Genomic DNA, 57671 nt, shown 5'->3' on the forward strand with positions numbered 1-57671 from the left:
GTTCAAGATGGTGAATGAACGGAAATTTGATATCCACTTCCAGACCTGGACTGGACTCCAATTCCCGAATCCGGAATCGAGCATGCACTCGAAAACTGCTGATCCGGATAACACGACAAACCTCTCCGGTATGAAAATTAAGCGAATTGACGAATTGTGTGAGCAGTACAATGTCACTTTCGATATGAAGACTCGCATTGCTCAGATTCGGGAAATCGACTCACTTGCTTGTGCAAACGTAGGGTACGCCCTCGGCTGGTACGCACCATTTAATCGCTTTGCTTACTGGAACAAATTCGGTCAGCCGAAAGGTATCCTGACCCGAACCGGCGATTACTTAGGCATTGTTTCAATATGGTGGTACGACGCCGAGAAGGATGCCGCTTTACAGGAAGCGCTCAAGGATCCAGCGAAGAAGCTTCCGGTTGGCGTAACCGAGGATAAGTATTGGATCGAATGGACGAAGGCGAATCCAATTAGCGGAAAGTTCTAACCTCTCGAATCCTCATAGTATGTGCGAATCGAAAATTCGCTTAGGTGAAAAATCTTTAGGGGTGGAGCTGTCAGCCGGCGGTTCCACCCTTACTAACCGATGACAAGGGACACTTATGTCCAGTATGGTTCAGTATTTCATCCGACGCTTCTTGCTCATCATTCCAACTTTCCTCGGAATAACGATGATCAGCTTCGGGATTATGCAAATTGTTCCCGGTGGACCGCTTGAGCAAGAGATAATGAAGCTCAAAATGGGATTGGCAGCTGCAGGCGAAGTCGGTGGCGGCTCCGGAAATGTCAGCGGAGCAGTTGAAATCCCAGAAGAAGCTTTAGCGGAAATGAGGAAATTCTACGGATTCGATAAACCAATACCTGTTCGTTATGCAACTTGGTTGTGGAATATTCTTCATTTCGATTTGGGACGAAGCTATAAATATGGTGAACCGGTGTGGGACGTAATCAAGTCACGTTTCCCGATTTCGATTTATTTTGGTTTGATTGGCTTCATCCTCTCTTATAGCATCTGTATTCCGTTGGGGATTATGAAAGCGGTCAAACATGGCAGCACATTTGACTTTGCCACCTCCTTCCTCGTGTTCTTAGGATATTCGACTCCCGGTTGGGCATTGGGTGCGATTCTCCTCGTGTTGTTTGGCGGTGGTTCCTTCTGGGATGTCTTCCCGTTGGGAGGTTTCCGTAGTGAAGGATGGGAAATGTTTGGTATGTGGGACAAAATCACTGATCAGGTATACCACACCATTCTACCTGTTATTGCTTATACCATCGGCAGTTTTGCAACATTAACCGTTCTAATGAAGAATAGCTTAATGGAGCAGTTGGGGCAAGATTATGTCCGAACCGCATTTGCCAAAGGTCTTTCCGAAAAGCGCGTCGTGTTTCTTCACGCCCTTCGCAACAGCTTGATTCCGATAGCAACCGGTCTTGGTCACTTCCTTGGAATAGTACTCGCAGGTAGCTATTTGATCGAGTATACATTCAACATCAACGGCTTCGGTTTGCTCGGATTCACGAGTGTGGTGAATCGCGATTACCCCATCGTTCTCGGTGTTATGGTGATTTCCAGTTTGATTGGCTTACTGGGAAACATTATCTCCGACATTCTTTATGCAATCATCGATCCTCGCATCCGGTTCCGGTAATATCTCATGAGTGAAAAAAATATAACGAGCGCGCTGAATACCAACGCTCCCATCGAAGAAGAAATCGCGCAAGGCAAAGAAATAGCGTCGGTTTCCCTCTTTAAGAAACGATTAAAGAAGTTCCGTTCGCTCAAACGTGGTTACTATAGTTTTCTCATTTTAACCACATTGTACCTATTGAGCTTCCTACTCATGTTTCTTGTCAACAACCGTGCATTGGTTGTGAAATACAATGGAAGTCTTTATTTCCCAATTTTCACATACCATGCTGCCAGCGAGTTTGGTCAGGAAGGATTCGGTGAAGCGAAGTATCGCGCTTTAGATAGAAAATTCGAGAGCGACGGTTCGGGCAATTGGGTGATCATGCCAATTTATCCCTACGACGCTATCGAGAGTTTACTCGATGAATTCACCGATACTCCTCCCCATGCCCCGTCACGTGAGCACTGGATGGGTACCGATGATCGCGGGCGCGACGTATTTGCAAGATTAGCCTACGGATTCCGAATATCGGTTTCGTTTGCTTTGTTGCTCATCTTCATTGAATACATCATCGGAATTTCAATCGGTGCTTCACTTGGTTTCTACGGCGGAAAGCTTGACCTCTTCGGTCAGCGTTTGATCGAGTTATGGTCGGCAGTGCCCGGGTTGTACACACTGATTATTCTAACATCGATTTTCCGCCCCAACTTCGCGATGTTGGTTATTTTTCTTGCGATCTTCGCCTGGATGGGTATCACGTACTACATCCGTGGTGAATTCTACCGGGAAAAAGCGAAAGATTATGTGTCGGCTGCATTGGCAATGGGCGCTACCGACAAACAGATAATATTCCGCCACATCTTACCCAATGCATTGACACCGGTGATTTCGTTCGCGCCATTTGCCGTCGTAGGTGGTATCGGTTCGCTGGTCGCGTTGGATTACTTAGGATTCGGCTTGCCGCCACCGACACCGTCGTGGGGACAAATGGCGCAAGTCGGCTTGCAGAACATATCAAAATGGTGGCTGGTAATGTTCCCCTTAGGAGCATTATTTGTTACCCTTTTGTTGGTCGTTTTTATTGGCGAAGCAGTGCGTAATGCATTCGATCCACGTGAGTATTCGAGGTTGCGATGAGCGTTTCAAACAAAGTACTAGTCGACGTACGCGACCTCCGCACCTCTTTCTTTATCGAGAAGCAAGCGGCACCGGCAGTTGGCGGCGTTAGTTTCCAGATTTTTGAGGGAGAAGTCTTCGGACTCGTGGGCGAATCCGGCTCCGGAAAAAGCGTAACTGCTCAGAGCATTATGCGGTTGATTCCCGATCCACCAGGAAAAATCATCGGTGGTGAAATTTTCCTCCGCGATAAAAATTTGCTCAAGCTGCCGCTCTCGGAAATGCGGAAGATTCGCGGCAAAGAAATCGGTATGATTTTCCAAGAGCCGATGACTTCGCTGAATCCCGTGTACAAAATCGGATTCCAATTACGGGAAATCGTTTTGGAACACGAAAAGCACATGACGAAAGCTCAAGCGACCGACCGTGCAACGGAAATGCTTGATCTGGTGGGTATCCCCGACGCACGTAAGCGGTTGGAAGAGTATCCCCATCAGTTTTCCGGCGGTATGCGGCAACGGGTGATGATTGCAATGGCGCTGGCTTGTAATCCCTCACTACTTATTGCCGACGAGCCGACGACTGCTCTCGACGTGACAATTCAAGCGCAGATTCTCGAATTGATGCTGGAAGTAAAATCGAAGCGGCAGGATGCGGCAATTCTGCTCATCACTCACGACCTCGCTGTGATTGCAGAGACTTGTCAGCGGGTCGCTGTCATGTATGGCGGTATGATACAAGAGATTGCACCGGTATACGATTTATTCGATCATCCGATGCATCCGTACACCCGTGGATTGATGGATTCGTTGCCGTCTCCAAAAACAAAACGGCGGACAAAACTCGCGACGATTCCGGGAATGGTTCCATCGATTTTCGATTTACCAAAGGGGTGTAAATTCTGCACCCGTTGTAAAGAGAAAATTGCGATCTGCGATAAAGTCGAACCACCGCTCTATCAAGTGGGCGAACAACATTGGTCGCGCTGCCACTTAGTCGAAAAGAATGCGATTGGTAATAAACAACCTGCCGGGAAAGGGGGTGTGCAATGAGTCTACCTCTTCTCACCGTGAAGGATTTGAAAGTTTTCTTTCCGATTTTCGGCGGTATTCTGTATCGCAAACTTGGTGAAATCAAAGCGGTCGACGGTGTGAGTTTTACGTTGAATCGCGGCGAAACACTGGGGTTGGTTGGCGAATCGGGATGCGGCAAATCGACTACGGGACGGGCAATCATCAACGTTCTTCGGTTCGTTGCACCAGATGTTCACCTGTCTGGCGAGATTAATCTGCATGATACACAAGGCAATACGGTCAATCTGATCGAACTGGATAAGAATGCGATGCGTCCGTTTCGCAGCCGAATTCAGATGGTCTTTCAAGACCCATATAGCTCATTGAATCCGCGTTTGACAGTTAAGCAGATTATCGAAGAACCGTTGGAAATCCATACGAAGCTCTCACATGCCGAACGCGACGAACGGGTGGCATGGCTGCTAAGTAAAGTTGGATTGCGTCCTGAACAAGCGCGTCGCTATCCCCATGAATTTTCCGGTGGTCAACGGCAGCGCATCGGTGTAGCGCGGGCATTGGCGACGAATCCGGAGTTGATTATTGCCGACGAGCCGGTATCGGCGCTCGACGTGTCGATTCAAGCGCAAGTCTTAAATCTGTTACTCGAACTGCAAGAAGAATTCAATTTAACATTTTTGTTTATCGCGCATGATTTATCCGTGGTGCAACACATCAGTCACCGGATTGCTGTGATGTATTTAGGGAATATCGTCGAGTTGGGCGATTCTGAAACAATCTTCAATCATCCCCGCCATCCGTACACGAAGGCGTTAATCAGCGCGGTGCCGATGCCGGAACCGCAACGTACACGCCCTCAGCGGCAGGTGCTCGTCGGCGATGTACCTACGCCGTTGGCGAAGCCGTCAGGGTGTGGTTTCCGAACTCGTTGTCCGATTGCGAAACCGGAATGTGCGCAAGCCGTTCCGCCATTCACGGATAAGGGGAATGGGCATTGGGTCGCTTGTCCGTATGCATGAGATTTCTGATGCATGATTATAAGAAGGGCGGTGTCGAACCGCCCTTTTTTTATAAACTCACTGCTCAGCGTTTGATTCTTAGGTTGCTATCACTATTATTACTGTAGTGAAGCAACATCCCATTTTCCTTTACTTGCGCTGATTTCCTTGACCGGAAACGCTATGAAACTCGATCCTCGTAAGCTTGCTGTAACCTACGTTGCTTTTCTTCTCCTAAGCATCGCGAACATCACATCTGCTATTTCGTCGACACCGAAAACCATCCCCTCCCCGTTCTTCTTTACCGAAAACAAAGGGCAATGGGACGCTCGCGTCCTCTACAAGTGTCAAGCGAAGAATGGGATGACATGGTTCCTCGAACGTGATGGAATTACTCTGTTGCTAACGCAACCGGGGGCTCGGGATTCGGATTTCGGGGCTCAGGGTAGGGACGGACCCCCACGCCCGCCAATCGATGACCCCGTACGTCGGACATTCTTGTCCGACGACGTAATGGAAAACGACTTACCCGAAATGCTGCGTCGCCATCCCGCGCGTAAGAATGTTCCGATGAAGAGTCATGCGTTGAAATTTCACTTCGTGAAGGGTGAAGGGTTAAAGGTCAAGGGTGAAGGGTTAAAGGTCAAGGGTGAAGGGTCAAAGGTCAAGGGTGAAGGGTCAAAGGTGAATGGTGCAAGGGAAACTAAAGAAGTTTCTGAGAACCTTGACCAGTCTTTTTCTACTCAACACCCTTCACCTTACACCTTACACCAATCTTTTTCCACCCTACACCCTACTCCTTACACCTTACACCAATCTTTTTCCACCTTACACCGTGCTGAAACACGCAGTGTTGAAGCGCAGGGAGAGCTCCCCTGGAAGAATAATTATTTCTTAGGCAACGACTCTTCGCGGTGGGCACCGAATTGCCGGAACTTTTCTTCGGTCGTGTATCGGGAAGTGTGGGAAAGAATCGATGTTGAATGGTATGAAAACGATGGCAAATTGGAATTCGATTTCATCGTCCATCCCGGCTTCGATCCCAATCAGATTCGGATGTCGGTGGAAGGATTAGAGGGGGATCGGATTTCGGGGTTCGGGGCTCCGGAATCGTTACTGTCATTGCGAGGCAGCGCAGCGACGAAGCAATCCCATTTGGATAATGGGGAACGGGGGACAGGGGACAGTAGGGGCGGACGCCCCTGTCCGCCCGACAGTAGGGGCGTGCCGCGCACGCCCGCAGTTACAGGCGTAAGTCAGACAATCCTGTCTGACAAGTATTCCAGTAGGGGCAGACCCTCTGGGTCGCCCGCAGAGAATGTTCGTGACCTGCTTCGCGATTCACGAACCACTGAAGGAACTGTACATCGGCAAAAAATGTCCGACGACAACACCAGTAGGGGCGGACGCCCCTGTCCGCCCGATGGAAAAGAAAATGTTCGTGACCTGCTGCGCGATTCACGAACCACTGGAGGTACTAGTCTGTCTTTGCGAGGAATGGAACGTAGGATCGTCAGCCGCGAGGCTGACAGCCGCAGTGAAATGACGAAGCAATCTCATTTGGAAATCGGGAACAGAGAACCGGAGACAGGGAGCAGTAGGGTCAGACCCCAGAATAGTCAGTCCGATGGAAAAGAAAATGTTCGCGACATGGTTCCCGAGTCGCGAACCACTGTAGGAATTTCTTCTCGAACCCCGAATACCGAATCCCGAACCCCTACGAATGGAACCCCGAATACCGAATTCCGAACCCCTACGAATGGAACCCCGATTGCCCAATCCCCATTGCCCATCACCGAGCTTCTCCTACCAACATCCTTGGGGGAATTGCGAACGGCACTGCCAAGTGTGTATCAAATCTCGGCAAATGGTACTCGCAATGAAATCGATGCGACGTTCCAATTAACCGACCAAAACACGTTCGGAATCACGCTCCCGAACGGCTACAATCCCGACCATTCTTTGCGCATCGATCCCCTCATTTACAGTACCTATTTAGGGGGGAGTGGTGCTGATTATGGATCTGACCTGTGTGAGGTTGGGAATGGAAATGTTGTTGTTTTGGGATCAACACAAAGCTTTGAGTTTCCAATCACAATAGGTAGCTATCAATCGTGGTTAAACGGAAGTACAGATTGGTTTGTTACAGAACTCAATAGTAGTGGTTCACAACTGGTTTTTAGTACTTATATCGGAGGAACCTTAAGTGATTACAATAATCGAATTCTCAGAGCAGGCGATAACTCGTTGATCATTACCGGTTATACTCGTAGCACTGACTTTCCAGAATATAATCGATTGGGTGTATGCGGTAGCATTGACGGGTTAATAGTTACTCTTAGTAGTAACGGATCACAACTACTTACTAGTACTAGAATCGGTGGGTCGAGTGATGATGATATTCGACCAATTATACCTGATGAAACAGGTGGATATTATGTTGGTTGCGGTACTTTGAGTGTTGATTACCCAATAACTGCCAACGCGTTTGATACCTCCGCAAACGGACAGAGTGACGGTTGCATTATGCGGTTTAACAACAACTTCACACAGATACTTTACAGCTCTTACTTTGGTGGCTCGATGAATGAGAACATTACCGATGTTTGTCTGTCGCCAGCTGGTGGAATTGTAGTAACTGGGTTAACATTGAGTGCAAATTTGCCTGTTACATCTACTGCAATTGACTCAACCATTAGCGGAGATTATGATTGTTTTGTCGCAAAATTTGATGCCTCATTATCATCCCTTTTATATAATACATTTCTCGGCGGCTTAGGCTATGATTCAGGATCAAACATCGTTTGCGATAGTAGCGGAATTGTTGTAACAGGTGCGGCGGGTGCAGGATTTCCAGTAACCAGTTGTGCTTTGGATACGACCTATCATGGAGGTATGGATTGCCATGTCACAAAACTGAGATTGGATGGGTTACAACTTGTTTTCTGTACCTACTTAGGTGGGATTGGAGATGATCATGGTTACTGTATCGATCTAGATGATCATTATAATTATATCGTTGCAGGAAGAACCCAAAGCGTAGATTTTCCAACGACCGCTATGTCTCTATTTCCAACAAATCAGGGGCAACAAGATGGTTTTGCATTGCTTCTCAATTCAGATGGTTCACAGTTATTGTATAGTACATTTTTGGGTGGGTTATCGGAGGATCGACTTAATTCACTCACTTTACTCAGAGATAGTGTTATTACAGTAGTTGGTTCTACAGCAAGTGTTAATTATCCAATTACCAACAATAGCTATGACACAACCTACAACGGTGGTTCAAGTGACTGTATTGTTACAAGACTTTTTCTAAACATTGACACTAACGATGTCGCAAACGAACAATACAAACTACCCGAACTGTATTCATTATCCCAAAACTACCCCAACCCCTTCAACTCATCTACCACCATTTCCTATTCACTGCCAAAACCGGGGAATGGTTGAACTGAGACTATTCGACATCACGGGGCGCGAAGTGACTACCCTCGTTAACCAGAAACAGCAAACCGGAAGCTATCGGGTGACGTTCGATGGAAAGAATCTTTCGTCGGGAACTTATTTTGTGCGGATGCAAGCGGGGGAATTTGTGAAGACGCAGAAGATGGTGCTCTTAAGGTGAAAGGTGTAAGGTGTAAGGTGAAGGGGATCGAAAAAAATGGTGAAAGGTGTAGGGTGTAAGGTGTAAGGTGTAGGTTGTAAGGGTAGAGAAAGGCGTCCCCGCCTGTATAGGGTAGCGACAGGTCTCCCGACCTGTTAAAAACGAAAGGGCGACCCAGAGGGTCTGCCCCTACTGAAACAAGGGCGGCTGCCAGCCGCCCCTACGATACAATAAGTTTACCTGCGGTGAGCCCTCCGGGGCTGCCACGTCGTCCTCCGTACGGCGGATTTCTCACAAAGATAAGTAAAAGAATAGAAAAAAAGTCAAAATTTCTATCTTGAATTGATCGATTTGAACTTCTTGCGAAACCGCTCGCCGAACTTCTTCCGCTCAAGTTTCTGGTTGCTCAACAGCTCGTTGCGTTGCTTCATCAACTTAGACATTTTAATTTTTCGGTTTGGTGGATTAGCTATCAAATGATCGAGACTATACAAAGTTTGAAGTTGATTCTTCATCATTGTGACAAATTTAGTCCTTGATCTATCCAAAGCTGTAGTGTCGCACTTACTATCGAGATAATACACGTAGTCGTTTTGAAATGTCACAGCAAGCGAATCGAAAGTCGGCATGACCGGAAAACATTTGTTGAGGGGTCGATCGGTCTGTTCGGGAAATGGTACCCACCGCAGTCGGAAGGCTATTTCATCCAGAAAGTAGTTCTCGACAAAGGGTAAGAGGTTCCGAGCATGACGAACCGCCCAAAATGCGGAATCCAGATTGACACGACGATTTGGGTAGCACTTCGAGTAATTCGTAGAATCCTCAATCATTCGTTTTTGCGAACAAAGTGGGAAACCGACTAATACAGTATCTTCGGCCAAGTAATAATCAACAATCATTGATGCTCTAACACCTTCACTCTCAAGTAATATATAAACTGCAGGATTTGTGATGTAAGAGATCATAGTTGCAATTGGATCGGGACCTTTATCGAAAACACTATATGTATGTTCTGTGGACACATGAGTTAAACATACTTCAAAATCAGTATTCCAATTCGTATTTTCACCATCAAACACACCACTTACTTGGCTGATTCCACTTGGAGGGTATATTTTTGCTGCTTCAACCGATAGACTCATGACACCAGAATGATTCCCTTTTCTCATACCGCGGGCATGTCCCTTGGCTGTCCCATTTATCACATAAGGTGTATCGCAGACGATTTCTAAAAAAAGCCCCTTCTGAGAAAAATTGGCTGTGTATGGGAATTGTTGCGCGCTTGCGTTGTGGGCAACCAAAAAGCAAACAGCAAGAAGAATTGAAGTGCTAAGTGTGATAAGAAGTTTGCGATGTTTCATCAATTACTCCGCAACAAAACAACTATCTCACAATTGGTAGCCGCGGGCTTTAGCCCGCGTTCCTTCAATTTGTGTTACCTGTGCGCGGGCTAAAGCCCGCGGCTACCGACTTAAAGGACAAATAGTGCGCGGGCTAAAGCCCACGGCTACCGACCTAAAGGACAAATAGTTGTGAGAAAGATTTAGAATCCATTCGCGATTAACGAAGTGTATGTTGGTATCCCAGTCACTATCAACGGCAAGTCGGGATGCGCTTCGTTCCAGGCGATGGTGTAAGCGGCGATACAGGAAAGCTGTCGCCCGCACCGCACTTCTAATGGAATGCCGCTATCGGGATACTCCACTTTCAATAGACCGCTTGCCACCGCCCGCAAATACGCCGCATCATATCCTTTCACAATCATATCGACGGTGGTTTTTCCCCGCAAACGCCCTTGTGCAACATTCGCGGTTTCGACGAGAATCGGTAACGTTTTCGTGTGGTCACCCAATTCGCGGTGGGTTAGTCCCCGCAGTTTTTGTGGCGACATTTCAAACGTGTACTGGAGGTTTTCCATCTCCAATTCAAGCAGGGCGCCGGACGCCAATTCCTGCGAATTCTCGTGGGCGATCAGCGCATTAATCACTGGATACTCGAGGGACGCTTCGTGGAGGTCGACGGTTAGATTTATATTCTCTTTGGTAATCAGTTCGGTGATGCCGGCGGCGATTTGTTCGGTGAATAAGCCATCGCGTTTGCCGGGGAAACAGCGGTTCAAGTTGCGGAGGTCTTTACTGGAGAGCAATTGTCCACTGGGGTAATGCGGTTTCACGTCGGGCGACGGCCATTGATCGAGCGGATTGGTGAGTCGCGCTCCGAATGGCATCCGAATCGTGCCGCCATCTTTGATTTGTAATGGGTACGATGCAGGATGTCCTTCACCCGGTTCCGTTTGCGAGAATGCCGACGCATTTGCCCGCGGGATTACAAAGACTCTGCCGGAGCTGACCTGAGCATTTTGCAACAACAATAATGTTGAAAGAAAACCTGCCGGTTCGTCGGGGTGCGTGCCACCCAATACAAGTAGCGAGCCGCTGTTTTCGGCGGTGCTATTTTCACCGGATAGGAGATAGACTTCGGTATCGCCGCGGGTGTCTTTTAGCCACGGCGCCCATTCCGATAACCAATGCTTTTGTGCATTGGCAAATACGATAGGCAACGGTTGGACTTTCCGTTGTTGATACAAAGGATAACCACCGAGTCCGGCAACAATGAGTCCAATCAATAGCCAAGCAACGCCATACCAACGGGATTGGAAAAACGTGGGGTGGCTCATTTTACCCCCAACAATCGAAGCAGCACGGGAACCAACACAATGGCTGCCATCATTGCTTCGTGGGGTATTCGTTTACGGATCGGATTCGTCTCATCGGGTTTCCGTAACAACGACCACAAGAGCGCCGCTAAGAAGAGCGCGGTGAAGGCAAAATAAATCCAATACAAAACGTGGTACATTTTTAACTCAACTATTCAATACTCGTGGTTTGCACCAAGATTGCCGCGTCACTTTGGTCACACAAGGTTGTGACCTTCGTTCCTCGCAAAGACATACCGATTATTGCACTTTGAACGGGAAGCGCTTTTGGAACGATGATTTGCCATCAGTGAGCCGCACCATCGCTTCCCAGCGCTTTTGGGTCAAGGGTGTAGCAATCGGTAAAAGGTAGCGTCCGGAATCGCCGCTCACCAATTGTTGACGGGGGATATCGTAACGGCTGCCCGACAAGCAATAGAGCGCGACGTCGCCCAGCAATCCTACGACCGGTGTGTGTAACGAATCGACGACAAACACTTCCAGCCATTGCCGATTCGCTGATTGTTGCAACCGAGCGTCGACGAGCCAACCACTCAACCGATTCAAGTTGGAATAATGACCCACCGAATCAATCGAACCGCGAGTATAGGGATCACGCTCAACCATTTCGGGACGATTCACTTCCGCGACAACCACCAACACTACCATCGCAAGTAGAAAGAGCGCAAAACTCCCCAATAGTATCGTTGGCCAAAGCCGCGATTTCGTTAGCGATGGCATCTTGCTGCTCAATTCGCTCGATTCGATGTGAAGAGCAGTTTTGCCACTAAACTAATGATGTTTTTCCTCGTCTTTCTCGTTATCGTCTTCATCCACTTCCGGGGAAAGGAATCTTGCTTCACGTTCGGCAAGCAATTCGCCCTCTTGTGTGATACGGAAAGTTACTGTGGTTTCTTCCGATTTGATGGCGGAACGCGGTACAATGCCATACACATTCACCCGCAACTCTTGACCGGCAGCTAAAGCGAACGGTGCGCCGTTGATAATCCATTCTGCGCCGGGTAATCCCTCGGCAGTAATGTTGATGGTGCGCGGCGTACCGCCCCGATTTTCCAACTTCACGATAAAACCATTTCGCACTTTTCCATCGGGCTGCAACACATACGGCATTCCGGCAGCACGCAAGACCACGGCGTGAATCAACTGGCGATTACTGAGTTGCAGCGTTGCGAGTACCACAACACCAAGGAGAATCAATGTGTAAAGTATCGTTCGCGGCCGCAAGAGTTTCTTTGTCGGCTCGCCTTCCAATGCGGCAGTACTACCGTAGCGGATGAGTCCTTTCGGCTTTCCGGTTTTCAACATGACTTCATCACATGCGTCAAGGCAGGCGGTACAATTCACACACTCGAGTTGTAGACCATTGCGGATATCGATCCCGGTCGGACAGACCTGAACACAACGGAAACAATCGACGCAATCACCGGTAAGCGACTCGGAGCCGCGTTTCCGTTTACCGCGCGGTTCCCCGCGTACTTTATCGTAACCGATGACGATACTGTGACGGTCGAGTAGCACCGATTGAAAACGGGCGTAGGGGCAAATAAACGTACAGGCGAGTTCCCGGAAGATTGCACCAACAAAATACATGAATCCAGATAATGCGAAAAGAGCAAAGGTGGCGAAGGGGTGGTCGCCCGCCGTACCGGAAAGTAAGCCAAATGCGGTATCACGCCCGACAAAGTAGGCAAGGAAGAACATTCCGAAGAGGAAGGAAATCACCAAATAGATTGCATGTTTCAATCCTTTGACCATATAGTAATCAGTGGGTGTTTGTCCCTTCTGTTTTGCTTCGTCGCGGGCTTTCCGTTTCCGAAAACTGCCCTCAATCATACGCTCGATTTGACGGTAGACCCCTTCCATGAATACGGTTTGGGGACATGCCCAACCGCACCAAATCCGTCCAAACAATGCGCTAAAAAGAAAGAGTGCCAGCGTAGCCAACAGCATCAATAGTGCGAACAGAAAAAAATCGCCGGGAACGAAGGTAGCACCAAAGATGAAAAATTTCCGTTCGGGAATGTTGAGCAACAACGCCGGATTGCCATTGATTGTTAGCCATGGGAGCAAGAGAAACAACCCGAGCAAAGCGTATCCGACTCCTTCGCGAGCGATTGTCCAGCGACCGGGAACGCGATCGGGATATTGCCATTGACGATGTCCACTGCTTTGCATGGAACCGTTGCTGCCGGTGTTGGCGGGATTGGGAGAGGACTTCTCTTGTATAGGATCGGGAGTTGGTATGTGAGTAGACACGGGTGTATCCTGCGTGAGATCAAATTCGTTGAATTAGCTGTTGTTAAGAGTCGGCACAGGCGGGGTTACCTGTGCCAAAGTAAGGTAGATTTTGTTCTGATTTATTGTTTGTGACGATAAATCGTGTTGTAACCGGCTTTACTGCGAACGCTTCTCGGGAATTGCTTGCTTGGCTTTTTTTGTTTTCGCTTTTTTGACTGGCGCAGGAGCAGCATCCTTCTTCGCCGGCTTCGTTTTAGTAACCGCAGTTGCTTCGGTCTTCGTTTTTTCGTCGGCAGCCGCCACCACCGGAGTTGCTGGAACGCCAGAGAGCATTGCCGTTAGCTCTTCTCTACCGTACTCTTTCCCTTCAGATGCTTTGCCGGGTATCGTCAGCGGAACGTCGTGCAATGTTGACACATAGGCAACCAACGCTTTTACCTTTCGATCACCCAACATCGAACCCCATGCCGGCATTCCCTTCGCCGCGACGCCATTTGCCACTACGCTCGTCAGCACTGCCGGGGTTGGTTCATGGATAAAGAAATTGTCGTGGAAGTTTGGACCGATACCGCCTTCCCCTTCGTTACCGTGACACGAAGCACAGAAGGTCTTGAAATACTTTTTGCCAATTTCGGCGGGCGACATCGTTGCTTCCATCTTTGCCGCCATCTCGCGGTCGCGGATTTCCTGTTCGACTTTCGCTTTTTGCACATCGACAACCAACTCACCAGCGAGTGATGGGCTTACGCCAAGCATGTGGAACCATGCGAAGTACCCGAAAGCAAATCCGATGGTTATCGCCCACAATGTCCACCACCATTGGGGAATTGGGTTATCCTTCTCGTGTAGATCGTCATCGAAGACCGGTAAATCGATCTCTTCGTGCTCGTCTTGTTGTTGCTCGTGATTACTCATCGTTCATCCAGTTATCGGTTAACTTTACTTATGGTCGTGCAATGTTTCAACGTCTGATTCGTCGTCCAGCGCGATTTGTGCGCGTTTGTCCCATTCGCTCTTCTTGACGACGAAGAGCTGTACAATCACCAACACAAATGCCAACACCATCAAAATGAGGGCGATTTGTCCGTAGATCGGATCGATTTTCGATGCCAGTTGTTGTAGCATTTTGTTCTCTTTGCATTGGATAGACAGGAGTGTCTGTCCTACGAATCTTACGGATTTTCGATTAATTGAATTTTCTTGAAATCGGTGCCGAGCCGTTGCAAATATGCGATTAGCGCTACGATATCCTTGTCCTGCGTATTGTTGTGTCCATCGACCTTTAAACGTTCGGCAATTTCGCTCGCCTGTTGCTTTGCGATGGATTCCGCATTTGCAATTTCTTCGTCGGTGTAAGGAGCACCTAAAGTACGCAATACTTCCATCTTCCGCGAGAGATTACTCAGATCGAGTTTGTCCTTAAGCAGCCACGGGTACGCCGGCATAATCGAACCGGGGGTAATGGCGCGGGGATCCTTCATGTGGAGGTAATGCCAGTTGTCGTTGTACTTACCGCCCAACCGATGGAGATCAGGTCCGATGCGGCGGCTGCCCCACTGGAACGGATGATCGTAGATAAATTCATCAGCGCGGGAATATTCGCCGTATCGCATCAATTCATCGCGCAACGGCCGCACCATCTGGCTATGGCAGTTGTAGCAGCCTTCCTTCACGTAGATATCGCGACCGGTAAGCTCGAGCGGCGTATACGGTTTTATGACATTGCCAAAGACCGGTTCCGGTTTCGTTTTCAAGAGCAGCGGTACAATCTGAACGATGCCGCCAACACTTACTAAGACAGCAGCAAGCAGCGTCATCGTGATCGGCGCGGTTTCGATGTACTTATGGAAGAACGATCCACCTTTTTGGAACAATGACTCTTTCACCATTGCCGGGGCTTTCGCCTCTTCGTCGACCAATTCGCTCTTGTTTGCCGACGCCATCGTTTTATAGACATTGACCATCATTAAAACGACGCCGGTCAGATAGGCAGTACCACCGATAACCCGCAACCAATAGAGCGGCATAATCGCATCGACGGTTTCCATCCAGTTCGGATACTTAAGTAATCCTTCGGCGTCGAACGCTTTCCACATCAAGCTTTGAATAACGCCTGCTGTGATAATCGGAATGTAATACAGAATGATGCCGACGGTGCCGAGCCAGAAGTGCGACTCCGCCATGCTGCGGCTAAATAACGGCCGCCGGTACAGGCGCGGAATCATATAGTAGATAATCGCAAAGACCATGAACCCAACCCAGCCCAACGCGCCGCTATGGACGTGACCGACGGTGTAATCGGTGTAGTGGGTAATCGAATTCAACGATTTGATCGACATGAGCGGCCCTTCAAAGGTCGACATGCCGTAGAAGGTTACACTGACGGCGAGGAACTTTAAGATGGGATCGATACGGAGTTTATCCCATGCGCCGCGTAACGTCATGAGTCCATTGATCATCGACGCCCACGAAGGCGGCCAAAGCATTAACGAGAAAATCATCCCCAATGTTTGGGTCCATTCCGGCAATGCGGTGTACATCAAGTGGTGCGGTCCTGCCCACATGTAGATGAAGATTAACGCCCAAAATCCAACAATACTTAAGCGATAGCTATATATCGGCTGCCCGGCCTGCTTTGGCAGGTAGTAATACATCATGCCGAGAATCGGGGTCGTTAACAGGAATCCGACCGCATTATGGCCATACCACCACTGCACCATCGCGTCCTGCACCCCGGCATATACGGGATAGCTTTTCAAAAAGCCTGCCGGAAGTTCGATCGAATTCACAATATGGAGGATAGCGATAGCAAGGATCGACGCCATAAAGTACCAGATCGATACATAAAGATGCGGCTCCCGCCGGATTGCTATCGTGCCGAAGAAGTTGATGGCGAAGGTTACCCATAGTACAGCGATCATGATGTCGAGTGGCCATTCGAGTTCGGCGTATTCTTTACCGGTCGTGATACCGAAGATCAGCGTCAAAGCAGCAAAAACGATAAGTAACTGCCACCCCCAGAAATGGATCGCCGAAAGAGTATCGTTGAACATCCGCGTTTTCAGTAACCGTTGGCTGGAATAGTACACTGCAGCAAAAATCGCGTTTCCGGTAAAGGCAAATGCTACTGCATTCGTATGCAGAGGACGTAGCCGCCCGAACGTTATCCAAGGGAGGCTGAGATTCGTCTGCCAGAATGCCAGTTCCAGCGCAACAATCAATCCAACCAACATCCCCACGAAGCCCCAAATAATCGTTGCAATCGTGAATTTCCGGACGATGGCGTCGTCGTACCGATAAGTTTCCATTTGTATCGACCTTGTAGTATTGTTTTTGGCGGACCCCCCGCCGCTTGCAGATAAGAAAGAAAAATAACGTTTTCACATGGAATTGTAAAGTACTTTTACCGCGCAGGCAATTCTATTTGAATCAAAGCAAAATAATGCGAATATTATAGTACTCGCATAGCGTTTGTGGTTACCTTTCATACAGGAAATGGAGAAATCTCGAATGTCAGAAATGATTGATATTGAAGAACTAAAACGAACCGACAGCAACCTCGGACGCATTTTGAACTATCTCTTCGATGGGGTGTACATCGTAGATCGATCCATGGATATCCTTTTTTGGAACCGGGGAGCCGAGTTGTTAACCGGATACTTTTCCCAAGATGTTGTGGGACATCGGTGTGCCGACGACATTTTAAATCACATCGATGAGAATGGTGTAAGACTGTGTAAAGGGAATTGTCCCTTACGGCAAACGTTCAAATCGGGTCAGCCGACGATACGCAAAGTATACCCCTTGCGAAATGATGGACGTCGGTTTCCGGTCATGACACACGTTGCTCCCATTCTCAATGAAGCGGGTGAAATCATAGCAGCCATCGAAGTGTTCCGCGATATCTCACAGGAAGAAGAGTTGCGGATAATGCAGGAAAAATTTGCAGCTCTCATAAAACGATATGTCTCTACAACAACAGTAGCATCAATCAATGAACAAATCCAAACCAACGAAGATGGGAAAGTCGAAATTCGGGAATTAACGGTGTTGTATTTGGATGTCGTAGCATTTACCCCCTTCTCGGAAAAGAATCCGCCGTTCGCTGTTGTTAACATGCTTAATGAGTTGTTCGGTTTGTGTGGGGTCATTACCGGAGAATGTAACGGTGATATCGATAAGTTCATCGGTGACAGCATCATGGCGGTATTCGTCGATGCAAACGACGCTGTCGATGCCGCAACCAAAATTCTCGCGGCTCATGCTGCTTGGAATACAAAACGACTACAGCGACAACAATCCGAAATACGGGTGCGAATCGGCATCCACAGCGGATTTATGGTGCAGGCGGAAATTGGTACACTGAATCGGAAGGATGTAACCGTGATTGGGGATGCTGTTAACACTGCAGCAAGAATTCAATCCTCGGCAGAACCAAACACAATTGCAATATCGGAAGCGACTTGGTCACGGCTGAAACAACCGCAAAATTTCTATTTCTACCAGGAGTTGAAAATGAAAGGAAAATCAGAACCACAAAAAATATTTTTGCACAAACAATAGTTTATATAAACATTACTATAATAAATAGGACTTTTCCTTTGCATACTTCTCAAGGAAGAAGAGTGTTTATGTTCGCATGTCGGCTTGTAAAAGACTCGAAAAGAATCGGTTCAATACTCACCCATGATACCATTGATTTATTCGGATAGTTATCGTTTTTTTCGTCGGGGAGTTTTGCGATACGCCACTACAGAAGCGGGTTTCCGGATTCAGTTCACTCACTTGCGGCATGAACAAGGAGTTAACCAAAGGTCTAATTCATATCTGTCGAGAAGGGCGGCTGCCAGCCGCCCCCACGGAACGCCACAACGAATGAATCAATAAGGATGGCGGGGGGCAGCCACCACACCAGTCGGTGAATTCCACGATTCGAGTTGGTAGCGCAAATTCCCCTGCAATAATTCCAGCAATTCCGCATCTTCGATTTTCGCTTGGATCAATTGCTCAATCGCGGCGGGGGAAGCCAGCAATGCGATCCGGCTCCGGTTCTTCAGCGTAAGAATTTGCTGTGCGGTTTCCGGCGTCATCGTCTGCGCATCGAGCAATGCAAAACATCCGACATCGGAGAGCGCTTTCCAAGTTTCTGTGTTTAATTTTGCTGCATCCATCCGAACAATCGCCCGATTATTACTCACCTTTGCAATCGCGATTGCCTGTGCCGTCGTTGCATTGCTAATAACCGGATACACCCCGACTTCCGCCGCATCTTGTAAAAACTGTGTCCATGCGGGATTGACCTGATCGCCCCGCCAGAGGTCGCCGACATCTTCTCCATCGATGGTAATGAATGCCATCCCTAATCGTGCCAACGATTTTACCATCGCCTTTTTCGCTCCGGCGAGATAGGCAATCGGAATTGCGACGCTCACACCGCGATTCGCTTCCCCTTTCCATTCTTTCCGAATCGAATCGGCTAAAAATGGCACTTTATTCGTTTTGGCAAATTCGCGAGCTTGTTCCATCGTCGTATACACAATATTGAGAAACGCTTCGCTGTTTTCGTTGGTGACTGGCACCGTGAAAAGTACCAACGGTTGGAAGTACCGGACACCGGCAATCGCTTGTTTAACGGGCGGTGTGAATTCCGATTTTGCATCGAGGAAATGGATGCCGCCACTCTTGTGCAGGAAGTACGACGCCTTAGCAAGCGGCGGTTGGGTATAGGGCTGCGAAGCATTGGCATACGCCAGTGTTGCGTGATACGTCAGCTCGCCGATGTTCTTTAACGAATAGGCAAATACTGTCCCGGCGGTATCTTCCGGGGTGTGATAGGTTTTGTATACGCCGCCGATCGAACCGACGACATAGGACGGAATCCCGGCAACCTCAAACGAAGTATGATCGCTGCCGGCATACAACCGCCAAAACGCCGTTTTCTTTTTCACCGAATCGGGCCATTGCGAAACGTAGACATCGCCTAATTGGGGATACTCGGCAAGACCGCCGAGACCCAAGGTATCGCCGCCAGTGCCGACGACATCCATATTCAACATGCCAACGACTTTATACCCGAATTTCGGGAATTGTTCGACAAAATACTGCGAACCCCACAACCACTCCTCCTCGGCGGCAAAGCCAAGAAAGAGGATCGAGCGTTTCGGTTTCACGTTATTCTTCACGAAACATTCGGCGAGTTCCATCATCGTCGCTGTACCGGAAGCGTTATCGTTGCCGCCATAATAGATGTTGCCCAACGCATCTTTCCCGTGGTGGTCGTGGTGAGCGCCGATGACAACCACTTCTTTCGCAAGCGCGGGGTCGCTGCCGGGCAGAATCCCGCCAACATTGGCGAGCGGCGCGTTATCGAACCAATTCCCTTGTACGGTAACCGTGATACTTCCGGTCAATGGCTGCGAGGCCGGAATGCGGGTTTTGCGAAATTCGGTTTTCCATCCCGCGGCGGTTTTTCCGGTTGACGCTAATAACGAATCGGCAACGGTTTGCGAAATCATCACCACCGGGAAATTTTTCATGTAACCGTCAGGTGGCAATGAAGCCAATAGCGGGGGATTCCCTTCAAACGACAGCATCGCCACGGCGCCGCGTTTTTGCGCTGCCCGCGCTTTGAAAATCGCTTTCGCCTCGTCTTGCCATCGAGTATTAGGTAATTCAGGCGTTCCGCGCATCACAACGACAATTGCCCCGTTCACATCAATATTGGCGTAATCGTCCCAGCCTTTTTCCGGCGCTGAGATGCCATAACCGACGAAAACCAATTTACCGGTCACTGTACCGTAGCCCGAACTCTTGTAAACGGTGATGTCTTTCCACTGCTTATAGGTAGATTTTTGGTTGGCGGCATTGGTGTATACCACTTCGACCGGACCGGCATAATCGCCGGCGGGATAGGTGAAGCGTTGATAGTAACCATCCTCACCGAACGGTTTCACCAACCCGAGGTTCGCAAAGTGTCCGGCAAGATACCGCTCAGTCTTCGCACCACCGGCAAATCCACTGTAACGTCCCTCCAACGAATCGGAAGCGAGTACGTTCACATGATGCATGGCGCGCGTGGTATCGAACCCGATGTTCCACGATGGCGTGCCGGGCAAAGGTATGTCTGCGGCGACAACACCTTGTACGAAACCAATCAATAGAGCAAGAAGTATAAATGACATCCACTGTCTGATGTGCGGAAAGCGATGACTCACAGTATCCTCGATTTTTGTAAAGGGTAAGGTACAAATCGATTCGACCTTTGGAAAGATGGTGAGCGATTAACGACTAACGATACTTCTAAAAAAGTATCATCGAACGGTAACGTGTCGCAAACCGAAAAAATATCGTATTTTACAGTCAATGATAATGATTCTCCGCTTACTCCGCGTCCGGCAATGGGTAAAAAACTTGCTGGTGTTCGCCCCGCTATTCTTCGCGCAGAAATTTACCAGCGCGGAGGAGTGGCAACGCTCAGGGCTTGCCTTTCTTGCATTCTGCTTCACCGCCAGTGCGATTTACATCTTTAACGATATTCGTGATATCGAAGACGACCGCCAGCACCCGGTAAAAAAACATCGTCCCATTGCTGCCGGTCAAATTTCTTCCGCGAGCGCTTTGCTCATCGCCATTTTACTGATGGCCAGCGGCTTCGGTGTTGGATACTTATTGAATATGACCGCTTTGGTTGTATTGGTAGGTTATGCCGGTGTCATGATTTTCTATAGCATCTGGTGGAAACATATTCAACTGCTTGATGTCTTAATCATTGCCGGTGGAATAACATCGCGGGCGATATTGGGTGCCGATGCCATCGAAGTCGAGATCTCGCATTGGTTATTGGTGTGTACATTCTTAATCGCACTGATGCTCGCCTTGACAAAACGACGGCAGGAGCTTGCCCGGTACGTCGAGAAGAATGAACACACCCGGAGGAGTTTGGAAAATGCGCCGCCGCTTGCTGCGTGGGATCATTGGATTGCCGCTGTCGGTGGAATAACAATTTTAGCATACACTCTTTATACCGTCGATAGAGCCACCATCGAAAACATCGGGTCGATAAAATTACTCTATACCGTTCCAATTGTCGCCTTCGCAATATTCCGGTATCAACTCATCGTGTACACAAAGCAACAAGGGGAAGACCCCACCGAAACGCTGTTAGGCGATAAAGCAATTTTAATCGCCATCGCAATTTGGTTTGCCGGTGTTTTAACGATTCTGATGAGTAAAGGAGCATCGCTTTGATCGACGCCCCTACTGTGAGGCAGCAGTTGATTGCGGGATGGGGGGTGTTTCCCCACGGCGATGCATATGTATATACACCGCGCTCCCTTCCCGATTTACAACAGTTCATCCAATCCCGTCCGGCGAATCGGAAGATTCTCGCCTTTGGCAGCAGCCGAAGCTATGGCGACGCCGGGTTTTGTTCCAACGAATATGCCTTGTCGATGCGCGGTTTATCCTTAGTACACCAATTCGATAAAACGACTGGAACAATTGTTGTCGAGGCGGGCATCACCCTCGAAGAAATCATCGCTGTCGCACTGCCGCACGGTTGGTTTCTACCGGTAACTCCCGGTACCCGTTTTCCGACGCTGGGCGGTTGTCTCGCCGCTGATGTACATGGCAAAAATCATCATCAAGCCGGTACGATCTCAAACTATATCGATTGGTTCGACATTGTTCTTGCCGATGGAACGCCCCGGCATTGCTCCCGCACCGAGAATGCGGACTTATTCTGCGCCACCGCCGGGGGAATGGGTCTCACCGGAGTCGTATACCGGATACAGCTCCGGTTGGTTCCTGTCGAAACTTCATTCATTACCGCCGAATATTATCGCACAGCAAATCTGTCGGAAACAATGGCAGTCTTGGCGGCGAATGATCAAGAGTGGAACTTTACGGTTGCGTGGGTCGATTGTATTGCCAACGGTAAAAAAATAGGACGTTCCGAAGTGAGTCTTGGCAGGCATGCGTTGTTATCTGAATTGCCGCAGTCATTGCGAGCGCATCCGTTACAAATCGATGAAAAGCCGCCGTTCACCTTCCCGTTCCAACCGCCGTTTTCCTTAGTTAACAATTTCACCGGTGAGTTGTTCAATACAGCGTTTTACTACAAATCCGGTCCGAGTAAGAAGCATCGGAAGGTTGTTCCATACAATAGTTTCTTCTACCCACTCGACATCATGCATCATTGGAATCGAGTGTACGGACCGCAGGGCTTGGTGCAATATCAGATTTTAGTACCGTTTGCCGATTGCGAGGCGGTTATTGCGGAGGTGTTGCGTCACTGTATCAAGAGAAAACACCCTTCGACGCTGGCGGTATTGAAACGCTGCGGCGAAGCGGCGGGATTACTTTCTTTCCCGAAGCCGGGATGGCTGATGGCGATGGACTTTCCCGTGACTGCTGGACTATTCGAGACTCTTGACGACTTGGATAAAATCGTTCTTGCAGCTGGCGGCAGAGAGTATCTTGCGAAAGATGTTCGGATGAAACCGGAGACGTTTCGAGCGATGTATCCTGAGTTGCCGGAATGGCAAGCGATCAAACGGAAGTATGATCCGGATGCGATATTTTGTTCCGATCAAGCAAAGCGGTTACAGTTATTGTGAGTATCGTAGGGGCGCGATTCATCGCGCCCGAAACGAGTTGGTAGCCGCGGGCTTTAGACCGTGCCCAAGGTCAACAGGTAGCCGCAGGCTTCAGCCTGCGCCGACACGGAACATCAAGAATCGCAGGCTAAAGCCTGCGGCTACCATTCGAGTCAAAGCTGTTTACAGAAGAAGTTTCTGTTTATCGAGATAAAACTATGGGCAACTGGTTATTGATTGGCGGTACCAGCGGGATAGCGATTCCCTTAGCGCGGGAATTGGTAAAACGCGGACACCGGTTGTATCTCACCGAACGGGAAAACGCGCTGGAACGTTGCCGGGAAGTAGCCAATGATCTCCAAATTCGCGCTGCGGTCGAAGTGATGGTCGGGAGGTTCGAGGCGATGGAACCGGATCGCCACGGTACGTTTATCGCGGAAGTAGAGAAGGCGTTCGGTGAACTTGATGGCGTAATTTGGGTGGCTGGCGTATTGCTTCCCCAAGCGGACATGGAACGCGATCCGGCATTGGCACAATTGCAACATGCGGTGAATTATACGGCAGCGATAACTGTACTCACTTCGGCGGCGAGTATAATGGCGGAACGGGGGCGGGGGATGATCGTCGGATTTTGTAGTCCAGCCGGTGACCGCATCCGGAAATCGAATTTCTTTTATGGGATCGATAAACAGGCGTTGGAAGGATTACTGGAAGGACTACGGTTACGGTTTGGCGAGCAAGGGATAAAAGTAGTAGTAGCAAAACCCGGTCCTACAGCAACGCCGATGACCGCAGGGCTCCCCAAACAACCACTATTGGCGCAACCGGAAGTTGTAGCGAAAGAAATTGCGAAAGCAATTGACAAGGGTTGCGAAGTCGTTTACGCACCAGGCATCTGGCGTTGGATTATGCTCATCATTCGCAACCTGCCCGAATTCATTTTCCGGAAATTGTCGATATAGTATTCGTACAAATGATAAAGATGTTTTCGGAAGAGATAATGATTAAATACTGTTGTTACCAGATTTTGAAAATGAACTGTCCAACACCTCGCGCATTTTTTGTAACAATGTCAATCGTGAAAATGGTTTATGAATGAAGTTGATGCTTTCGTCGATTAGCCCACGGTCGGCGATGATGTTCGATGTATAACCCGACATAAACAAGGTCTTAATGCCGGGTCGGAAAACTTCTACTTGTGTCTTTAACTCCTTGCCATTCATTGTCGGCATGACTACATCGGTAAGCATAAGATCAATCGGATGGTTATACTCCTGAACAAGCAACAAAGCTTCTACCGGATTATCGGCAGTAAGAGTTTTATAACCGTGTTCTTCCACGATAACTCTCACAACATTCAATACTGCTAACTCATCTTCTACAATCAAGATGGTCTCGGTACCAGTGAGAACAATTTTCTCCTCCTTTTTCGACTGGTCACCAACCTCACCGATAAACCGAGGGAAGTAAATCTTGAAAGTAGTACCAATACTCGGCTCACTGTAGACATGGATGACGCCTTCGTTCTGTTTAACGATGCCAAAGACCGTCGATAATCCCAGTCCGGTTCCTTTTCCCTCTTCCTTGGTGGTAAAAAACGGATCAAATACATTCTCTAATGTTTTTGCATCCATTCCGCAGCCGGTATCGCTCACGGCGAGCATCACATAGTCGCCGGGCGCAGCGCTTAATTCACGCCGTTTCACCGTTTCATCGAACGCAGTGTTTGCCATCTCAATGGTAATCGTTCCATTGCCGCTTATGGCATCTTTAGAATTAACAATCAAATTGGTAAGAACTTGCTCAATCTGGGTTGGATCGATCTGAATTTGCCATAGTTCACCGATGGAAATCACTTTTAATCGTATCTCTTCTCTGACCAATCGACTCAGCATTTTTTTTACACCGGCGACAACCTCATCGAGTTTGATTACTTTCGGAGTGGTGGTCTGTTTGCGTGAAAAAGCGAGCAATTGCTTTGTTAACTCGGCTGAACTAAGACCAGCTTTTCGGATCTCGTGCAGATAACTGTACATCGGATTATCCGATTTCATCATCGACATGATCAGTTCTGTGTAGCTGATGATGACACTGAGCATATTGTTAAAGTCGTGAGCAACGCCGCCCGCCAATCTTCCCACTGCTTCCATCTTGTGCGCCTGACGGAGTTCGGATTCGTAGTGTAAACGGTCTTTGTCGGCTTGCTTGCGCTCGCGGACATCGCTGATAATTGCGACAAATCCTGTCGTTTCGGTTCGACTTCTGCCAAACGGACCAATTGAGATATCACAAGGAATTAAATCACCACTTTTACAGAGCATCGGGACATCGTGATAGACAATTTTTTCACCGCTTGCAATCCGGGTAATGTTCTCTACAAAGGTCGGAAACTGGTCAGTAGGAATAATTGGCGGGGGTTTGCCGATCACCTCCGACTCCAACCAACCAAACAACGTTTCGGCTGCAAGATTCCAACGCGTAATGTTCCCTTGGGCATCGTGTGCTATGACAGGAAGTGGAGAAGAATCTAATACTGTCTGGAGATACTCTTTTGTATCTTGAATTTCCCGCTCCATTTTCTTGCGTTTGGTGACGTCGCGCTCGGTGGTGGCAATCGCGATGATTTTTCCCGTTTCATCCACCATTTTCGTTACACTTAACCAAACATCGAGGATGCGGCCATCTTTGGTAATCCGTTGTGTTTCATACGTGGAAATCGTTTCGCCTGCGACCAGCCGGTAGATAAACTCTTTTTGCTCCTCGACTCTATCGGGCGGGGCGAGGAGCCAAATGCTCATCTGCAGCGCTTCTTCCTCACTGTAACCATACATCCGCTCACCGCCACGGTTCCAAGCGGTAATCCTACCATCAGTGTCGTGTATTGTAATGGCATCATCGGAATCGATAACCGCGGTAGCGAAGCGGCTCATTTTCTCATCCAGATGTTTACGATTAGTAATGTCCCGGACGACTGCCAAAGACATCCAACCGTTCTTCGTTTCCACGCCGCTCGTAGTAATGCTTGCCGAAAATTTAGAGCCATCTTTCCGTGTGCCAATGTAATCTTCAATCAAACTTTTTGTGGGTAACTTCGCTTGGGAAAAGCGCTCTCCATGAAGCCATTGTGGGTTGGTTTTACTGGATGCGGAAAGCAACTCATCGAATGCCATCGTGAGAAGTTCTTGCCGTTTATAGCCGAAGAGGGTTTCAATCTGTTTGTTGGCGTTCGCAATATTACCAGCGACATCGACGACGAGAACGCCATCGGGAAGCGCTTCTAACAGATTCTTAATATCTCGCTCTGAACATTTGGATTTCATTGGTTTTCTCAAGGTCACGACAAAACAAAATCGTCAAATTGTTGTATAAACAAACCACCCAATAAGTGATACGTTACTCTTTATCCTTTTTATACAATCGAGCGCATTTACGGAAGATGTAAATCTATCTCACGGATGGGTTGCCACTGGCTATAGTCAGCGATAGAGTGAAAGTTGTAAAACGTGGTCTGAAGCCCGCGACTACCAATGCAAAGCGGATAAACAAGATTGTTTCATTGCTGGTTGTACCCGAAGCCGACGGAAGTGACAGATGTTAAGACAAGTGATGGTGTCAATAACGATCGGCTCCGTTGCGAGTAACATCCGTAAAAAACAAATCGGATTCGATGAGGATGTTCGGTAGAAAATCACTATCTTTCCTTCTACAACACAGGAAACTCGAGAATGTTTTATCGACAACACTGTGCTGTTTATTTAATATATATGTTTCACAGATATTCTTTTTATTTGTGGATTATATTTTTTGGGGGCTTGCGCTGCGTACCACTTAGAAAAGGAGTATCTCATGGACACGAAAAACATTGGCAAATTGGATCGCTATATCCGTTTCCTGCTTGCCGTTGGATTTGTCGGTTGGGCTGTTTTTGCAGCGAATTACTTCTGGTTGATTCCTGCGGTGCTGTTGCTGGCGACCGTCTATACCGGACGTTGCCTATTTTACAGTATGGCAAATATGTCTACCACCCCGGATTTGGCAGTACGGAAACATAAAGAGATGCGTTATCGTCCCGGTAAGTGATTATCGGTGTTCGGAAATCGGGATTCGGGGATCGGGAAACCGACAGTAGGGCAGACGCTCGGGGTCGCCTGTTTTTTCTGATGGATACTGCGTTATCGTCTACAAAAAAAGTGGACAGACAAGAGTGTCTGTCCTACGGATATTACACCTGTGGATTCTAACCTTTCATTTTCTCTGCCATTTCCTTACTGCTGACGACGGGATAATACTCAAAGTCTACCAAGTCGTTCCAGTGACTCGCCCATTCATCGAGCTGCCCGACATGCTCCGCTTCCATGAGTTGGTAGCAACGGCTGCCATCAGGTAACACCCAGCTATCGATGTAGATGACTCCCGCGGGCAACATGCGTCCGTTTGCGGCAAAGCGGTCGTAGATAGCCTGCGTTGAATTCGGTTTGTAGTGTTCGATAATCATAAACAGCATTCTTGTTTCCTTTTCCTATCTTCTCTAACCTAATCCTGCTTCGTGAATAATAATAGGTTCGGATCATACCCAATTTCCTGTAAACGGGTACGAATCGATTGCAATACCGTTGGTTCGATAGTCGCTGTCCGGGCAAGAATCCAAAGATACTTACGGTCGGGATCGCCAATTACGGCATACGAATAATCCGGCGCAAGATCGATAATCCAGTAGGTACCCCACACCATCGACATCCAACCCATCCACTCTGGAGCAAATCGGACTTCCAGTTTGGTGTTACTCCCGTTCGGGGTCTGTTTGCGGCCGACGCCACCCGCTTCTTTCCAATTGCCATCCGCGGTTTTACAGCGATTTACCACTTTAATTGTACCATCCGGTTGCAGTGAATACGTCGCAGTCGTATGGCTGGCACATTTCCGTTGAAACCAATTGTCGTACCGGGCGATTTCATACCAGACCCCCATGTACTTTGATAAATCAATTTCCGGGACGGTTGTTACCGGTTTCGGATCGGCGGCGAATCCGGTTATTGCTGAGAGTAAAAGCATAGCAATAGTTAATATAAACTTCAACTTCCTCCCTCCAATTCAAAGCAAGTTCAACTTGAGATGCTTGCAGCAAGTAATACGAAAATACAAAGCACACAATAGTATTGTAGGGATTACGCCTTTTTATTCGTTTGACGTCTCTCGAGATAGTATTATCGGAGCCCAAATGCGCATACATAAAGAGAATTGAGGCGTATTCGCTACGCCTCAATATTAAACAGAATTAAATGAAACAAGCGCCTACTTCACGAAAATCATGCGGCGGGTTGCAGTAAAACCGTTGCATTCGATTTGGTAGTGATAGACCCCCGATGCGAGTTTATGACCATCAAAAGCAAACGTGTGTAGTCCCGCCACCGCCTTGCGTTCGGAACGCTGTTCGACCATCCGCCCATTCATATCGTAGACTGCAAAATGAACGGTGCCCGGCTGTTTAATCGAATAGGAAATCGTTGTGGTCGCATTAAACGGATTGGGATAATTTTGCGCGAGCCACTCCTGCGGCACCGCTAAGGTTTCCTCTTCGGTTCCCGCACCAAACCAATTGAAAGACTGCTCCTCCGACCACTCTGACCATTTAAGATTGCGGTCGCGATAACGTACACGCCACCAATAGGTTGTGTTCGGCGTTAAGAGCGAGTCCACCCGTGCCAATTGTGACAAATCGATCCCGGCATTGCGGTCGATTGGTTGATACTCCGGCGCTCCGGTATCGTTGTAAATATTCTCGTAGTGTCGTAGTGAATTCACTAGCGGCGTCGAATAATTTCCCATGATAGAAGTGAGTTGGAATTGCGAACACTGAATCGAGTCGCTGCCGGAAAATGCCGATGCCATTAGCGTAACCGCACCGCCAAAACCGCCACTCGGCGCAATCGCTTGCGGTGTTGCCGGTGGTGTTCCATTACGGGAAAAATGCCAACGGTCGACCACCACGTTATTCAACGGAACATTACTGTTACCTAAACTATAGGTCGTTGCCTGATACGAATTGTTGGCGAGATCGACATCGACCAAGACATAATTGTAGTAATCGAGCGAACGCTGGATTTCCGGATAATCGGTTTGGTTGGTGTACATCCGCCACCGGTCGAGCGCGCCGCCCGCGCCGCCGCAGAGCAACGTCCGCAGGTTTCCCGCATCACGCAGTCCCCGTTCGTAATTATGCGAATGACCATTCGAGATCATCATCGCTTTCGGGGTGTTTTCCAGTAAGGGAATCACCGAATTCAATGTCCAATTCGTATTGCCATCGGGCCAAATTTCACTATGTCCGGGGTGATGAGTCGAAACAAAAATCATATCGATGGAGGTATCGGCTTGCGCCGTCGCCAAGCGATTGGTGAGCCACGTGAGTTGCGTATTCCCTTGCGTATTGCTATTGAGCGCAATAAACAATACTCGTCCTAATTGGAACGAATAGTACCGCTCCCCCTCGTAGCCGGCGAATGGATCATACTCCATATAGTTGTAGTAAGCCGGGGACTCGGTTTCATGATTTCCGATTGACACCATGAACGGAATCGATTGATTGAGTTGCCTGAACGGAACAAAATACTCGGTCTGGAACGTCCCGTAACTCAAACCATTGCCGACAATGTCCCCGCTATGCATCACGAGACTCACGCTATCGGCGTAGTTTGCCCCATATAACTGCAGTAGCGTCTCCCGCATCGCATTAGCGCCACGAGTACTCTGCGCGATGTTCGATTGCGAATCGCTGGTGAGCATAAACCGGAGGTGACCATCGCGTGAACCGTTGGGTGGTGGTGTGCGAAACGTCGTAACAGCGGTGGTCGCGGTATCGGTACGGCAGCGATAGTAGTAGGTCGTGTTTGGTGTTAATCCCGTTAGCCGGACATTATGCCAGAGCATACTGCCGATGGTTTGCGCGCTACCGGTTGCGCTTTGCCCTAATGCGGCAGTCGTGCCATACTCGACAATGGTGTTATTCGAGACACTTGAGTGCCAACCAATCGAAATCGCATTCGGAGTCGGCGTTTGCAAATACGGTGTCATGATGAGGGCGGGGTTAACAACGGTGTGTCCAAAACCGCCGATGGCAATCGCTTCGGTCGCATTGAGCGGGCGGTTGTAAAACATCACTTGTGCGACATCGATTGGGTTGTCTTCCTGATTCTCATCGGCAAAAAACAACACCTGATTTTGATTGGCATAGGGATAAATTGCAAACCGTCCATCGACCGTTTGCACGCCGCCATCTTGCAGGAGCTGTCCGTCTAAATAGTATTTATAACTCGTACCTAAATCGGCGGAGATAATTAGCCGATACCACTCATTTGGAGAAATCGCATACGAGGAATAGCCGGTAGCCGCAACGCCGATGGTGCCGTTGGGGTTGACAAACGCTTCCCCGTCATTGGTGTTAGCATAATTCGTTTGGAAAAAAGTGTACCACTGTCCAACCGAAGGAACGCGAAAATCGATAACGATAGAATATTCGTTGACCCAAGTGCCGCCGCCATTTGCGGGAATGTCGTGGAAGCAACGGTAGTAACTCCCGACCCCGATATTGACCGCGCCATTTCCTGTGGCAGGTCCAGCGATGGCTTGATTGGTTCCGACTAAAGTAAAGTCGCGTCCCGTCATCGCTTGCGTCAAATTCGCCGTATTGTCGAAGTTCCACCAACCGACGGGATTGAGCGGTGCGGTGAGCGGAGCCAATGTGAAACTCACCGTGTTTGTTCCAGTGACTAAAGTAACCGACTGTCGGTAATTCACGTATCCGATTTTTCGGATGAGGCAGGAATAGGTGCCGCCTCCAAGATTGGGAAAACTGTAGGAACCGTTGGTATCGGTTTGCGCGGAATCAGTCGCGCTAAAATAAACCCAAGCGCCGGACACCGTATTGCTGGTAAGGGAGTCGGTAACGAGTCCGGTTACGCTGGCGGCGACGGGTTGCGCCAATGCAATGAGAACGAAAAGCAATACAACGGAAACGATTCGTGTGACTGAGAGACGATAGAACGATAACAACTGCGGCATCTTGACCTCGCTGGTTTGGTGGTAGACGAGGGTAAAATACGAAATCGATGGGGAATTGACCAGAAGATTTATCGGAGTGAGAAAATTATTCGACCAACTCGGGTAATTCTAACCCACACCGTAGGTCAGACACTCCTGTCTGTCCACCCATCCCTCTATACACTCGACAGACAAGAGTGTCTGTCGTACATGAACTACGTACGTAAACTACTTATGCGTCGTGGATTGCTCCATCGCGTCGGTGACGTCGCTCAAGAGGGTAAGCCGGCCGCCATAGGTGCGGCGAAGATTCGCTTCGGTAAAAGTCTCTTCGACTGGCCCGTTGGCAAGCAACCGGAGATTGATCAATAAGACCCAATCGAAATATTCTTTTACGGTGTGGAGGTCGTGGTGGACGACAATCACCGTTTTCCCCTGATTCCGCAATTCTTGTAACAGTGTGACAATTGAGCGTTCGGTGGCGGCGTCGACGGCGGCAAACGGTTCGTCCATAAAATATAAATCGGCTTCCTGTGCGAGCGCGCGGGCAAGAAAAACCCGTTGTTGCTGTCCACCGGAAAGTTGTCCGATTTGACGGTCTTTGAATTCCGTGAGTCCCACTTTTTCGAGGGAAGCGAGCGCCAACTCCTTCTCAACTTTTCCCGGTCGTTTGAACCAACCGAGCTTTCCGTAGGTACCCATTGTGACGACATCGAGCGCAGTAGCGGGAAAATCCCAATCGACCGATTCGCGTTGCGGGACATAGCCGATCCGTTTCCGGACAGTCGGGTATGGTTGCCCGAAGAACTTCACCCACCCACTGGCGAGCGGCAGTAACCCTAGCGCGGCGCGAATGAGCGTCGTCTTTCCGGCGCCGTTCGGTCCGACAATCGCGGCGAGTTTCCCATCGGGAATCGTGAGATCGATATCCCACAGCACCCGCTTGCGGTGATACATCACCGACATATCATGGATTTCGAGGGGTGGTGTTTCCACTTACGTTATCTCCAGCTTATCCGGTACGTTGGACTTTACCTTCGGTGAGCCGCAAAGCGAATTACTGTCAAGCGGGCTTACACTACACCGTACGTTGGACATTCCTGTCCAACGGGCCAGACGAGTAAATGTAGTACTTATACTCCTCACCCTCTTTCACCAACCCGGCACGAATCGGATTCCACCAAATGTACTCAATTGTTTTGCCGTACTCGTCATCATTTCGAATGATTCTGTCCATATACTCTTGTAACCAGACACTACCATTTCGATTTCTACCGGCATTAATCATGCGAGAACTAGAGCCTTTAATGCCCTTCATAATTTGAGCCAAAGAATACCATTTTCCGTTAATGTCTTATAGTGGCATAAGCACCAAATGCACATGATTATACATGACCACACCAAAGTACAATTGGAAGTACTTCGCTGCTCCGGTTAGAATAACTGTTCGTATTAGCTCGCGCTCCGAGCATGAAAACTCTTTCAATACTGATGTAAAAGTGACAAAGTAGAGACTTCCACCCAATTCCCAATGTGGTAAGTGACCTCGGCGCTTGATTAGCTCATTCGGCGAGTATTCCTTCACCTGTTGTCCTAATGACTTGTCGTTTCACTTTATGCCCGTTGGACAAGAATGTCCAACGTACAGGAACAAACCTACAACTTAGTTTTAAGCCCGTTGGACAAGAATGTCCAACGTACGGGAACAAACCTACAACTTAGTTTTAAGCCCGTTGGACAGTTTAGTCCAACGTACGGCACTAAAACGTACTACTTCAAGGCATCGACGATAGTGTTGACGTTATGTCGCACCATCCCGAGGTAATTCCCTTCGGGGGTGTTTTGTGCGCCCATGGCATCGCTGAAAAGCTCCCCGCCGATTTTTACCGGATGACCTTTCTCCTGTGCGCCGCGCTGTACTGCCTCCATTGATTTTCGTGGTACCGACGATTCGACGAATAGCGCCGGGATTTTTTCGGCGACCACTTGATCGACCATCCGGGTAACATCCTGGAGACCATATTCACTCACGGTCGAGATTCCTTGTAGTCCAATCACTTTGACGCCATACCGTTTACCGAAATAGGAGAAGGCGTCGTGAGACGTGACCAATATCCGGCGTTCGGGCGGCAGCTCGGCAATTCGCGCGACTATCCATTGGTGCAATGAGTCGATTTCTGCCGCTGCCAGTTTTGCATTCGTTTCATACTCTGTTTTGTTGGCTGAGTCAAGTTTGGTTAAGGTTCCAGCGATTATAGGTAGTGAAAGCTTCCAGATCACCGGATCGAACCAGATGTGGGGGTCGTGAACCCCATTACCCCGATCGATGAGTTCACTAACGGGAACCGATTCCCCCAATGGTACCGATGGTTTTGCCTCTTGTAGACGCTTAAACACCTCAACCATTTTCCCTTCGAGGTGGAGTCCGCTATAGAAGACTGCGCGCGCGCTTCGGAGGCGGTTCAAGTCCCCTTCGGTTGGTTTATAGAGGTGGGGATCAACCCCAGGTCCCATTAATGCTTCGACTTGGAAGTGATCCCCGGCAACCCGTTGCACGAGATCGGCGACCATTCCGGTCGTTGCCACCAGCTTTTTTGCATCGCCAGTTGTTGGTTTACCACATCCCAATAGCAAGCCAACGCCAAGCAGAAAGCCAAGAAGCCATCCGCGCCCCCATTTCTTCGCGAGTGTGCTCATCTCTCCTCGTTGCTTTTTGTGTGAAGTCGGGAATTTCCAATGCGAGGCATTGAAAAGCAATCTCTAACTTGTTTACATTCCATTCACAATAACATACGAACTTCTCTTGGTTGGTCTTGGAAAGGAATAACTTTAGCATGTCAGCACCTGAGCACGGCGGCAAAACGACCGTGTTTATCCTGCCCGGTCTATTAGGGACTGTTGCGAGCGACTGGGCGCCCCATTGGGAGCAGATTCGCAACGCCGGTTACGAACCGGTTGGCGTCGATTGGCCCGGACACGGAACCGATTCCTCCCATCTCGATCATTTTACGATCGCCGGACTCGTGGAGCACGTGTTAGCCAAGATGGATACAGTAGAGACGAACCCCTGTTTACTATGGGGTTACAGTTTAGGCGGCTACATCGGACTCGAAGTCGAGCGGCAACAGCCCGGGCGGTTGAGTGGTCTCTGGATGCATGCGACAAAATTCTATTGGACGGACGATGAGATTGCTGCGTTTCGAGAGCAGTTCGATCCTGAGACGATGCCAGCGAAATATCGGGAGACGTTGCAGAAAATTCACGGTGAGCGTTGGGAGGAGTTGTTGACAGCTAATATCGCACTCTTCGACGAAATTGTCGACAATGGTTTGACTGACGACGATTTGGAGATAATCCGAATGCCGGTTTTGGTCACGACTGGCGATCAAGACGATTTGGTGAAAAGCGATGAAGTCGAACAACTTGCCGATATCTTGATGAATGGCGAACTATCGATCCTTTCCGGGGTGAGACATCCGTTGCATTCGAGTCGTTCTTCTCTAATTCTACCCGCCGGTATCGAATTCAGCGACCGTGTCCTCGGCTGACCTCTTTCCCGACGCCGTCGATCCCGACGAATTAGCGAAACGCGTGATACCGTTGCCGGGCGATGCTTTGCCCGGCATCGACGAAGCAGCATCCCCCTTTCTGATCGCCCTTTGTCAACGTTATCATGTTGGTGTCGAATTAGGTTTCTACCACACCACCAATTTTAAAATTGGTCGTTCGATTTACCTTGATCGGAATCTCTCGCCGGAACGGCAAAACTTCTCCTTTTGTCATGAACTTGCTCATTTACTACTCGAACACGATAACGAAACCCACCCTTCGCAGGAAGAGGAGTTTCTCGCCAATCAATTGGCAGCACGTTTGCTATTACCCGACGCAACTTTTGGACTTGACGCCAAGTCGTTGCCACTGGCGGCGCTAAAGGAAAAATATCCTTACGCATCGTGGGAGGCGATTCTCCGCCGCAAACTCCAATTTCGGCATGGCGTCGGAACGATAGTCGATGAAGGGAAAATCACCTTTCGCGGCGCATCTCCGAGTATCGCGTTTCCCCACCATCCGTCACCGAACGAATGGGGTATCATCCGCGATGCCTTCAACGAAGCATGTTCACTCTTTCGAGAGCAGGATGGACTTACCATGACTGCCGATTATGTCGATACAGGGAGTGGTGTGCGGCGGGTGCTCCTCTGGACAGAGTGGGAGGAATTGTAGTCAAAGAACGATAAATACGAAAGCATAATATTATAAGCGGCTATAATAACAACCCTTTATTTGTGATTTCTGTCAATCGGATTTCTTGAAAACGATTACCCAACTCCTCTGAATCCTGTGCTCGGTTGTTTATATTAAAAACATACTTATCGGTAAGGAGCCGACCATGCGTACCCGAATTGTTGCGCTGTTTTGTCTGTTGCTTCCCGCACTGCTCCATGCTATTCCCGATCATAGTTTTGCTAAAGACCGCATCTGGATAAAACTATCCGAAAGCTTTTCGCAAACGGCGAACCGCGCTGGTGATGGCACGTTTACTATACCTACCGGTTCGTTCGCTTTAGATGCGTTTATGGCGCGGGAAGGCATCGAGAAACTGGATCCACTCTTTCCGTTTAGTAAAGTCACCCAAAGCGATCCACTCTTCTACAAACATAATCTCCATCGCCACTATCGCATCCAATTCAAAAAAGTGTTTTCGTTATCTGAATTGGAGAGTTTAGCGAAACGCGCGGCGACGCTTTCGGAAATCGTCGAAGCGGCACCCATTCCCGTATATAAACCATGCTGGACTCCCAACGATTGGTCGATAAACGATATGTGGGGACTTGCGGCGATGAATGTCGATGAGGCATGGGATCATGGTCGCACGACCGATAGCGATTTCATTGCTGTTACCCTCGATACCGGAGTGGATTATGATCACGAAGACTTAACCGACAATGTGGTTGCCAATTCGGTAGAAGACTGGAACCGGAATGGAAGGTGGGATAGCTCGTGGTGGCTGCCTGACCATCAAGGCGGCGATAGGAATTTACTCGACGATGATAACAATGGATACATTGACGACGTCATGGGATGGGATTTTGTTAATGTCACGATGAGTTCCCAGTCACGGATAAATGGCGAAGATTATGATGATTCCGATAACGAGCCGTACGATTTTCATGGACATGGTACGCACGTCGCTGGAACGCTTGCCGCGCGGACGAACAATTCACGCGGTGTCCCCTCAGCTTCCCGTAACATCAAGATGATTCCTCTTCGCGTCGGTTGTGCGTATATCAATTCGAATAACGATACCACTTCCGGCCTCTACTCCGATTATGCTGCCTCAGCTATCCATTATGCCCATAATCGCGGAGCAAGAGTAATCAGCATGAGCTTTGGCGGTTACAACACGAATAACGCATTAGAAGATGCAATTAATTGGGCGACCGATCATGGAGCATTGTGTTTCGCCGCAGCAGGTAACGATGACACATCAGCAGTGGTTTATCCAGCTCGTCATGCAAATAGCATTTGTGTAGGAGCTTCAGATCGCAACTACACCAAGGCGGGCTTTTCCAGTTACGGTCCGGATGTCGATGTTTCCGCACCGGGTACCGGTATATGGTCGACGATGGTGAATAATGCGCTTCACCCGACGAATTACATCTCATGGCAGGGTACGTCAATGGCGGCGCCCAACGCGGCGGCGGTCGCATCATGGTTGTGGACGATTTACCCACAGAAATCCAATCAGGAGATTCGCTGGGCGTTAACACACGGGGTACGATTGTTTCCCGATTCGTTGCAAATGGGTTCGGGCGTCGTTACGATGGATACGTCGTTCTACTTGTTGGCGAAACCACTGCGGGTATTCTGGAAGGAAGGAGATAAACTATACATCGGTGATACTGCCGGAATCCGCATTCGAACATTAGAGTCGAATCCCAATCGCCAGTACCGGTTTGAAATCAAACGGGCGATGAACAATTGGCAATGGGAAACCCTGCAGCAAGCGGCAATCGGATCGCTCAGCGGCTTTTCGATAGCGTATCCAGTGACATACCCAACCGACGTGGTGATGTTCCGGATTTCCTTTGTTGACGATCCCGCTGTCGTCGATTCAACTTTTCCGCTGATTGAAGTGGCTCGACCGGCGCAGATTTTATCTAACTTCAATAGCGTTTATTGGATTGGAGATGGTCCAATAATCGGATCGGAATTACGGCGTCCTTACTCAGATGAATATCACTTCCAGTTAACTCATAATTATGGCGCAGCCAATACAATTTGGACGGACATCCATCGCGATTATAATCACGAGTATTTTCGTTGGGACCCCACTTATCCGCTGACCGATAGTGGGCGTGTTCGTGTTATCATTCCTACTATTCCCGGGGTCGGAGATACCTGCAACCGGACGTTTATGATCCGTCCATACAATCATGTTTTTTGGCCAAATAGCGGTTCCTTCCGGTTTGGCGAAACCATCGATCTGACATGGGAATCGCCGCAAACCCATTTGGTGAGAATTCAACTAAACCGTGCATTTCCTGATACGAACGGATGGGTAACCGTTGCCGATAGTTTGGTCGATACCGGACATTACGATTTTGTTGTAACACCGCTGCACAGTACTACTGCCCGATTCCGGATTTTGAATCAGGACAACTTGACTTTGGGTGATACCACCGACAACAACTTAATTTTTTCCGACGACCGGGTATTATTATCGCCGAATGGTGGTGAATTCTGGCGGATTGGCGCGTCACAAGAGATTCGCTGGGGTTCCTATCTACCGGTTGAGAATCAGTATGCTTCGATTTATCTCAATCGAAATTATCCAACCGGAGCATGGGAATCGATTGCCCACGTTCAAAACTCCGGTAGTACCAATTGGACAGTTACGGGACCCGCAACCACCAATGCCCGCATCAAAATCATGAATGCGGCAACGATGCGGGGCGATACTTCCGATGCGTCGTTTGTTATTCGCAATAGCAGTTTCCAATTGACCGACCCGCAAAACGGAGCTGCGTGGTATATCGGCGGTTGGGGCGGCGTTCGATGGACAACTTTAAGCGCCAGCGAAGGTGCGGTGCGGATTCAACTGAATCGCAACTATCCTTCGCAATTTTGGGAAACGATTATCGATAGCACTGCCGACGATGGTTACGATTCCTGGTCGGTAAGTGGTACCACCGGCAGCAATATGCGGGTGCGAATTCGTAGTCGCAGCGATACATTGAATTGCGACACCCTTCCCCACAATTTTTCCATTCTACAAGGCTGGCCAATGGTCTATCCCAACGGATTTGAAACATGGTATGTCGACTCAACCTATCAAATCCATTGGGGGACTTACAGCGGTCTCGGCACGGTACATCTCGATCTGAATCGTAATTATCCGACTGGAACATGGGAACGGTTGTTTGCCGCGACTGCAAATGACGGATATCAAAATTGGCAGGTAACGGGTGCGATAACGGATCATGCGCGAATGCGGGTGATGGTTACCTCGAATCCCTTTCCCGGGGATACCTCCGATTTCGATTTTGCAATTCGGGGATTCTCGCGAATCTCGGTTGCAGACACGCTCGACTTAGGGGCAGGTGCGATTGGTGCGAATGTTACCCGCGCGCTTTGGGTGAAAAATGTTGGTGCGGATACCCTGCGCATCGATTCGGTACGTTGGACGGGCACATATTCCGTGATGTCTCCCTATTCCCGGATTGCACCGGGTGATAGCGCGCAGTTTGTCATTACGTGGCAGGTAGCGACGACCGGTCAGATTAACACCTTCCGGATTTATCATAATTCACCGTCGGACCCGAATCCCTACAATGTGATTTTGAAAGGGGACTGGTATCGCTCCTTCCCCTATTGGGAAACCTTTAGCGATAACAACGGTGCGCCACTTGGATGGACGACCCAGAACCCCGATAACCGGCTCGGCTGGGCATCGATGTTGGATAACGGAAACTACAGCCGGTTCATGCCGAATGCCGCCTACAACTATCCCGGCGAACGCGATTACTTGATTTCTCCCCGCCTAAATTCAGGTGGGGTGGTGTATCCGGCAATGCAATTCGACGTGAGTTACGGACCATCGTCAAATCACGATTCACTGCGGGTTGAGTGTTCCATCGACAACGGTGTAACCTATCCCTATTTGCTGTTCTATAGCGGCGGTGAACAATTGCGGACACGCACGACGCCGCTTATTCCCGATACGTGGATGACCTTCTCTGCGACGTTCCCGCAAGCCGCCTATTTTTGTAATTCGGTGCGGGTGCGGTTTGTGTCAATTTCCTATCATGGCGACGATTTATATATCGATAACGTTGTGTTCCGGGAAGGGCTCCCTCAATTGACTATTTCGCCGCGTTATCTCGATTTCGGTAGTGTGGTGCGCGGACAACCGGGTAGCCGACAGCTTTGGTTCAAAAATCCCGGCAATGCAAATTTACACGTTACCGGAATTACGTTGCCGATTGGTGTCACCACCGCGCTGCAGGATTTTGCCGTAGTGATGAATGACTCGATTCCGATAACCATCAATTGGTTGCCGCAAACCGAGACCGTGTTGTGGGATTCGTTGACGATTATCTCCAATGCAGGGAATTCACCTCGGATTACGATACCAGTGGTGGGATTGTCGGTGATGCCGCTGGATGCAATCCAACCGGCGGGAACATTGCAAGCCGCCGCGACCGTTCCCGGCGTCACTTTAACGTGGAATGCATCGCCATCAGAAGTATCCGGGTATCATATTTATCGCAGCGATTCACTCCCATTTTTTACACCGCCCGAAGGAAATCTGTTGGGGGTTACGTCCGCCGCGACATTGCGTTATCGTGACAGCACATTCTCGCAAAAAGCCTACTACCGTGTATCGGCATTTCTTCGCTCAGAGTTCTCTACTTTCACCGGGGACGATGCTCTCAACGAACATGGGTTTGCCGTCGTAGAAACTCCCGAGCGGAAAGCGATACTATCCGGTACCGACCGATTTTGGGCGACGGGTCGACGCGGGTTACTCACGAAATACGCGCAATCCGGCGCCGCGCTTTCTACTCAATATTTTACTACGCCGGCTCATGTCAACAACATCGTGCAATTTTGCGCAGGAACTCTTGTAATCACTGGCTATCAAGGCAACGGCGCTGCGCTGATTGCAATGATGCTCGATTCCAATGGCAGTCAACAATGGACGGCGACCAAACCGCTGTCGTTGGTTTCTTACTTCTATCGTACCGGAGCGGTGCGAACGTTCGATAACGGTTTATTGATGGTAGGCGGTAGCCGGAATGGACTGCCGAATGCCGACTTGTTGCTTTGGAAAGTGGATCGTAACGGCGCCGATGTATGGACCCGTACTCATGCGATTACCGCGAGCGACGATGACCATGGCGTATGTGTCGCTCCAGCAATCGATCAAGGGTGGTTGGTAGGCGGCGGTTCCTATAGCGCGGGGAGTTGGCTGGTGCGGATCGATGATGCCGGTAATCGCACCTGGACCCGATTCTACGGCGGTGGCGCAGTTTCCCACTTCCAATGTGTCCTTCCCGAAAGCGATGGCGGTGCGGCGCTGTTTGGCTACACGACAGCGTTGGGAGCGGCAAATGGCGATGCGTGGCTCGTGCGGGTAAATGCGGTCGGCGATACGCTCTTTACCCGGACGTTTAACCGCGGCGGTAATGAATATTGCCCGGCGGCAGTGAAGACGATTGACGGGGGGTATGTCTTCCTGATTGCAAACTCCTATGAAAACACCAATGGCGATATCAGGTTGGTAAAGATAAATGCAAGTGGTGTGATACAATGGGAACGCACGTTCGATAGCGGTGGCGACGATAACGGGCGAGCTTTGACATTGTGTGCCGATGGCGGCTTTTTAATCGGTGGAGCGAATCGTTCCAACTCGACAACGCAATCCGGCAATGCGTGGATTATACGTACTGACGCCAGCGGTTTCGTTATCATGCAATAGATCGTGGGTGATGGGGGATGGGAAAAGATGGTGAAAGGTGTAGGGTGTAAGGTGTTGGGGGATGGGCAGGGGCGGCACAGAAAACGTCCGCTCGTAATGGGTAGGGACTGAGGGTTCCAGTCCGGTTAAAAACAAAAGGGCGAACACGAGGTTCGCCCTTACTCACGGGCGGCTGCTTGCCGCCCCTACTGGAGGTTAGTCAACCCACCTTGCGGCTCGCCGCAGGTAATCCTGCCTGACAGGGGTACGGACAGGTCTCCAGACCTGTTAAATAAAAAGGCGACCCAAAGGGTCTTGCCCCAACCAAACGGGCTTGGGGAAGCCCGTAACCACCTCCCCAACACCCCAACACTGATAACCCATTACTCATCCCCCATTGCCCATTACCCATTACCCAACCCTCAATTCTTGTGTTCGGAGAGAATTTGTAGTAAATAGTCTGGATATCTTTGTACATTCCGCAAGAAGAGTATGCTGAAATTTGGCGGTCCCCCTGCCGATTCCGAGGGGAAACATTATCAATTGTTATGGGTGCCCCCCGATCACCGCGAGCCAGTTTCGCTCACGATGTCGGTAATCGGTTGGCGCTGGATTCGCATCGCTATCGTAATGTTGGCAGTGATGCTCATTGGGATGGTAATCACTTGGGGTGTTTTTCTCCGGCAAGCACTTTCCTACGACCGGTTAGTACAGGAAAACAAATCGCTCAAAGTGAGTGTCGTGAAACTGGACGAAATGCGGATGCAATTGGAATCGCTCCAGATTCTCGACGATCAGGTGCGGCGAGCATTAGGAAGCCGCCCCGGATTGACAGCGGAAGACCGCGCCTTGTTGCGGGAGCGTTACCGTTCCAAGCAGTTTTCCAGCAGTTCCCGTTCCGGACAAGAATTATCCGATGTAACGTTTTTACCGACATTGATGCCGACGGTTGGGTTGGTTTCACGACATTTTACCAATTCACCGTTTGCGGGCAATGAGGGACATCGTGGAATCGACATTGCCTCGGCGAGTGGTACACCAATTATTGCCGCGGCAAGCGGTACCGTGCTTTTCAGCGGGTGGACACAACAGTATGGGAATACGTTACTTGTGGGACACCCCTCCGGGTACACCACGATGTATGGTCATGCCCAAATGTTTTTTTGGAATGCGGGCGATATCGTTCGACAAGGCGAACCGATTGGATTGGTCGGTTCGACTGGAAAATCGACCGGGCCGCATTTACATTTCGAGGTTTGGAAAGAAAATTCTGTGATCGATCCGATGACGATGATCTCGGAGAATCGGTTTACCGCAAACAAGCGGTAGGAGGAGTTATGTTGACACGCGGCGGAACGACATCAACCGGAACAGAAATCGCAACGGTGATTGGCGCTGAAACATTAATCGAAGGGAACATCACAGTTCCTCATTCGATGCGGCTCGATGGTCGCGTCCACGGACAAGTGAATGTTACCGAGACTTTGACGGTTGGTCCGAACGGCACGGTCGAGGGAAATGTTCAAGTAAAATCGGTAATTGTCGGTGGTAAAGTCATCGGCTCGGTGAGTGCATCGGATAAAATTACCCTGAACAGTACCGCGGCGATGAATGGCGATTTAGTGTGTGCTAAACTGGTAATTGAAGAAGGGGCGGTATTCGAGGGGATGTCGCGGATGGGTACCGGAAAGCTGCCGCTCATGATGCCGCAAGCGGAACCGCGGAGTGATGCAACGAAACCGAATACCAGCGAAGGTGCGCAACAACCGGAAGTACCGCGCTGGGCGGATCGCAAAAGATAGGCAGGAATTCGGAACTCGGGGTTCGGGGTTCAAATTTACTCACCGATTCCCGAATTCCGATATCCGATCCCCGAGATGTTAGACCGCGATAGCGTAAAGGCATGGGCAGCCATCGGTGAATACTCATCGCTGGGGATTCAGATGGTGGGTACTATCGCGGTGTGTGCCGGACTGGGGTGGTATATGGATCGCGCTTGGAACACAAAACCGTGGGGGTTGCTTCTCGGAGCACTGTTCGGAGCGACGGGGGGAATGATCGCATTCATCCGGGCGGTACTCAAAGCCAATCGCGACACCGAACGAAGTGACCTCGAAAAGAATCATAAGTAAGCGTATTTTTATCGATGGATTTGTTGTTGCGGGAATTGCACTTAGGCAATCGACCTCTTACATTAGCGACTTTGGAATGCCGGTGAAATCACTATTCCGATGGTTTTTTTTGATCGCACTCGCGCTCTATTTCACATACTATCTGCCACCGGCAGGCATGGTAGGCGCGAAATATTTCTTAGCCGTGATTACTGCGATTGGTACCGGTTTGGCGGGATTCATCCAGCTCCGTGTTGCAAAAAATAGCAACGGCCAACCGATGAAAGCGGTCGCCATCGGCGGCGGGATTCGCATCTTATTTGTGATTGCATTAGTGGTGGTCGCATTGACGAAGTTTCCCGAGAATGCCCGACTTGGCAATGTAATTGCGATTATGATGATGTACTTTGCGATACAGTTGGCGGAATTGCCGACGATTGTTAGAATTTTGAGTCAAGAACATTAAATGTGGTAGCCGCAGACTTCAGTCTGCGAATGGAAATAAAACGAGTGTAAACGCGGTCTAAAGCCCGCGGCTACCCATAAGCCACTACCCATCGGTGGCTACCCATTGAACTAAACAACCGAATGGAAATGTGCGAATGAGTGAACCGACCCACACGATAACCCAAACGGTGAGCGATACGCTCCACGCGGCGCAATCCGTTGCCGGCCATGCCGCCGAACACGGCGCGGAGCATGGCGCTCACGACTACTCGTTCGCCCACGATTCGCTTTGGACCGGGCAGGATTTGACCTACAATCTACTCGATCACCATCTCGAATTCCTTCCCGATTGGGGAACTTTTACCCTCACGAAGCACGGTTTTATCCTCGCATTAGCGGCGTTCGTCTTGGTCATTTTTGCGACGCTCGCCGGCAAGTCCGCGAAGAAACGGATGGGGAAAGCCCCGACCGGGTTAGGTAATTTCCTCGAAGTGTTCGTGAAGTTCATTCGCGACGATGTGGTCTACCCTGCAATGGGTGAGAAGTTGGGCAAACACCTCCTCAATTACTTCCTGACTGCCTTCTTTTTCATTCTGTTCGGTAATCTTGCCGGACTCATCCCCGGATCGAAATCGCCGACGATGAATATCGCGGTAACGATGGGGATGGCGGTGATGACGTTTATCCTGATGATTTATAGCGGGGTGCGCGTCCACGGGTTGTGGGGCTTTTTGAAGCATTTCGCCCCGCCCGGTATTCCGTGGCCCGTCTACTTTATTCTGACCCCGATAGAAATTGTCGGACTCTTCGTAAAACCGTTCGCATTAACGATTCGTCTCTTTGCGAATATGGTGGCGGGAAAAGCGCTGGTGCTTTCATTCATCGGACTGATTTTTATGTTGGGTAGCGCGCTGGGCGCCGGGGCGGCATTCGGTATTGGACTGCTCCCATTTGCGGGCGGCGTCGGTATCATGTTGCTGGAAATCTTTGTCGCATTTTTGCAGGCGTTCATCTTTACCATGCTGTCGGCGCTGTTCATTGGACAACTGGCAACGGCACACGACGAACACGACCACGAACATGGTCACGAGCATGCGCATTAATTGATTTTTTCGCGCGATAAATATGAGGCACAGCCTCGACGCGCACGCCGGATATGGAAAATCCGGTATCGGTTAGGGCATATTTTTTACTAATGCCCAACGCAGACAGGATTGTCCGCGCCACCGAACCCTTGCCTAAAGCGTGATGCGGGCAAGTGATTGGAAAGGAACGGTACGTCTTTCAACTGTACGTCGGACATTCTTGTCCGACGGGCGTGAAGGAAAAGAGGCGTGTCGGATAACGTTAACATCGACCGACAGGAATGTCGGTCGTGCAGAATACAAATAAGGAAGCACTTTCATGGGAAATGAAGCATACGCACTGTTGTCCGCCGGTATCGGCGCAGGTCTTGTGGTTATCGGCGCCGGACTCGGCATCGGCCGCCTCGCTGGCGAAGCGATGCAAGGAATCGCCCGGCAACCGGAAGCGACCGCGAAAATTCAAACGGCTATGATTATCGCCGCCGCCCTTATCGAAGGCGTCGCGTTGTTCTGCGCCGTTATTTGCTTACTGTTGTCGTTCAAATAAAAACGGGAACAGGGTACAGGGGTTAGGGAACAGGTAAAGCACTGTTCCCCGTTCCCCGTTCCCCATTCCCTGAGGGAACCATGAATCCAATTGAATTGGTAACGCCCAACGTCGGAATGTGGTTTTGGACGACGCTGCTATTCTTAGCGGTGCTCATCATCCTGCGGAAAACCGCGTGGGGTCCGATTGTCAAGGCGCTCGAAGAACGCGAGAAGACGATTGCCGACGATTTGAAGCGCGCCGAATCTGCCCGTGTCGATGCCGAAGGGGCGCGGGAAAGTCTGCTCAAGGAACAGGCGAAAATGCTTGCCGAGCAGAATGACCGGGTCGCCCAGATGATGAAGAATGCGGAACATCGCGCCGCCGACATCATCGAACAGGCAAAAGTCGAAGCGCAGAAGCAGCGGGAAACCGCTACCGCCGAAATCGAACGCGAGAAGCAAAAAGCCATCGCCTCGATTCGCAGCGAAGTCGTAACGGTAGCGCTCAATGCCGCGCAAGCGGTGATCGGCAGAGAGTTGAAGCCGGAAGACCATCAGCGCTTGATTGAACAATCGATCAATCATTTGAACTAAGGGTGTATGGTGAAAGGTGAAGGGTGAAAGGGATCTTCATGCCACCTTACACCCTACACCTTATACCTTTCACCGCAAGGAAGAAATGAGCTTATTAGTATCACGCTACGCGGAGCCGTTGTACCTTGCCGCGAAAGAGACCGGCGAATTGGAAACGGTGACTGCCGACATGGCGGCGCTGGGTATGCTGTTGGTTTCCGGCGAATCGGGAAAAGTATTCGCGGAATACTTGTTATCGCCCCAAGTGTCGCGCAAGGAAAAGCTCGATACGTTGCTTGCGGTATTCGCCAGCGGCAGTAAAATCACTCGGAACTTTTTTCAGGTGGTAATTGAACGCGGGCGCGAAGAACTCCTGCTCGAATTGCCGGATGAGTTTCTTAAGCGAATGAAAAAAGAAGCGGGGATCGTCTCGGCAAACTTGATTAGTTCGATTGCACTCACCGAAAAACAAGTAAAGGCGATGGCGGAGAAAATCGGGAAATCGATTCACAAACAAGTCGAATTGACGTCGGAGACCGATGCTTCGTTGTTGGGCGGTTCGATTCTGGAACTGGAAGGGAAACGGTACGACGCCTCGCTCAAACGTCAATTAGACGACCTGAAACAGGCGTTGTTGGCGTAGGGGCGGGTGTAAACCGTAGGACAGACACTCCTGTCTGTCCACAATGATTCCGATGGACAAGAATGTCCATCGTACGGGACATCGAAGAGAAAAATGAATCCACGGATTTTGCAAATCGCTGGGGAATTGAAGAGGCGGCTGGAACCGCTGTACGGCGAGCGGTTGCAAAAGGTCGTGGTCTTCGGTTCCTATGTGCGTGGCGAAGAGACTGACGAGTCGGATTTAGACGTCGCGATTGTGTTGGATCCAAAATATGACGATTTAACTGAGTGGAATTTAGCGGGATCGCTCTTTGTCGAAATCGATTTAGCGTTTGATGTGGTCGTCGATACGCATATAATTTCGCTCGAAGAATACAATGACCGGGATTATGCGATACTTCGCGCTATCCATAGCGAAGGGGTGACGGTGTGAACGAACTTGTAGCGTTGCACTTGAAGCGTGCCGAGCGATTTCTGGTCGAAGCGAATTTTACTCTGACGAACGAGTTCTTCGATGCGGCGATCAACCGTTCCTACTATGCGATGTTTCATGCGGTAACCGCAGTACTGAAAACGGAAGATGTGGCGCGCAGTTCTCATGCCGGTGTGATTGCCGCATTTAATCAGTTCTTTGTCAAACCGGGTAAATTCACCGAGGTAGAAGGGCGTTGGCTCAAACACGGCTTTGAAACGCGCAATAAGAACGATTATTGGCCGGCGCCGGAGAACAGTGAAGCGGAAGCGCTGCAATTATTTGAAGAAGCGAAGGCGTTTGTAGCGAAGTGTCGGGAGTATTGCGAAGGAGCGTAGGGACGCAAATTATCGCATCCGAGACAATATCCGGGTTCGATGAACCCAACGCATTTCTAGCGTTGGTTCACAAACACCGATGATTTTTCAATTCGTGTTTGTAATTGAACCCCTACAACGTTGCCCCGACATTCTTGTCGCGGAGTTGGAGGTTAGGCAATCTTGCCTGACTGAGGAAGAGCGACGGACAAGAATGCCCATCGTACAGTAGTGGGACAGAAGGAAGCGGGAAAGTGGGAACGTAGCGACAAAGCTCCTGCTTTGTCATCGTCTTTGGAATTGTATTAACAACTGGAGGTGATACCAATGTATTCTTCAGAACCAGATGACTGTTCTAAAGATGATCAACATCAGGATTTGATCGAGATAACTCCAGAACTAGTTAGGAAGGTGAGGATATTCAAATATTCTTTTTGGACTCTTAGAACGATTTTTCTATCATTTGCTATACTAATCATGTATTCGGGGTTTATCTTTGCGGGTTTTGTTTTTAAAATACCATTTATAGATAAAATCAAGGATGATACTTTGTTTATGTTTTTTTATTTTATTGCATCGGTAGTATTTGGTTTTGTCATGTTGAATCTTGTTTGTAAGGTTGGTGTTGTTGATAGATTATTTAATAAGATCGACAATAAATATGAATACTATAAAGAGCTGTTGTGCGTTTATAATTATGATAGAAAATCTCATAAGTGTTAGTAAAAATCTAATTGTTTGATTTTGTGTCATTGTCCTTGAAATCATACATCGTGCAAACGAGGGTGTTTGTACTTACGGGCGACCCCGAGGGTCTGCCCCTACAATTGGAGGTTAGGCAATCTTGCCTGACCAAATCAAATTTCACATCTCTCCTCACAGTGTGTGAAGTTTGAGTTTAGTCTCTGAAACAGGTTCAATCAACTTTGATGGTGGAGAGATGTTAAGCGAAGAAGCAATAAAAAATGAAATAGATTCTTTGCTAAAAATGGGCGACGAACTATTTTTAAATTTGGAAGGAGTAATGTTTCGTAGACATTATCCCCTATGGTATGGAAAATCATTGCCCTACATACATGAGTATAATAGTCTCTGCTATAATGATTTTATAATGTGCTTTAAAAACGAAACAAGAAAAGAAATTACAGCTAGTACTTATACATTGTCGGATTATATTATCGGTGTATACCAAGTCAGCTCTGGATATCAAATAAATGTACAATATGCTGTGCGTGGTCTCCTAGATATTCAAATTGGACTATTAAATGCGTGTATTAGTACGATTGATGGGTCATTAAACAAACTAAAAAACTTTGTTCGAGCTGATTTGTTTTACAGTGAATTAGAATCGGCAGAATATTTGTGTCAAAATAAATTCTATCGAGCAGCAGGAAACATAGCTGGTATTGTAATTGAGAGGCACTTAATTCACATATGTAATGATTTAGAGATCGTGTTACCTAATAAACCAACGTTAGGTGTTGTAATTGATCGTTTATATGATGCCGACCGAATAGATGATGTTGAAAAGTTGAGATTGAAGCACCTTAATGAAATCAGAGTAAAATGTGATCACGTAAAAGAGACCGAACCAAATGAAGCTGAAGCAAAGAATATTTTATTCGGTGCACGAGAAACTCTTAGTAAAAACTATGTATAGTGATTTATCAAATTGTGTAAAGTTGAAAACGCAACCAATCAGGAACCAACTGCATGCAACTACGGCCAGATGAAATTACGTCGGTATTGAAGGATCGAATTAAGTCCTTCGAGACCCAGGTAAAAATGGATGAAGTCGGACGCGTCTTAACCGTCGGCGATGGTATTGCGCGGGTTTACGGCTTAGAGAACTGTCTCGCGGGCGAATTGATCGAGTTCCCCGGCGAAGTGTTCGGCATGGCGATGAACCTCGAAGAGGACAACGTCGGCGTCGCCCTCTTCGGCAGCGACGAAGCGATTCGTGAAGGGGATGTCGTCAAACGCACCGGCCGCGTCGTCGACGTTCCAGTCGGTGAAGAGCTTTGCGGCAGAGTGGTGAATCCGCTCGGTTTCCCACTTGACGGCAAGGGACCGATCAATGCGAAACACCGCCTCCCGGTCGAACGGAAAGCTACCGGTGTAATCACCCGACAGCCGGTGAAAGAGCCGTTGATGACCGGACTCAAGGCAGTCGATGGCATGATCCCGATCGGTCGCGGACAACGCGAACTCATCATCGGCGACCGTGGCACCGGCAAGACCGCCGTCGCAGTCGATACGATTATCAACCAGAAGGGTCAAGGCGTTTACTGTATCTATGTCGCCATCGGTCAAAAAGGTTCGACGATTGCGAAAGTAGTGAAGACGCTCGAAGATCACGGTGCGATGGAATACACCACCGTGATTTCCTCGACTGCGGTCGAAACCGCGCCGATTCAGTTCATTGCCCCATACACCGGCGCCGCAATGGGTGAATACTACCGCGATAACGGCAAACACGCATTGGTGATTTACGACGATTTAACGAAACACGCTTGGGCGTATCGCCAATTGTCGCTGTTGCTCCGCCGACCCCCGGGACGCGAAGCGTATCCCGGCGACGTGTTCTATCTCCACTCGCGTCTGCTGGAGCGCGCAGCGAAGTTATCCGATGCATTGGGCGGCGGTTCGTTGACTGCGTTACCAATTATCGAAACGCAGGCGGGCGACGTCTCAGCGTACATTCCGACCAATGTGATTTCGATTACCGACGGTCAGATTTACCTCGAATCCGATTTATTCTATTCCGGTATCCGCCCGGCAATCAATGTCGGTATTTCGGTCTCGCGCGTCGGTTCCAGCGCACAAACGAAAGCGATGAAAGCGGTCGCTGGTACGATGCGACTCGATCTCGCACAGTACCGTGAACTGGCAGCCTTCGCGCAACTCGGTTCCGATTTGGATGCGTCGACGAAAGCGCAGCTTACCCGCGGCGAACGATTGACTGAGCTCTTGAAACAAGGGCAGTATGCGCCGTGGTCGCTCGATAAGCAAGTCGCGGTCATGTATGCCGGTACGCAAGGGTTTGCCGACCATGTCGCCAAGGGGAAAGTGAAGAAGTGGGAATCCGAACTGGTCGCCTATCTTGAGAACAGTCACGGAAATCTACTGAAAGAAATTGTCGATACCCGTGCCTTGAGCGACGATCTGAAGAAGAAACTTTCTTCGGCGATTGAGTCCTTCAACAAAACGTTTGTCGCTTAAATAGGGGGCAGGGAACAGGGGACAGTAAACAGTTTTGCACCGTTCCCTGTTCCCCGTATCCCGTTCCCTTTTCTGATTGGTAAAATATGCCATCTCTCAAACAGACGAAACAGCGCATCGTCAGCGTGAAGTCGACGCAACAGATCACCAAAGCGATGAAGATGGTGGCGGCGGCGAAATTACGGCGGGCGCAAAATAATATGCTGGCGGCGCGTCCGTACTCGCACCGGTTGCGCAACGTCATCGCCGAAATGGCGGGACGCACCGACTATAGCCACCCGTTGTTGGTGGAACGAGCGCCGGAGCAAGTCGGGTTTGTCGTCGTTGCCTCCGACCGCGGGCTCGCCGGCAGTTTCAATACGAATGTGATGAAACGCGCCGTTGCCGCGTACAACGAACATGAAGGGGCTGACCGCTTCCTGATTACCGTAGGCAGGAAAGCGACCGACTTCTTTACGAAACGCGGCTACAACGTCATTTCCAAGCATCTCGACATTTTTCCCGACCCGACGCTGGAAAAGTCGCGCCGTATCAGCGATAACATCATCGCGAAATATTACAATGAGATGATTGGACTTGACCGCGTCTACTTGGTTTACAACGAATTCAAAAATGTCGTCCAACAACAAATCATTGTCGAACAGCTCCTCCCGATTATTCCGGCGGAAGAGGAGAAGGGCGGATTTCATCAGGATTTCCAATTTGAACCGTCCCCGGAAGCGATTCTCGATGTAGTGTTGCCGCAGTACATCAATGTCGCTATCTGGCACGTGCTGCTCGAATCGTTTGCTGCGGAAATGGCAGCGCGTATGACGGCGATGGAGAATGCGACAAAGGCGGCGTCCGATATGATTTCCGCATTAACGTTGCAATACAACAAAGCGCGGCAGAGTGCGATTACGAAAGAACTACTCGAAATTGTCGCCGGCGCGGAAGCGCTGAAAGGGTAGGGACTCGGGGTTCGGAATTCGGGAATCGGTGTTGGGTGTTGGGGAAAGATGGTGAAGGGTGTAAGGTGAAAGGTGTAGGGGAAGACAATGTGGGTCGCCCGAAGTAGGGTGAAAGTATTGGGAAAGCTCGCAAAGATATTTCAGCAAATACTTTCATGACGTTCGGATACGAACATCCGTTTCGACGATCTTCGTGCCGTTCTTTTACAATTAGAATTTTCGGAACGGATTCGCGGAAGTCATCATATTTTCGTTCGTGACGACTTCGAAGAGATAATAAATATTCAACCGACGGAAAACGGAAAAGCAAAACCGTATCAAGTGAAACAGACGAGAAATCTGATTGTAAAATACCGGTTGAAAGGATTTGACGATGAAGTATGAAGTGATTTTGTACTGGAGCGAAGACGATCAGGCATTTGTAGCCGAAGTGCCAGAATTACCGGGCTGTGCCGCCGATGGGAGAACCTATCGGGAAGCGTTTGAGAATATCGAAATCGTCGCGCAGGAATGGATGGAAACCGCTCGCGAATTGGGTAGAAATGTTCCGGAACCGAAAGGTCGTTTGATTTTTGCATAGGATTGGATGGTATCGATGAGTGTTAGTGAGAATATGAAGTGGGTGTATGGCGTTCACGATTATGCGGTGAATGTCAACCTCGCCGGTATTTCCGATGCGGAGTCGCGAAGGCGGATGGAGCCGGGCGGAAATTGCGTAAATTGGATTATGGGACACATGCTCTGTTCCCGCGTCCATATTCTCGGTTTTCTCGGTTGCGACTGGACAAAGACGAATGCCGTACTCGAGCCGTATCAGCGGGGAACCAGCGGCGCTGATTTCGATTCTTTTCTTACTCTGGATGAATTGACAAAACTGTGGCAGGAGTCGTCGGAGCTTTTGAAAACGAACATCGATGCGACGACCGATGAACAGTGGTTGGAACCGGCTTCGCTGCCCGGTACGGGATTCGATAAACCGGATACGCGGGAGCGCCGGGTATTCTTTCTATCGTTCCATGAAGGATACCATTTAGGACAAATCGGATTATTACGTCGGTTACTTGGTAAAGAAGGCGCGATAAAATAGGTGAAAGGTGTAGGGTGAAAGGTGTAGGGTGAAAGGTGTAGGGTGAAAGGTGTAGGGTGAAAGGTGTAGGGGCTGACCCTCTGGGTCGCCCGGTGATGGGTGATAGGTTTTGGGGATTGGATAGCGACAGGTCTTCAGACCTGTAAAAAAGAAAATAGCAATTCTGGAGAATTGCCAGTACCCAATCCGAACAATGGCGCTATTGCGGGAAGCTTTTGTCGATAGCGATCTGCCGTTTCGGGTCGATGAGGTGGAAAAGAGAGAGTTGAACGCAAGTGAACAAACTCTGATAACCTTGTAGTAGTCGAGATAGGCTCGACAATCTAATTAATTAAAAACAAGGAGTAAAATCATGATTATCGAACAAGCGTTTTTTGGATTACCGGAATTGTGTGCAAATAAGAGTAGTTTGAGCGAAGCATTTATCAGATCGTGTTTCAGTCATAGTATTTTACAAGAATTAATTGCACGTGGAGTTCCTTATCCAATAACAAAAATTCAACACGAATATGTTTACGAAGAATTACAAAAAGGAAATAAATTCCATGCAGATTTGTGTTTGACGTTGAATGATGAGAAGTATGTAAATAGGATGTCTATATGGGGACAAAAAAAACAACAACATAATTGAAATGAAGCTTATTAGAAATTATGACAAAAAAGATGGTTCAGAAAACAAGCAAGGCGTAATAAACAATGGGTACTTGCTCGATTCATTATTGCGTCTATCTATCTTACCGAAAATTGAAATTGCACAAAAAAACAGCGGTGAGTTGAAAAATAATTCAGTTGGAAGATATTTACTACATGTGTATTTAGGAGAACCTGATCAATTCTTAGCCTATAAGGATCAAAAAGGTGATGAAAGATTATGGGTGAAGAATCTTATCGAAGGTGAACAGAACGTAGAACTAGAACCTGCACGTGAAAAGTCCGGACATCTTCTGGCGATATATTCTAAGTACGGAAATGTTGTTCTGTTGAAAATGTCGATTAGAAGTATCAAAATTAAATCATTTATGAAGAAAGGTATAACTTTTGTCTTAAGTAAGATAAATTCTTTTCAGCTGAAAACAAATGAAGGAATGTATAATGAAAATGAGTTTGGTTCTTTCGATCAATCGCAATACAGTGTTTTGAAAAACGCAAGAAACCAGAGCTTGTTTAATGTTAAAAGTAATCAAAACACATGAAAGTCCGTGAGATAATAAAACTAATAGAAAAAGACGGTTGGTACTTGGTGACGACCAAAGGAAGTCATCGGCAATTCAAGCACCCTGAAAAACCGGGACGTGTGACAGTTCCGGGACACGTTGGAGAGGATATGCCGGAAGGCATTCGGATTTCTATCTTGAATCAAGCCGGATTGCGGAAGAGAGGAAAGTAATATGCGGTACGAGTATGCTATCTTCATCGAACGGTCGAAAAGCCGGTATTGGGCTTCCGTACCCGATCTTCCGGGTTGTGTTTCCTGTGGAAAATCGTTAGAAGAATTGCAAAAAAATATCCAAGAAGCCATCGAATTTCATTTGGAAGGGATGGTCGAAGATGGATTACCAATCCCGAAACCGGTGACAAAAGCAAGTATGGTGGAAGTGGAGCGTCCGACCCGGCGAAAAGCAATACGTCGGATTACCAGGACGACGGTACGCGGTCATGAGTAGAGGCGTATTGCAATACGCCCATCGTGTGACGGGCTTGGAAGCCCGTAACCACCCAAACGGGACGGGTAGCGACAGGTCTCCAGACCTGTAAAAAGAAAATGTGCAATTCGGGAGAATTGCCGGTACCCAAGTGAATTTGAGGGCGTATGCCATACGCCCCTACACCGCGACAGGAATACGAACCCGGACAGATGATTCATCGGAGTTCGTGATTCTTCGCTGCTTCACATGCGAAGAATTGTCGCGGCCACAAAAGAATGTTTTGGAACAATAGGAAAATGGAATGAGCAACAACGGTCAAAAAACAACGAACAAGACGCTCGCGGTCGGTGAGATCAAGCAGATCATCGGCGTCGTCGTCGACGTGGCGTTTCCGGAAGGGAATTTGCCGAATTTGTACAGCGCATTAACGCTGAAACGGCCGGATGGACAAGACGTCATCCTTGAGACCCAACAGCACCTCGGCAACAATACCGTGCGCGCCGTCGCCATGGATAATACCGAGGGACTTATGCGCGGAATGAAGGTATCGGATACGGGAGCACAGATCTCGGTGCCGGTCGGTCCCGCTACCCTCGGCCGTTTGATGGATGTTATCGGAAATCCGATCGACGAATTGGGTCCGATTGCTTCCGAAGAACGCTGGCCGATTCACCGCCACGCCCCGAAGTTCGAAGACCTTTCCACCGCGAATGTGATGTTCGAGACCGGTTTAAAAGTCATCGACTTGCTCGCCCCCTATGCAAAGGGTGGTAAAATTGGTTTGTTCGGCGGCGCGGGCGTCGGTAAGACGGTGTTGATTCAGGAACTCATCAACAACGTAGCGAAGAATCACGGCGGTATTTCCGTATTCGCCGGCGTCGGGGAACGTACCCGTGAAGGGAACGACCTCTTGCGCGAAATGGTGGAATCGGGCATCGTCCGGTACGGTGAAGGCTTCGACGCGCACAAATTCGATGTAACACAGGTGAAGAAAGAGGCGTTACGCGACTCGAAACTGGCGTTAGTATTCGGTCAGATGAACGAACCGCCGGGATGCCGTCAGCGCGTAGGTCTTTCCGGTTTGACGGTCGCTGAGTATTTCCGCGATGTCGAACACAAAGACGTACTATTCTTTGTAGACAATATTTTCCGGTTCACGCAGGCCGGTTCCGAAGTATCCGCATTGCTGGGTCGAATGCCATCAGCAGTCGGGTACCAACCGACCCTTGCTACCGAACTCGGTGAGTTGCAGGAACGCATTGTTTCGACGAAGGATGGATCGATTACCTCGATTCAAGCAATCTACGTTCCAGCAGACGATTTGACAGACCCTGCTCCAGCGACTACCTTCTCACACCTCGATGCGACTACCGTATTATCGCGGCGGTTGACGGAAATGGGAATTTATCCGGCAGTCGACCCCCTCGATTCGACGTCGCGCATCATGGATCCACTGATTGTCGGCGAAGAGCATTACGCCGTCGCCAAGCGGGTTCAGGAGATTCTGCAGCGCTACAAGGACTTGCAGGACATCATCGCGATTTTGGGTATCGACGAATTGGCGGACGAGGATAAACAGACCGTGGAACGCGCCCGTAAGATTCAGAAGTATCTGTCGCAACCGTTCTTCGTCGCGGAAGTGTTCACCGGTCGCCCGGGCAAGTTCGTCTCAGTGAAGGACAATGTGCGCAGCTTCAAGATGATTATCGATGGGGAATGCGACCACATTCCGGAAGGCGCATTTTACATGTGCGGCGCAATCGAAGATGTCTTCGAGAATGCGAAGAAGATGGGCATCAAGGTCTAATCGAAACACGGTGGTATGATGGCGATCACATTTGAAATCCTAACGCCTCGCGGAGTTGTGTTTCAATCGGATGTAAAATCGGTTCGGTTACCGGGTGTTGCCGGCGAGTTTGGGGTGCTGCCCGGTCACGTACCCTTTATCACCGCACTACAGGCGGGTGTCATCGAACTTGATACCACCGAGAGTAAGCACGAAAAGATCGCGGTATCGGCGGGCTTTGTCGAAGTCCTTCCCGAGAAGGTTGTGGTCTTGGCAGAGACAGCCGAAACTGCGGCAAACATTGATGTTACGCGGGCGGAATCCGCCCGCAAACGCGCCGAGGAAGGGTTGCGGGCCGCTACCGACCGGGTCGAAGCGGAACAGTACCAAGCAGCGCTATCTCGAGCGAAATCACGTATTAAGGCAAAAACAAATTCATAACGTTCGTATCATATATTTCAAAATTCAGTGGCGTCTCGATTGGAAATCCTATCGAGATTGCTTTATGTTAAGAACATCCTGAACTTGACACCGAATGCCGTTTCCGGCATATTTCGTATACTGCCCTTTTTTTATATTCGGGCGGGTTAACCCGAAGGGGTCGATAACGATCGTTGGTAGGGGTGACAGAATGATTTTAGCGGCAAAGCGCTTAGCGCCTCGACTCATCGCAATGGCTGCGATTGTGGTTGTGATGGCGCAAGCGGGCGCAGCAAGCGGATTGCGGGCGACGTGGATCGACCGGACATTCGCGCAGGCAAAATCGATCCACGTCCAAAAAGAGATGGTTCGGCTTACCGCCGAACTGCAATTGCGCGAAGCGTTTCTCCAAACGATGATCGACGGCAGCCGATCAGAAATCCAAGCGCGAAAACGCAGTGGGGGGGATGTTCCCAACTTCACCTGGCCTACCAGCGAAGTCGCCGACTTCTGGGTATTTCGCGATACCCTAAATTTGCTCAAAAGCTTTGAAGATTATAAAGCGACTCGTGTTTCCGATTATGACTCCCGCCTTGAAGCTGTTCGCAAACTGAAGCGCGACTTGATCGCAACAGCGAGTCCGCTCGACATCGTCCGGATGCGGATGAGGGACTGGCAGTCGTTTGAGCGTTCTTATGGAGCTGACGTCGATAAAGCGAGCGATCCCGAATTGGCGCTAATGCTTTCCGATGAGTACGGCAGAAATTATCCGACAGCCCTTGCCGATAGCTTCTGGTTCTACCGTGCCGAGATCGCCCTCGCTGGCGGTTATTACGACGAAGCGATTCTCGCCTACAATCGGGTTGTGATACAGGAAGCTTCGCGTTATCGGCCGGAAGTGTTTAACCGGTTAGCTTTTATTTATGCAGAGTTAGGCGATTTGGCTGGATTGGAAAGCAATTGGCTGCAATGGATTAATGCCGGTCGTCCGTTTGCCAAAGAGGGTCGGGTTCAGTTCCATACCGGACGTGCCCGTTACATTGCCGGTGGTTACTCGACTGCTATCAGCGCATTAAATGAAGTACCCTCCTCCAGTGATTATTATGAACGTGCGCGTTTACTGCTGGGTTCCTCCTACGGTTTGAACCAACAATTCGACAGTGCAATGACCGCCCTCTCCCCCATACTCAGCAAGAAACTGGATAAGCGGTTACAAATCAATGCCGATTTGAAAAGATACGCCACTTTGAAATATGCCCAACTGCAGAATTTCAGCGGTCGCAGTCGCGAGGCGTTGCAAACGATTGAAGGTTTGGACACTCGTTCTGAATATGGCGATCAAGTGTTGTTTACTCGGGCTTGGATTTACCGGTCGATGTCGAAGTACAGCGATATGTCAATGGAACTCGACACGTTAGTTCGGCGTGCGGCTTGGAGCCCGTTTGTCCCGTTAGCGAATGCCT

At 49.2% G+C, this 57671-nt stretch carries 54 protein-coding genes (1 of these 54 running past the window's edge); 38 read left to right on the forward strand and 16 right to left on the reverse strand.

Annotated elements, in window-relative coordinates; translation table 11 throughout:
- From OEM52_00570 to OEM52_00600, 7 genes are all read left to right on the forward strand, one after another.
- The coding region (locus tag OEM52_00570) for a hypothetical protein (protein MDK9698629.1) at nt 1–493 on the forward strand (493 nt) is incomplete at its 5' end.
- Nucleotides 494–617: 124 nt separating this feature from the next.
- Nucleotides 618–1655, forward strand: coding sequence for an ABC transporter permease subunit (locus OEM52_00575; GenBank protein ID MDK9698630.1), 1038 nt, complete (start codon nt 618–620; stop codon nt 1653–1655).
- Nucleotides 1656–1661: 6 nt separating this feature from the next.
- Complete coding sequence (locus tag OEM52_00580) at nt 1662–2774, forward strand: ABC transporter permease subunit (GenBank protein MDK9698631.1); 1113 nt, start codon at nt 1662–1664, stop codon at nt 2772–2774.
- Nucleotides 2771–3805, forward strand: a complete 1035-nt coding sequence (locus OEM52_00585) for an ABC transporter ATP-binding protein (GenBank protein ID MDK9698632.1) — start codon at nt 2771–2773, stop codon at nt 3803–3805. Before OEM52_00580 ends, OEM52_00585 begins: the two co-directional genes overlap by 4 nt.
- Nucleotides 3802–4803: an ATP-binding cassette domain-containing protein gene (locus OEM52_00590; protein ID MDK9698633.1), complete on the forward strand. Its 1002-nt coding sequence runs from the start codon at nt 3802–3804 to the stop codon at nt 4801–4803. Before OEM52_00585 ends, OEM52_00590 begins: the two co-directional genes overlap by 4 nt.
- 162 nt (nt 4804–4965) lie before the next feature.
- A complete protein-coding gene (locus tag OEM52_00595) occupies nt 4966–8235 on the forward strand; it encodes a hypothetical protein (GenBank protein MDK9698634.1) in 3270 nt (1089 codons plus the stop codon).
- A complete protein-coding gene (locus tag OEM52_00600; GenBank protein ID MDK9698635.1) occupies nt 8228–8410 on the forward strand; it encodes a T9SS type A sorting domain-containing protein in 183 nt (60 codons plus the stop codon). The genes OEM52_00595 and OEM52_00600 overlap by 8 nt, the downstream gene beginning before the upstream one ends.
- 311 nt (nt 8411–8721) lie before the next feature.
- On the opposite strand, the gene OEM52_00605 is transcribed toward OEM52_00600, so the two are convergent.
- The 8 genes from OEM52_00605 to ccoN form a co-directional block, all read right to left on the reverse strand.
- Complete coding sequence (locus tag OEM52_00605) at nt 8722–9750, reverse strand: hypothetical protein (GenBank protein MDK9698636.1); 1029 nt, start codon at nt 9748–9750, stop codon at nt 8722–8724.
- 182 nt (nt 9751–9932) lie between these two features.
- Nucleotides 9933–11066, reverse strand: coding sequence for a succinylglutamate desuccinylase/aspartoacylase family protein (locus tag OEM52_00610; protein MDK9698637.1), 1134 nt, complete (start codon nt 11064–11066; stop codon nt 9933–9935).
- Nucleotides 11063–11245 (reverse strand): hypothetical protein, encoded by a 183-nt coding sequence (locus tag OEM52_00615; protein MDK9698638.1) that lies wholly within the window; start codon nt 11243–11245, stop codon nt 11063–11065. The genes OEM52_00610 and OEM52_00615 overlap by 4 nt, the downstream gene beginning before the upstream one ends.
- Nucleotides 11246–11345: 100 nt before the next feature.
- Nucleotides 11346–11825, reverse strand: coding sequence for a FixH family protein (locus OEM52_00620; GenBank protein ID MDK9698639.1), 480 nt, complete (start codon nt 11823–11825; stop codon nt 11346–11348).
- Between the two features lie 51 nt (nt 11826–11876).
- A complete protein-coding gene (ccoG, locus tag OEM52_00625) occupies nt 11877–13361 on the reverse strand; it encodes a cytochrome c oxidase accessory protein CcoG (protein ID MDK9698640.1) in 1485 nt (494 codons plus the stop codon).
- Between the two features lie 138 nt (nt 13362–13499).
- Nucleotides 13500–14258: a c-type cytochrome gene (locus tag OEM52_00630; GenBank protein MDK9698641.1), complete on the reverse strand. Its 759-nt coding sequence runs from the start codon at nt 14256–14258 to the stop codon at nt 13500–13502.
- A 24-nt stretch (nt 14259–14282) separates the two neighbouring features.
- Nucleotides 14283–14468, reverse strand: a complete 186-nt coding sequence (locus tag OEM52_00635) for a hypothetical protein (protein ID MDK9698642.1) — start codon at nt 14466–14468, stop codon at nt 14283–14285.
- Between the two features lie 47 nt (nt 14469–14515).
- Nucleotides 14516–16651 carry a cytochrome-c oxidase, cbb3-type subunit I gene (gene ccoN, locus OEM52_00640; protein MDK9698643.1) on the reverse strand — a complete coding sequence of 712 codons (2136 nt, stop codon included), beginning with the start codon at nt 16649–16651 and terminating at the stop codon, nt 14516–14518.
- A gap of 202 nt (nt 16652–16853) precedes the next feature.
- Here ccoN and OEM52_00645 point away from each other — a divergent pair, with 202 nt between their 5' ends.
- The gene (locus tag OEM52_00645; protein MDK9698644.1) at nt 16854–17906 is read left to right on the forward strand and encodes an adenylate/guanylate cyclase domain-containing protein; all 1053 of its coding nucleotides are present in this window, start codon (nt 16854–16856) and stop codon (nt 17904–17906) included.
- A 317-nt stretch (nt 17907–18223) separates the two neighbouring features.
- Here the strand turns inward: OEM52_00645 and OEM52_00650 are convergent, their stop codons facing one another.
- A complete protein-coding gene (locus tag OEM52_00650; protein MDK9698645.1) occupies nt 18224–20557 on the reverse strand; it encodes a M28 family peptidase in 2334 nt (777 codons plus the stop codon).
- A gap of 154 nt (nt 20558–20711) precedes the next feature.
- Between OEM52_00650 and OEM52_00655 the strand changes: the two genes are divergently transcribed.
- The 3 genes from OEM52_00655 to OEM52_00665 all read left to right on the forward strand — a co-directional run bounded on the left by OEM52_00655 (nt 20712) and on the right by OEM52_00665 (nt 23901).
- Nucleotides 20712–21590, forward strand: a complete 879-nt coding sequence (locus OEM52_00655; protein MDK9698646.1) for a decaprenyl-phosphate phosphoribosyltransferase — start codon at nt 20712–20714, stop codon at nt 21588–21590.
- Nucleotides 21587–22960 carry an FAD-binding oxidoreductase gene (locus tag OEM52_00660; protein MDK9698647.1) on the forward strand — a complete coding sequence of 458 codons (1374 nt, stop codon included), beginning with the start codon at nt 21587–21589 and terminating at the stop codon, nt 22958–22960. The genes OEM52_00655 and OEM52_00660 overlap by 4 nt, the downstream gene beginning before the upstream one ends.
- 197 nt (nt 22961–23157) lie before the next feature.
- A complete protein-coding gene (locus OEM52_00665; GenBank protein ID MDK9698648.1) occupies nt 23158–23901 on the forward strand; it encodes an SDR family NAD(P)-dependent oxidoreductase in 744 nt (247 codons plus the stop codon).
- Between the two features lie 42 nt (nt 23902–23943).
- On the opposite strand, the gene OEM52_00670 is transcribed toward OEM52_00665, so the two are convergent.
- Complete coding sequence (locus tag OEM52_00670) at nt 23944–26259, reverse strand: PAS domain S-box protein (GenBank protein ID MDK9698649.1); 2316 nt, start codon at nt 26257–26259, stop codon at nt 23944–23946.
- A 526-nt stretch (nt 26260–26785) separates the two neighbouring features.
- Here OEM52_00670 and OEM52_00675 point away from each other — a divergent pair.
- Complete coding sequence (locus OEM52_00675) at nt 26786–27019, forward strand: DUF2892 domain-containing protein (GenBank protein ID MDK9698650.1); 234 nt, start codon at nt 26786–26788, stop codon at nt 27017–27019.
- Nucleotides 27020–27176: 157 nt separating this feature from the next.
- On the opposite strand, the gene OEM52_00680 is transcribed toward OEM52_00675, so the two are convergent.
- From OEM52_00680 to OEM52_00705, 6 genes are all read right to left on the reverse strand, one after another.
- A complete protein-coding gene (locus tag OEM52_00680) occupies nt 27177–27443 on the reverse strand; it encodes a DUF3303 domain-containing protein (protein ID MDK9698651.1) in 267 nt (88 codons plus the stop codon).
- A gap of 29 nt (nt 27444–27472) precedes the next feature.
- Entirely contained in the window at nt 27473–28015 is a 543-nt protein-coding gene (locus OEM52_00685; protein MDK9698652.1) for a lipocalin family protein, read from the reverse strand.
- Nucleotides 28016–28231: 216 nt separating this feature from the next.
- Entirely contained in the window at nt 28232–30997 is a 2766-nt protein-coding gene (locus tag OEM52_00690; protein ID MDK9698653.1) for a fibronectin type III domain-containing protein, read from the reverse strand.
- A gap of 207 nt (nt 30998–31204) precedes the next feature.
- Entirely contained in the window at nt 31205–31942 is a 738-nt protein-coding gene (locus OEM52_00695) for a metal ABC transporter ATP-binding protein (protein ID MDK9698654.1), read from the reverse strand.
- Between the two features lie 112 nt (nt 31943–32054).
- Complete coding sequence (locus tag OEM52_00700) at nt 32055–32213, reverse strand: hypothetical protein (protein ID MDK9698655.1); 159 nt, start codon at nt 32211–32213, stop codon at nt 32055–32057.
- 533 nt (nt 32214–32746) lie between these two features.
- Nucleotides 32747–33673: a zinc ABC transporter substrate-binding protein gene (locus OEM52_00705; protein ID MDK9698656.1), complete on the reverse strand. Its 927-nt coding sequence runs from the start codon at nt 33671–33673 to the stop codon at nt 32747–32749.
- A gap of 137 nt (nt 33674–33810) precedes the next feature.
- Between OEM52_00705 and OEM52_00710 the strand changes: the two genes are divergently transcribed.
- The 26 genes from OEM52_00710 to OEM52_00835 all read left to right on the forward strand — a co-directional run.
- Nucleotides 33811–34524, forward strand: a complete 714-nt coding sequence (locus OEM52_00710) for an alpha/beta hydrolase (GenBank protein MDK9698657.1) — start codon at nt 33811–33813, stop codon at nt 34522–34524.
- Nucleotides 34511–35200 carry an ImmA/IrrE family metallo-endopeptidase gene (locus OEM52_00715; protein MDK9698658.1) on the forward strand — a complete coding sequence of 230 codons (690 nt, stop codon included), beginning with the start codon at nt 34511–34513 and terminating at the stop codon, nt 35198–35200. The genes OEM52_00710 and OEM52_00715 overlap by 14 nt, the downstream gene beginning before the upstream one ends.
- A gap of 166 nt (nt 35201–35366) precedes the next feature.
- Nucleotides 35367–40961: a S8 family serine peptidase gene (locus OEM52_00720; GenBank protein MDK9698659.1), complete on the forward strand. Its 5595-nt coding sequence runs from the start codon at nt 35367–35369 to the stop codon at nt 40959–40961.
- Between the two features lie 471 nt (nt 40962–41432).
- Nucleotides 41433–42269 carry a M23 family metallopeptidase gene (locus tag OEM52_00725; GenBank protein MDK9698660.1) on the forward strand — a complete coding sequence of 279 codons (837 nt, stop codon included), beginning with the start codon at nt 41433–41435 and terminating at the stop codon, nt 42267–42269.
- 8 nt (nt 42270–42277) lie between these two features.
- A complete protein-coding gene (locus OEM52_00730) occupies nt 42278–42742 on the forward strand; it encodes a polymer-forming cytoskeletal protein (GenBank protein ID MDK9698661.1) in 465 nt (154 codons plus the stop codon).
- A 75-nt stretch (nt 42743–42817) separates the two neighbouring features.
- Nucleotides 42818–43072 (forward strand): AtpZ/AtpI family protein, encoded by a 255-nt coding sequence (locus OEM52_00735; GenBank protein ID MDK9698662.1) that lies wholly within the window; start codon nt 42818–42820, stop codon nt 43070–43072.
- Between the two features lie 82 nt (nt 43073–43154).
- The gene (locus tag OEM52_00740; GenBank protein MDK9698663.1) at nt 43155–43517 is read left to right on the forward strand and encodes a hypothetical protein; all 363 of its coding nucleotides are present in this window, start codon (nt 43155–43157) and stop codon (nt 43515–43517) included.
- A 136-nt stretch (nt 43518–43653) separates the two neighbouring features.
- The gene (atpB, locus tag OEM52_00745; GenBank protein MDK9698664.1) at nt 43654–44601 is read left to right on the forward strand and encodes a F0F1 ATP synthase subunit A; all 948 of its coding nucleotides are present in this window, start codon (nt 43654–43656) and stop codon (nt 44599–44601) included.
- Nucleotides 44602–44902: 301 nt separating this feature from the next.
- Nucleotides 44903–45130 carry an ATP synthase F0 subunit C gene (atpE, locus tag OEM52_00750; protein ID MDK9698665.1) on the forward strand — a complete coding sequence of 76 codons (228 nt, stop codon included), beginning with the start codon at nt 44903–44905 and terminating at the stop codon, nt 45128–45130.
- Nucleotides 45131–45210: 80 nt separating this feature from the next.
- Entirely contained in the window at nt 45211–45705 is a 495-nt protein-coding gene (atpF, locus tag OEM52_00755; protein ID MDK9698666.1) for a F0F1 ATP synthase subunit B, read from the forward strand.
- Nucleotides 45706–45790: 85 nt separating this feature from the next.
- Nucleotides 45791–46327 (forward strand): ATP synthase F1 subunit delta, encoded by a 537-nt coding sequence (atpH, locus tag OEM52_00760; GenBank protein ID MDK9698667.1) that lies wholly within the window; start codon nt 45791–45793, stop codon nt 46325–46327.
- 93 nt (nt 46328–46420) lie between these two features.
- On the forward strand, nt 46421–46741 hold the full coding sequence (locus OEM52_00765) for a nucleotidyltransferase domain-containing protein (protein MDK9698668.1): 321 nt from the start codon (nt 46421–46423) through the stop codon (nt 46739–46741).
- Entirely contained in the window at nt 46738–47118 is a 381-nt protein-coding gene (locus OEM52_00770) for a HEPN domain-containing protein (GenBank protein ID MDK9698669.1), read from the forward strand. Before OEM52_00765 ends, OEM52_00770 begins: the two co-directional genes overlap by 4 nt.
- An 871-nt stretch (nt 47119–47989) precedes the next feature.
- Nucleotides 47990–48757, forward strand: coding sequence for a hypothetical protein (locus OEM52_00775; protein MDK9698670.1), 768 nt, complete (start codon nt 47990–47992; stop codon nt 48755–48757).
- A 53-nt stretch (nt 48758–48810) separates the two neighbouring features.
- A complete protein-coding gene (gene atpA / locus OEM52_00780; protein ID MDK9698671.1) occupies nt 48811–50319 on the forward strand; it encodes a F0F1 ATP synthase subunit alpha in 1509 nt (502 codons plus the stop codon).
- An 86-nt stretch (nt 50320–50405) separates the two neighbouring features.
- Complete coding sequence (gene atpG, locus OEM52_00785) at nt 50406–51269, forward strand: ATP synthase F1 subunit gamma (GenBank protein MDK9698672.1); 864 nt, start codon at nt 50406–50408, stop codon at nt 51267–51269.
- A 174-nt stretch (nt 51270–51443) separates the two neighbouring features.
- A complete protein-coding gene (locus OEM52_00790) occupies nt 51444–51653 on the forward strand; it encodes a type II toxin-antitoxin system HicA family toxin (protein MDK9698673.1) in 210 nt (69 codons plus the stop codon).
- A complete protein-coding gene (locus OEM52_00795; protein ID MDK9698674.1) occupies nt 51637–51849 on the forward strand; it encodes a type II toxin-antitoxin system HicB family antitoxin in 213 nt (70 codons plus the stop codon). The genes OEM52_00790 and OEM52_00795 overlap by 17 nt, the downstream gene beginning before the upstream one ends.
- A 15-nt stretch (nt 51850–51864) precedes the next feature.
- Nucleotides 51865–52356 carry a DinB family protein gene (locus tag OEM52_00800; GenBank protein MDK9698675.1) on the forward strand — a complete coding sequence of 164 codons (492 nt, stop codon included), beginning with the start codon at nt 51865–51867 and terminating at the stop codon, nt 52354–52356.
- Between the two features lie 352 nt (nt 52357–52708).
- The gene (locus OEM52_00805) at nt 52709–52987 is read left to right on the forward strand and encodes a hypothetical protein (protein MDK9698676.1); all 279 of its coding nucleotides are present in this window, start codon (nt 52709–52711) and stop codon (nt 52985–52987) included.
- Between the two features lies 1 nt (nt 52988).
- On the forward strand, nt 52989–53549 hold the full coding sequence (locus OEM52_00810; GenBank protein ID MDK9698677.1) for a hypothetical protein: 561 nt from the start codon (nt 52989–52991) through the stop codon (nt 53547–53549).
- A complete protein-coding gene (locus OEM52_00815) occupies nt 53546–53743 on the forward strand; it encodes a type II toxin-antitoxin system HicA family toxin (protein MDK9698678.1) in 198 nt (65 codons plus the stop codon). The genes OEM52_00810 and OEM52_00815 overlap by 4 nt, the downstream gene beginning before the upstream one ends.
- Before the next feature lies 1 nt (nt 53744).
- On the forward strand, nt 53745–54020 hold the full coding sequence (locus tag OEM52_00820) for a type II toxin-antitoxin system HicB family antitoxin (GenBank protein ID MDK9698679.1): 276 nt from the start codon (nt 53745–53747) through the stop codon (nt 54018–54020).
- A 283-nt stretch (nt 54021–54303) separates the two neighbouring features.
- Nucleotides 54304–55809, forward strand: a complete 1506-nt coding sequence (gene atpD / locus OEM52_00825; GenBank protein ID MDK9698680.1) for a F0F1 ATP synthase subunit beta — start codon at nt 54304–54306, stop codon at nt 55807–55809.
- A gap of 15 nt (nt 55810–55824) precedes the next feature.
- Complete coding sequence (locus OEM52_00830) at nt 55825–56229, forward strand: F0F1 ATP synthase subunit epsilon (GenBank protein MDK9698681.1); 405 nt, start codon at nt 55825–55827, stop codon at nt 56227–56229.
- Nucleotides 56230–56419: 190 nt separating this feature from the next.
- Nucleotides 56420–57671: the 5' portion of a hypothetical protein gene (locus tag OEM52_00835; GenBank protein MDK9698682.1), read on the forward strand. The gene runs 917 nt beyond the window's last position; only the first 1252 of its 2169 coding nucleotides appear in the window; it begins with the start codon at nt 56420–56422; the stop codon falls past the right edge of the window.

It is taken from the genome of bacterium (assembly GCA_030247525.1).
Taxonomy (GTDB): Bacteria; Electryoneota; JAOADG01; order JAOADG01; family JAOADG01; genus JAOTSC01.

Bases quoted from the DNA above. Each gene is read 5' to 3' on its own strand.
- OEM52_00575 (MDK9698630.1), top strand. From the start codon at position 618: ATGGTTCAGTATTTCATCCGACGCTTCTTGCTCATCATTCCAACTTTC.
- OEM52_00580 (MDK9698631.1), top strand. From the start codon at position 1,662: ATGAGTGAAAAAAATATAACGAGCGCGCTGAATACCAACGCTCCCATC.
- OEM52_00585 (MDK9698632.1), top strand. From the start codon at position 2,771: ATGAGCGTTTCAAACAAAGTACTAGTCGACGTACGCGACCTCCGCACC.
- OEM52_00590 (MDK9698633.1), top strand. From the start codon at position 3,802: ATGAGTCTACCTCTTCTCACCGTGAAGGATTTGAAAGTTTTCTTTCCG.
- OEM52_00595 (MDK9698634.1), top strand. From the start codon at position 4,966: ATGAAACTCGATCCTCGTAAGCTTGCTGTAACCTACGTTGCTTTTCTT.
- OEM52_00600 (MDK9698635.1), top strand. From the start codon at position 8,228: ATGGTTGAACTGAGACTATTCGACATCACGGGGCGCGAAGTGACTACC.
- OEM52_00605 (MDK9698636.1), bottom strand. From the start codon at position 9,750: ATGAAACATCGCAAACTTCTTATCACACTTAGCACTTCAATTCTTCTT.
- OEM52_00610 (MDK9698637.1), bottom strand. From the start codon at position 11,066: ATGAGCCACCCCACGTTTTTCCAATCCCGTTGGTATGGCGTTGCTTGG.
- OEM52_00615 (MDK9698638.1), bottom strand. From the start codon at position 11,245: ATGTACCACGTTTTGTATTGGATTTATTTTGCCTTCACCGCGCTCTTC.
- OEM52_00620 (MDK9698639.1), bottom strand. From the start codon at position 11,825: ATGCCATCGCTAACGAAATCGCGGCTTTGGCCAACGATACTATTGGGG.
- OEM52_00630 (MDK9698641.1), bottom strand. From the start codon at position 14,258: ATGAGTAATCACGAGCAACAACAAGACGAGCACGAAGAGATCGATTTA.
- OEM52_00635 (MDK9698642.1), bottom strand. From the start codon at position 14,468: ATGCTACAACAACTGGCATCGAAAATCGATCCGATCTACGGACAAATC.
- ccoN (MDK9698643.1), bottom strand. From the start codon at position 16,651: ATGGAAACTTATCGGTACGACGACGCCATCGTCCGGAAATTCACGATT.
- OEM52_00645 (MDK9698644.1), top strand. From the start codon at position 16,854: ATGTCAGAAATGATTGATATTGAAGAACTAAAACGAACCGACAGCAAC.
- OEM52_00655 (MDK9698646.1), top strand. From the start codon at position 20,712: ATGATTCTCCGCTTACTCCGCGTCCGGCAATGGGTAAAAAACTTGCTG.
- OEM52_00665 (MDK9698648.1), top strand. From the start codon at position 23,158: ATGGGCAACTGGTTATTGATTGGCGGTACCAGCGGGATAGCGATTCCC.
- OEM52_00670 (MDK9698649.1), bottom strand. From the start codon at position 26,259: ATGAAATCCAAATGTTCAGAGCGAGATATTAAGAATCTGTTAGAAGCG.
- OEM52_00675 (MDK9698650.1), top strand. From the start codon at position 26,786: ATGGACACGAAAAACATTGGCAAATTGGATCGCTATATCCGTTTCCTG.
- OEM52_00680 (MDK9698651.1), bottom strand. From the start codon at position 27,443: ATGCTGTTTATGATTATCGAACACTACAAACCGAATTCAACGCAGGCT.
- OEM52_00690 (MDK9698653.1), bottom strand. From the start codon at position 30,997: ATGCCGCAGTTGTTATCGTTCTATCGTCTCTCAGTCACACGAATCGTT.
- OEM52_00695 (MDK9698654.1), bottom strand. From the start codon at position 31,942: ATGTCGGTGATGTATCACCGCAAGCGGGTGCTGTGGGATATCGATCTC.
- OEM52_00700 (MDK9698655.1), bottom strand. From the start codon at position 32,213: ATGGACAGAATCATTCGAAATGATGACGAGTACGGCAAAACAATTGAG.
- OEM52_00705 (MDK9698656.1), bottom strand. From the start codon at position 33,673: ATGAGCACACTCGCGAAGAAATGGGGGCGCGGATGGCTTCTTGGCTTT.
- OEM52_00710 (MDK9698657.1), top strand. From the start codon at position 33,811: ATGTCAGCACCTGAGCACGGCGGCAAAACGACCGTGTTTATCCTGCCC.
- OEM52_00720 (MDK9698659.1), top strand. From the start codon at position 35,367: ATGCGTACCCGAATTGTTGCGCTGTTTTGTCTGTTGCTTCCCGCACTG.
- OEM52_00725 (MDK9698660.1), top strand. From the start codon at position 41,433: ATGCTGAAATTTGGCGGTCCCCCTGCCGATTCCGAGGGGAAACATTAT.
- OEM52_00730 (MDK9698661.1), top strand. From the start codon at position 42,278: ATGTTGACACGCGGCGGAACGACATCAACCGGAACAGAAATCGCAACG.
- OEM52_00735 (MDK9698662.1), top strand. From the start codon at position 42,818: ATGTTAGACCGCGATAGCGTAAAGGCATGGGCAGCCATCGGTGAATAC.
- atpB (MDK9698664.1), top strand. From the start codon at position 43,654: ATGAGTGAACCGACCCACACGATAACCCAAACGGTGAGCGATACGCTC.
- atpE (MDK9698665.1), top strand. From the start codon at position 44,903: ATGGGAAATGAAGCATACGCACTGTTGTCCGCCGGTATCGGCGCAGGT.
- atpF (MDK9698666.1), top strand. From the start codon at position 45,211: ATGAATCCAATTGAATTGGTAACGCCCAACGTCGGAATGTGGTTTTGG.
- atpH (MDK9698667.1), top strand. From the start codon at position 45,791: ATGAGCTTATTAGTATCACGCTACGCGGAGCCGTTGTACCTTGCCGCG.
- OEM52_00765 (MDK9698668.1), top strand. From the start codon at position 46,421: ATGAATCCACGGATTTTGCAAATCGCTGGGGAATTGAAGAGGCGGCTG.
- atpA (MDK9698671.1), top strand. From the start codon at position 48,811: ATGCAACTACGGCCAGATGAAATTACGTCGGTATTGAAGGATCGAATT.
- atpG (MDK9698672.1), top strand. From the start codon at position 50,406: ATGCCATCTCTCAAACAGACGAAACAGCGCATCGTCAGCGTGAAGTCG.
- OEM52_00800 (MDK9698675.1), top strand. From the start codon at position 51,865: ATGAGTGTTAGTGAGAATATGAAGTGGGTGTATGGCGTTCACGATTAT.
- OEM52_00805 (MDK9698676.1), top strand. From the start codon at position 52,709: ATGATTATCGAACAAGCGTTTTTTGGATTACCGGAATTGTGTGCAAAT.
- OEM52_00810 (MDK9698677.1), top strand. From the start codon at position 52,989: ATGAAGCTTATTAGAAATTATGACAAAAAAGATGGTTCAGAAAACAAG.
- OEM52_00815 (MDK9698678.1), top strand. From the start codon at position 53,546: ATGAAAGTCCGTGAGATAATAAAACTAATAGAAAAAGACGGTTGGTAC.
- OEM52_00820 (MDK9698679.1), top strand. From the start codon at position 53,745: ATGCGGTACGAGTATGCTATCTTCATCGAACGGTCGAAAAGCCGGTAT.
- atpD (MDK9698680.1), top strand. From the start codon at position 54,304: ATGAGCAACAACGGTCAAAAAACAACGAACAAGACGCTCGCGGTCGGT.
- OEM52_00830 (MDK9698681.1), top strand. From the start codon at position 55,825: ATGATGGCGATCACATTTGAAATCCTAACGCCTCGCGGAGTTGTGTTT.